We start from the raw sequence: 56913 nt of genomic DNA, 5'->3' as shown, positions 1-56913 counted from the left end.
AGGCTGCCTGCGACCCGCATGGCGCCGATTATCACGACCGCTTCAAGCAGTGGTGCGACGAATATTTCTTCCTGCCCCACCGCAACGAGCCGCGCGGCATCGGCGGCATCTTCTATGACCGCCACAACACCGGCGACTGGGACGCGGACTTCGCCTTCACCCAGGATGTGGGCCGCGCCTTCCGCGACATCTATCCCGGGCTCGTCCGCAAGCGGATGAATGATCCGTGGACGGAAGAAGAGCGCGACGAACAGCTCGTCCGCCGTGGCCGCTATGTGGAGTTCAACCTGCTCTATGACCGCGGCACCACCTTCGGCCTCAAGACCGGCGGCAATGTGGATTCGATCCTCTCCTCCATGCCGCCCGAGGTGAAGTGGCCGTAAGCGCTGCCAGCACGCGGACAGAGGACAAAAGACAAAGGGGACGGCTCAGCAAGAGCCGTCCCCTCTTTTATGTGCCGGGGCCCGGTCCAGGGGTGGCGCACATGCGCATCCGAAGGGGTGCAGGAGGCAGGTGCGGGGACCACACCCCGGCAGCATCACGCGTGGCCGGCAAGGCGGCCTCAGTCCTTGTAGTCGGTGCCGCGATACTTCATGTCGTGGCCGTGCTTGGGATCTTCGTGATGGGCCTTGTAGGAGGAGCCGCGGTAATTCACCTTCTCGCCCTCCTTGTATTCGTGGTGGGCATCAACGTCCTTGTTGCCCTTCTTCACTTCCGTGCCGCGATAGATTTCTTTCTCAGACATTTGGTCACTCCATCATCGAGGGACGTCATGGCGCGTCAGCCATGAGGTGTGGCCCCGCCTGCGAGGGACCGGCGGAGACATTTGCCGCCTGGCGGACACCAGACACCTCGTCCCGGTTGCTGCAAATCGGCCGGACGGGCCCAAACAGGCCCTCCGCCGGCTTGAGCTTTTGACGCATGCCCGATGCGGCGGCTCACAAGCTGAACTCCTGAAATCCGCACGAGTGATGTTGCCAGCATTAACCACGTTGGCAACCGAAAAATTCAGTATTCATCGGCTTTATTTGCGCCAAACCTGGTCATGTTCATACATTGGGCAAGCATTGATGAATTGCTCAAAAGTTGAGCGCCCACAATTTGATCTGTTCGCCTAAAAAACAGCCCGCGCGCTTCTTTGCCCAATCGAGGTGCTGCCCTGTCCCCCGCCCCTGAACTGGTCCGGCGGGCGCGGCCACCAGCAGGCCGGTGCCGCGCCCGACGGGCCTGAAGTAGCGAAACCTTAATCAGTTCATTCTACTTCGAATTATACAACTTTGACTCAGCATGGACCCGGATGCGATGGCCGAGACGAGCACCCGAAACGAGCTGAACGCCGCACGGACCCTGAAAACCGGCCTGCCCGGTACCCGCCCCGGCATTCTCCTTATGATTGTGGCTGCGCTGGCCGGCCTCGTCATCGTTGCGGTCATCGAGTATTTCGAGATCCAGCGGCACGCTGAAACCATTGCAGTCCGCAACGCCGAACGCCTCTCCTTGAGCTGGGCGACTTATCTGTCCGGCAATCTTCCGGGCATCGAAGAAGTGCTGGCGGGTAAACCCGTCTCGGATAAGCAGCGCAAGGTCGTTGACCGTCTCACTGCCTTCCCGGACCTGTTCCGCTTCAAGCTGTTCGACGCGAGCGGCAATCTCATGCTGGTGTCGGACGCCATCGACCTGCCGCCGGAGACCCAGTCCCTCGGCCAGCACAACCCGAAGGCCAACCAGGTCATCCAGAGCGGGAGCCCCTACACCGCCTATGAGGACGGTACCGCCAAGGCGGACCGGCCGGATGTGTATGTGGAAAGCTACGTGCCGATCCTGCGCAACGGCCGGATCATCGGCGTGGCCGAGGTCTATGTGGACCAGACAGCGGATTCGGCGGCTGTCTTCAGCGACTTCCTGCATTTCCAGATCATGTCGATCCTGCTGCTGCTGGCGGCGCTGGCCATCCCCGGCGCCATTCTCGTGATCATGGTCCTGCATCTGCGCGCGACGAATGCCGACTTGAAGCAGGCGCGCGATGAAGCCCTGGCGGCGGAAAAGGCAAAGTCAGAGTTCCTCGCCACCATGAGCCACGAAATCCGGACGCCGATGAACGGCGTCATCGGCACCGCCGACCTCATGGCCGGCACCGACCTTGACCCCCGCCAGCGCACCTTCATCGACATCATCCAGTCATCGTCGCGGGCGCTGCTCGACATCATCAACGACATTCTGGATTTCTCGAAGATCGAGGCCGGTCAGGTACCGCTGGTCGAAGAGCCGTTCAAGCTCAAGCGGATCGCCCAGGAACCCGCCCGCATGGTCACCGAGGCCGCCGCCACCAAGGGCATCGAGCTTGCCATCCGCGTCGCTCCCGGCACACCGCGCCGGGTGGTGGGCGATGCGGACAGGCTGCGCCAGATCGTGGCCAACCTCGTGGGCAATGCCGTCAAGTTCACCGAACGCGGCGAGGTCATCATCGAGATTTCAACCACCCCGCCCGCCATCCTCCCGGCTGAAGAACTCACCGCCATGCAGGACGCGACCACCGGCGCCGCGGAGGATACCGGCACGGCCAATATCTGGGTCAGCGTGCGCGACACCGGCCCGGGCATTCCGCTGAGCGACCAGGCACGGATCTTCGATCGCTTCTCGCAGGTGGATTCCTCAACCACCCGCCACCACGAAGGCACCGGGCTGGGCCTCGCCATCAGCCGGGGCCTCGTCCACCAGATGGGCGGCCGCATCGGTCTTGTCTCCACGCCCGGCGCGGGCTCCACCTTCTGGTTCATGGTGCCGCTGGCCAGGGCCGCCGACGAAGACCTGCCGCCCCAGCCGCCGGTGACAATCCGCGGCCTGCCGGTGCTCATCGTCGACGACAACGCCACCAACCGCTTCATCCTTGACGAGCTGATGGCCTCCTGGGGCTTCGAGACCACGCTGGTGCCCAGCGGCGCGGAAGCGGTGCGGAAGGCTGAACGCGCTGCCGCCCTGGGCCGCCCCTTCAGCCTTGTCCTGCTGGATCACCACATGCCGGGCAAGGACGGCGAAGATGTGCTGCGCGATTTGCGCAGCTCGCCTGACTACGCGGATCTGCCCGTGATCCTGCTGACCTCCATTCTCGAAAGCAGCTCGCTGGCCCGCTGCACCACTGATCTCGGGCTCAACGGCTTCATGGCCAAGCCCGCTGGGGCGTCTGACCTGCTCGACAAGATCATGGATGTGCTGTCTTCGGCCTCGGCGGACACCGCCGCCGCACCGCCCCCCGCCACTCTGTCTCCCACCGCATCAGACACACCCACACCCGACCGCGCCGCCGCCCGGCCCGCTGGTACCGCCGCGCCGGAAGCTGCAAGCGCCGGCACGCAGGTGGATGTGCTGGTGGTGGAAGACAACGCCGTCAACGGCATGCTCGCCCGCCACATGCTCGGCGACATGAACCTCACCCTTGCCACGGCAGAGAACGGCGAGGAAGCCGTCAGGATGTTCGAGGAACTGAGCCCGCGCGTGATGCTGATGGATATCTCGATGCCGCTGATGAACGGCTACGAAGCCACCGGCGCCATCCGTGCCATCGAGCAGCGCAAGAGCCTGCCCCGCACGCCCATCATCGGCACCACGGCCCACGCCATGCCCGGCGACCGCCAGCGCTGCCTTGATGCCGGCATGGACGACTACCTCGCCAAGCCGCTGACCATCACCGGCCTGCAGGCCGCTGTGAACACAGCCCTCGAAGGCACGGATACAAAGACGGCCGCCGCCGAATAGCGGCTGCTCCTCTAGTAAACCGTCGCCTGCACCACGGCCTTCAGCCGCTCGATGATCGAGAACTCGTCATCGGTGAAATCGCTGTCGATCCACCATTCCTCCACCTCCCGGTGGACGCGGCCCATCTCCGGGCCTTCGGGCACACCGGCGGCCTTCATCATCGAGCCGGTCAGCGGCAGCTCGGGCTTTTCCCAGCTGTCGCCCATGGCCAGCAGCGCCCGCCACTGGAAGGCGTTGGTGGACTTGCCGTCTTCCGCCCAGCCCAGCATCACCCGGTCCTTGAACAGCTGAAGCCCCATCAGGTAGAGCGCCCGGCGCACCTCGCGCATGGAGAGGTAACAGACGATCTTGGTGCTATCCCTGTGCATGGCGATGATGCGGTCGCGGTCGGCATTGGAGAGCTTGAGGCGCCTGGCCGCACTCTCCGCCGCCTCGGCGCTGTCCACCAGCATGCCGAGCCGCAGCACGGGATCGCTCGAGAACAGCTGCGTCGTCTCGATGTCCACCGCCTTCTCGAACCGGTCAAGCCGCGAAGCCTCCGGCAGCACATCTGCCAGAATGCCCGCAGCCGCCATCGCCCGCAGCACCGGCACCGAATGGTCAGCGCCCACGAGCTTCAGCAATTCGGTCTGCACCCGCTCGGCGGAGAGCTGCGCAAGGCCCGCCTTGTTGTCGGCGCACGCCTTGAGGCTGGTCTCATCCAGCAACCCGCCCCCATAGGACGCGGAGAACCGGAAGAAGCGCAGGATGCGCAAATAGTCTTCTTCGATGCGCGTGGCCGCGTCGCCGATAAAGCGCACCTTGCGCGCCTTCAGATCGTCATAGCCGCCCAGCGGGTCATGCACCGTGCCGTCCGCGTCCGCATAAAGCGCGTTCATGGTGAAGTCGCGGCGCTCCGCATCCCCCTGCCAGTCACCGGTAAACGCCACTTCCGCGCGGCGGCCATCGGTCTCGACATCCACCCGCAGGGTCGTCACCTCATAGGTCCGCCCGGCGGCGCCCACGGCCATCACCGTGCCGTGGTCCACGCCCAGGGGCACCATCTTGAATCCCTCCGCCTCGATCTTCCTGGCGGTTGCGTCCGGGGCATCGGTCGTGGCGATGTCTACATCCGTCACCGGTTCGCCCATCAGCGCGTTGCGCACACAGCCGCCGACAAAGCGCGCCACGGCGCCGTCCGCGTTCAGCGCGGCCATCAGCGCCTGCGTCTCCGCGTCCTTGAGCCACATCTGCATGCCGATCGATGGAATCTCGCTGGCCATTGGCCTTACTCCCCTCAGATACGCTGCGCCCCCGGGCCGGTACTTGCGGCGGGTGCTTGTCTTGTTATTCCTGCGGCGGCACCGGCTCATCCGCCGGCACCACATGGCCGGGAATGATCCGTCCGTCTTCATAGCGCGGCGGCACATAGGTGCCCTCCCCCGGCGTGCCGGAGAAGACCGCAAGCCATACGAGCCCTGCCGCCATGCACCCCACCCCGGCCACGATCAGCCAGGCATAGGGGGCATCATTGAACATGGGTCCCTTGATCGCCGCCTTGCGCCGCATCAATAGCGTGTACAGCGCCCAGACCACGAAGGGTATGGCAAACAGCAGAAGCTGGATCAGGATGATGCGCAGCATGGGTAGAGGCCTCCCTCAGGCGTCTTCGGTCTCGGGTGCCGCGGCAAAGCAGCGCTCGTAGAGATTGACGATCATCCCCGCCGTCGCCCCCCAGATGTAATGGCCGTCATAGGGCATGGCAAAAAAGTGCCGCCGCTTGCCCTGCCAGGTGGCCGAATGGCGCTCATGGTTGTCCGGGTCCATCAGAAAGGCCAGCGGCACCTCGAAGGCTTCATCCACTTCCGCCGGGTTCAGCGTCAGCTCAAACCCCGGCCGCACGAACCCGACGACCGGCACCACGCGGAAGCGCGTGCCCGTCTCATAGGGATCGAGGAACCCGACCACATCCACATGCGCCCGGTCGAGGCCCACTTCCTCTTCCGCTTCCCGCAGCGCCGCGTCCACCGGCCCGTCATCCTCCGGGTCGATCCGCCCGCCGGGAAACGCCACCTGCCCCGCATGGCTCGACAGATCACCGGAGCGCTCGGTGAGCAGCACATGGATGCCGTTTTCATGCTCCACCAGCGGCACCAGCACCGCCGCCTCGCGGATTGCCTTGTCCACGTCGATGTCATTGGGGTCGTTGAGACGGAAATCACCGTTCAGCGCTGCGTCCGTGCGGTCAAGCGCCGGCGGCTGTCGCCTGAGGCCGGCCATCAGCCTGGTTCTGAATGTCTCGCTTGGGCGCATGAGGCAGAAAGTCTCTGAAAACAATATCCGATGGCGAAAAGCGGTGTCGCGGCCAGTCTAGCCCAGCTCGGCGGCCCGCTGCATCCTGAAGAAGACCCCGCCGCTCCGCACGCCGAACCAGCTTTCGCCGTCCACATCATGCGTCTCGCCGAGCTCCACAAGCTCATAGAACACCGGACGCGCCAGCCGCGCCTCCAGCGCCCGCGCCCCGTCACCGCGCACATGCACGTATGGCGACGGTTCCTCCGTCTGCGGATCGATCTCGAAGCGCAGCCCGTGCTCCTCGCCCGCCACGGCCACGTCACCCACATTGGTGGTAAAGGCCAGCACCTGATCGCGCCCCTCGCCCGCACGCTCCATCGACACGGCTATGAAGGGCACGTCCTCCACCTCGATGCCCGCCTGCTCCACCGGCGTCACCAGGTGATAGGACCCGTCCGCGTCACGCCGCAGGATCGAGGCGAACAGCTTCACCAGCCGGTCGCGCTTTATCTCGCTGCCCTGGTAATGCCAGCCGCCATCCCTGGCGATTCGCATGTCGATGCTGTGCTTGTGCTTCGGCTCCCACGTGTCCACCGGCGGCAGGCCGGACCGGGAGGCAAGCTCCGCCTCCTTGAGCCCCTTCACGGCATTTTCAACAGCTTCTTTTGCAGTCACGTCGCTCATGGCCTTCGCTTCGAAGTAGGGTCATAATCTGAACACAGCCGTCCCGGACAAGAAGCCGGAACGCCGGATTCACGAAAGGGCCGCGCCCTCGCCGCAAACGGTGCCGCGCAGCCTGAAAGCCGCCTTAACGGGCGCCGCCTCAGGACTATATGTAGGGTCATGACCTCACTGAGTGAAGCAAACGACGACGTTATCCGCGCGGTCGAGCAGACCGGCGACCAGATTTCCCGCGTCAAGGAGGCCATCGGCCGCCTCGTTTTCGGCCAGGAACAGGTCATCGAGCGGGTGCTGATCACCATTCTGGCCGGCGGTCATGGCCTGCTGGTCGGCGTGCCGGGCCTTGCCAAGACCCGCCTTGTGCACACCACCGGCATCGTGCTCGGCCTGTTCGACCGGCGCATCCAGTTTACCCCTGACCTCATGCCCGGCGACATTGTCGGCTCCGAGGTGCTGGAAGAAGGCGAAAACGGCCGCCGCTCCTTCCGCTTCATCCAGGGCCCGGTGTTCTGCCAGCTGCTGATGGCCGATGAAATCAACCGCGCCTCCCCCCGCACGCAATCAGCGCTGCTGCAGGCCATGCAGGAACGGCATGTGACGGTGGCCGGCCACCGGCATGAGCTGCCCCGCCCCTTCCACGTGCTCGCGACCCAGAACCCGCTTGAGCAGGAAGGCACCTACCCGCTGCCCGAAGCCCAGCTCGACCGCTTCCTGATGCAGATCGACGTCAACTACCCGGACATGGAAGCCGAGCGCCGCATGCTGCTGGAAACCACCGGCGACGTCGAAGCCACCGCCACCGCGGTGATGCGTGACGATGATGTGGAGGCCGCCCAGCGCCTTGTCCGCCGCATGCCGGTAGGTGAAAGCGTGGTGGACGCGATCCTCCAGCTGGTCCGCAGCGCCCGCCCCGAAGAAACCGACAACGAGGAAGTGCGCGACACGGTTGCCTGGGGTCCCGGCCCGCGCGCCAGCCAGGCGCTGATGCTCGCCGTGCGCGCCCGCGCCCTGATGGATGGCCGCTACGCCCCCAGCGTGGACGATGTGGTGGAACTGGCAGACCCGATCCTGCGGCATCGCATGGCGCTGTCCTTCGCCGCCCGCGCCGAGGGCACCACCGTCTCCGGCGTCATCGACCGTCTCTGCACCCCCTTCCGCTGATCTGACGCCACGGGAGCCCCACCCCAGCATGGCCAGACAGTCAGCAGACAGAGAATCCCAGGCCCGCGCCACGCGGGACGGGCTGGCCTATGGCCGCACGCCGGAGCGCCGCGAAGCTGAAGAGCTGGCCGACGCCCTGCCGCCCCTGCTGGTGGAAGCAGAGCGCATCGCCGCCACCGTCGCCCCCGGCATTCATGGCCGCAAGCGCACAGGCCCGGGCGAGACCTTCTGGCAGTACCGCCGCTACGAACAGGGCGACAGCGCCCACCTGGTGGACTGGCGCCAGTCCGCCCGCAGCGACAGGCTTTATGTGCGCGAGCATGAATGGGAAGCCGCCGAGACCGTGTGGCTGTGGCCCGACCTGTCGCCCTCCATGGATTTTGCCTCCGGCCGCGACCTGCCCACCAAGAAGCACCGCGCCACCGTCATCACCCTTGCGGTTGCCACCATGCTGATGCGCGGCGGCGAACGCATCGCGGGTCTCGGCACGCCGCTGCCGCCGGCAGCCGGCCGCACCGCCCTGCGCCGGCTTGCAAGCCACTACGCCTCTGAAAATCCGTATGCGGACAGCGATATCCCCGCTGACGCGCTGCCGCGGTTCTCCCGCGCCGTCATGGTGAGTGACTTCCTGTCCGACCCGGAAGCGATCGCTGCGCGCATCCAGAGCCACGCCACAGCCGGTGTCCGCGGGCATCTCCTGCAGGTGCTGGACCCCGCCGAAGAAGATTTACCCTTCCATGGCCGCACGGAGTTCGCGGGCATCGAGGAGGATGCAAGCCTCACCTTTGGCCGCGCGGAAACCATTCGCGATGCCTATCAGGCGCGCCTGGCCACCCACCGCGATGCCCTGCGCGCCGCCACCCGCCGTTTCGGCTGGACTTTCACCACCCACCGCACGGACCGCCCGCCGCAGACCGCCGTCCTGGCCCTGCACGCCGCCCTGTCCGGCGCGCCCATTCCCATGGAGCGCTGACGCAGCATGCTCGCCCTTGGTCCCATCGGCTTCGCAGCCCCCCTTGCGCTGGCAGGCCTCATCGCCCTACCGGTGATCTGGTGGCTGTTGCGCGTCACCCCGCCAGCGCCTCACCGGGTGCGCTTTCCCGCCCTCAGGCTGCTGCGCGGCCTGCATGACGAGGAAGAGACCCCCGCCGCCACGCCCTGGTGGCTGATGGCCCTGCGCCTGCTGGCGGCCACCCTGCTGATCCTCGCTTTCGCCGAACCCGTGGCCAACCCGGCCCGGCAGGACGCGGGCACGGGCCCGCTGCTGCTGGTGGTGGATGACGGCTGGGCCTCAGCCCCCGGCTGGTCGCGCCGCCAGGCAACGCTCGACGGCATCCTTGCCACCGCAAGACGCGCCGGCCGTGATGTCGCCCTGCTCACCACCACCCCGCGCGCCGTCGCCACGGGTCTTGACGTGCTGACCGCCGATGACGCCACCGCCCGCGCCACAGCCCTGACCCCGAGCGCGCTGGCGCCGGATTATGCCGCCACCGCCACCCGCCTCACCGAAGCCGCCCTGCCGGACCAGGGTAGCTGGCAGGTGATCTGGCTGAGCGACGGGCTCACCGGCGACAACGCGGATGCCTTCGCCGAGGACCTCGCCCGCCACGGCCCGCTCACCCTCATTGCACCGTCCGCGGATGAAACAGCCCTGGCGCTGCTTCCGCCCGCGCAGCTGGGCCAGTCCATGGAAGTGACAGTGCTGCGCGCCACCGGGAGCGGCACGCGGAACGGCACCGTCGCCGCCATCGGCAAGCCGGGCCGCCAGCTCACCGAAGCGCCCTTTACCTTTGCCGAGGGCGAGACGGAAACCACCATCACCCTCGACATGCCGCTGGAGCTGCGCAATGCGGTGACACGGCTGGAAATCAGCGGCGAGAACTCAGCCGGAGCCGTCACCCTGCTGGATGACCGCTGGCAGCGCCGCACCGTTGGCCTCGTGGCGGGCACCAGCACCGAGGACGCCCAGCCGCTGCTGTCGGACCTCTATTACCTGCGCCGCGCCGTCGGCCCCTTCGCAGAAATCCGCGAGGCCCATGCGGGGAGTGACACGTCAGAGATCGAAGACCTGCTGTCGCGCCCGCTCTCCATGCTCATCACCGCCGATGTCGGCCAACTCGTCGGCGATGATGCCGAGCGCGTGCGCCAGTGGGTGGAGGATGGCGGCAACCTGGTGCGCTTCGCAGGGCCGCGCCTTGCCGCGCAGACGGATGAGCTGATGCCCGTGCCCCTGCGCGGCGGCGGCCGGGCGCTGGGCGGCGCGCTCACCTGGGCCACGCCCCAGGGCCTTGCCCCCTTCGAGGAAAAAAGCCCCTTTGCAGGCCTTGCCATCCCCGAGGATGTCCAGGTGCACCGCCAGGTGCTGGCCGACCCGACCGCGGACCTGTCGAGCCACACCTGGGCACGCCTCACCGACGGCACACCGCTCGTAACCGCGACCCGGCGGGGCGACGGCTGGCTGGTGCTGTTCCATGTCTCCGCCGACACCGACTGGTCGAACCTGCCCATCTCGGGCCTTTACGTTGAAATGCTCCGCCGCGTCTTGGATCTGAGCCGCGGCACCGGGGCGGGCGAGCAGGATGCCCAGCGCCTGCTGCAGCCCTACCGCGCCCTGGACGGCAATGGCCGCCTTGTCGCCCCGCCAGCCCTCGCTGAACCCCTTGCACTTCTCGCCGTGGCCGACACGCGCCCCGGCCCCACCCATCCGCCGGGCCTCTACGGCACCCAGGACGGCTTCCGCGCCCTCAACGTGATGGACGGCTCCACCCGCCTCGCCCCGCTTGAAACGGGTTTCGCGGCATCAACCGAGGCCTATGCGGGCAGCAGCGAAACCGCGCTCAAGCCTGCCCTGCTGACACTCGCCCTGCTCCTGCTGCTGGCCGACGGCGTGATCGCGCTGATCCTGTCCGGCCGCCTGCGCCTGCCGCCGGCCCTCATGGCCCGCCTGCGCAGCAGCACCACGGCAGCCGCCCTGACAGCCCTGCTCGCGCTCCCCGTCGCCGCAATCGCCATGGGCGCAACACCCGCCATGGCGCAGCAGGCCAGCGCCGAGGACGAGATTGCCCTTCTCGCCACCCTCGACACACGCCTTGCCTATGTCATCACCGGCAACAGCCGCGTCGATGAGATGAGCCGTGCGGGCCTCACCGGCCTCAGCCAGGTGCTGCGCAGCCGCACCGCCATCGAACCGGCGGACCCGCTGGGCGTCGATGTGGAGCGCGATGAACTTGCCTTTTACCCGCTGCTCTACTGGCCCGTGCTGCCGGAGCAGAAGGACCTGTCGCCGGAAGCGCTGGCGCGGGTGGACAACTACATGAAGCGCGGCGGCACCATCCTGTTCGACACCATGGACCATCAGCGCATCGAGGCCATCGGCGCGTCACCGGGGAACGAGGCCCTGCGCCGCCTGCTCGGCAATCTCGACGTGCCGCCCCTTGAGCCGGTCAGCGAAGGCCATGTGCTGACCAAGGCCTTCTACCTGCTGCAGACCTTCCCCGGCCGCTGGGCCGGTGGCGACTTGTGGGCGCAGGCGCAGGGCGATGCGGGCGAGACGCCCGGCACCCTCAACCAGGATGGCGTGACGCCGCTGCTGATCGGCGCCAATGACTACGCCGCCGCCTGGGCCGTGGATGCACGCGGCCTGCCCATGGCCAAGCCCGTGCCCGGCGGCGAGCGCCAGCGCGAGATGGCCCGCCGCTTCGGCGTCAATCTCGTGATGTATGCGCTGACCGGCAATTACAAGGCAGACCAGGTGCACGTGCCGGCCCTGCTGGAAAGGCTGGGCCAATGAACGCGTCCCTTGCGAACATGGAAAGCTGGCAGCTCGGCTTCGCCCCGCTGGTGCCGGACTGGCTGCTCACCGCGGGCACCATTGCCGTCGTGCTGCTGCTGGTACTGGCGCTGATCCGCCGCGGCCCCGGCGTGTGGTGGCGCAGCATCGCCTATGCAGCCCTGCTCGTGGCCCTGCTCAACCCCTCCGCCCTGCGCGAAGAACGCGAACCCGTCACGGATGTGGCGGTGCTGGCCATCGACCGCTCCCAGTCCAACCGCCTTGCCGACCGCGGCGACCGCACCGAGGCCCTGGCCGCCGCCATGCGCGACCGGATGGACGCGCAGCCGGGCCTTGAGCTCCGCGAAGTGGACGTGACCGACAGCCTCGGCCTCGGCACCGATGACGCTTCAGGCAGCACTGCCGGCGGCACGCGCCTGTTCTCCGCCATCGAGGACGCCATTGCCGATGTGCCGCCGGAGCGCATCGCGGGCATTGTCGCGATCACCGACGGGCAGATCCACGATCTGGCCCCGCGCGCGCTGGCGACCACGGGCGCGCCCTTCCACGCGCTGCTCACCGGTCCCGACGACGAAATCGACCGCACCCTGACCATCGAGGACGCCCCGCGCTTCTCCATCGTCGGGGAAACCATGACCCTCAAGCTGCGGGTGGATGATGCAGGCGCGGAAGATACGACCCGCATCGCCCAGCTCGAGATCCGCATCGACGGTGAAGCGCTGCCGCCTGTCACCGTCACCACCGGCCGCACCGAGGAAATCGAGATCGAGCTGGAGCATGGCGGCGAGAACGTGATCGAGATCGAGGCCGCGCCGGGCCCCGGCGAACTGACGCTCGAAAACAACCGCGCCGTGGTCATCGCCAACGGCATCCGCGACCGCCTGCGCGTGCTGCTGGTGTCCGGTGAGCCCCATGCGGGCGAGCGCACCTGGCGCAATCTCCTCAAGGCCGACCCCGCCGTTGATCTCGTCCACTTCACCATCCTGCGGCCGCCGGAAAAGCAGGACGGCACGCCGATCAACGAACTGTCGCTGATCGCCTTCCCCACCCGCGAGCTGTTCTCGGTCAAGCTCAACGAGTTCGACCTCGTGATCTTCGACCGCTATCGCCGCCGCGGCGTGCTGCCGGTCGCTTATCTCAAGAACATCGCCGACTACGTGGACAATGGCGGCGCGCTGCTGATGGCAGCTGGACCGGATTTCGCCTCCCCCTTCTCCATCTTCCGCACGCCGCTGGCAGGCGTGCTGCCGGCCGCGCCCACCGGCGAGGTCATCACCGGCGGCTACCACCCGACCGTGACCGATCTCGGCCGCCGCCACCCGGTGACCGCCGGTCTTCCGGGCGCGGACCAGTCGCCGCCGCGCTGGGGCCGCTGGTTCCGCCTGATCGACGCGGAAATGGCCACCGGCGAGAACCTGATGGAAGGCCCCGGCGGCAAGCCGCTGATGGTGCTCGACCGGGTGAAGGAAGGCCGCGTGGCCCAGCTCCTGTCGGACCATGCCTGGCTGTGGACCCGCGGCTATGAAGGCGGCGGCCCGCAGGCCGAGATGCTGCGCCGCCTCGCCCACTGGCTGATGAAGGAGCCGGACCTCGAGGAGGAAAAACTCCGCGCTTCGGCCCAGGGCGGCACCCTGACGGTGACCCGCCAGACCATGGCAACGGAAACCCCGCCCGTGACCGTCACACGCCCCGACGGCACCACCGAAAGCCTGACCCTGAGCGAGGACAGCCCCGGCCGCTTCACCGGGCGCATGGAGATCGACCAGACGGGCCTTTACCGGCTGAGCGACGGCATCGAAACCGCGATCACCGCAGCAGGCCCGCTCAACCCCAAGGAATTTGCCGACGTGCGGGTGACACGCACCCAGGTGGGCGGCCTCGTGGACGAGACCGGCGGCAGCGCGCGTTTCATCGAGGACGAGACAGCGCCGGACATCCGCCGCATCCGCCCCGGCCGCACGGCGTCGGGCTCCGGCTGGATCGGCCTCAATGCCAATGAGGAATATGCGGTGCGCGCGGTGAGCGAACACACCCTCATCCGCCCGGAACTGGCCTTGCTGATCGCCCTGGGGGCCTTCATGCTGGCCTGGCGCCGCGAGGGCCGCTGAGCCCCGCACGCTACGCCGCCTCAGCGGGCCTTGAGCATCGCTCCGGCCACATCTTCCTCAGCACCCGGAACGAGCGGCAGCCACAGGAGCCGGTCCGGGTCATAAGGCTGCGGCATCACCACCCGCCCGCGCGGCACCTGGCTGAAGCCCACCCGCGCATAATAGGGAAGATCACCCACCAGCAGCACCAGCCGGTGGCCCATCTCGGCGGCAAGACGCAAGCTCTCCTTCATCAGCGCAAGGCCCGCCCCCTTGCCCTGCACTTCCGGCGCCACCGCCAGCGGGCCGAGCAGCAGCGCCGCATCCATCTGTGATGACGCGTTGGGGCCGATCATCACCGGCCAGTAGCGGATGCTGCCGATGATGGTGGTGTCCCCCTCACGCATTGCGACCAGCGACAGGGCATCGATGGGCTCCACGCCCTCACGCAGGCGGTAGGACGCCTTGGCATACCGGCCGGGGCCAAACACGCGGTTCTGCAGGGCGGAGATGGCAGGTTTGTCAGCAGCGATTTGCGGCCGCACCGCGAAGGATGCGGGGGATACGGATGAAGACATTTGGGAAGTCCAGGTCAACCGGCCGGCAGACGAAAGAGATATCGCATGCCTTGATCCGGTTGCGCCGCGTCGGGCCGGTGATTACGCGGCGGCTGCAGGAAGCCGAAGACATGCAGCGTCCATCACCGGCATCGCCCGTCGCCGGGCACCGGTGAGGCGCAACATCTGTCGTCGTCGTTCGCAGCGCGGAAACATCGCGTCTGAAATCCTCTGCCGCGCGCCGGTCAATCGGAGCGCCTTCATGGAAGCCGCGCTTTTACACGCGCCCGTGCCCCCCGTAAAGCCTGCACGCGACCGCCCCCGGCACCGCCTGCATTCCGCTGCGGAATTGGCTAGATGACGCAAAGGGCCTTTGATCTGGCCCGCCGAGCCGTTAGCTTGCCACCCAATCCGCAACGTCAAAAGCAAGATTGACCGACAACGAGGAGGTATGACGCACAATGGGTGTTCTCGACGGTAAAGTGGTTCTGGTGACGGGCGCGGCCCGCGGCATCGGCAAGGAATGCGCCGTGCTCGCAGCCCGCGAAGGCGCCAAGGTGGTGGTCAACGATCTCGGCGGCGGCGTGTCCGGCGGCGATTCCGGTGACGCCGGCCCGGCGCAGGAAGTGGTTGACGAGATCAAGGCCGCCGGCGGCGAAGCCGTCGCCAATTCCGACAGCGTGTCCGACCGCAAGGGCGCGGGCCACATGGTCGAGCAGGCCATGGACGAGTTCGGCTCCCTCAACGTGGTCATCAACCCGGCCGGCATCCTGCGCGACAAGATGTTCCACAAGATGGATGACGAGGACTGGGACGCGGTCATCAACGTGCATCTGCAGGGCGCCTACAACGTCGCCCGCGCCTCCATCCAGCACTTCCGTGACCAGGAAGACGGCGCCTATGTGATGTTCACGTCCACCTCGGGCATCATCGGCAATATCGGCCAGGCTAACTATGCCGCCGCCAAGATGGGTGTTGCCGGCCTGTCGCGCATCATCGCCATGGAAGGCGCCATGAAGAACGTGCGCTCCAACATCATCGCGCCGTTTGCCTGGACGCGCATGATCGCCACCATTCCGGTGAAGGACGAGGAAAGCGCCAAGCGCGTCGAGCGCATGAAGAATGCCATGCGCGCCGACCAGGTGGCCCAGCTCGCCGTCGCCCTCTCCGCCCCGTCGGACGTCTCCGGCCAGATTTTCGTCGCCCGCGGCAACGAGCTGTTCCTGATGAGCCAGCCGCGTCCGCTGCGCGGCATGACCCGCATGGAAGGCTGGGACCCGACCTCGATCCTGGAACACGCCTTCCCCGCCATGAAGGCGGACATGCCGGATCTCGGCAATACGGGCTCCGTCTTCACCTGGGAACCGGTCTGATCCGGCGACCCCTGCAAGACGCAGACATCAGGACACAAACAAAAGGGGCGGCCCCGCAAGGAGCCGCCCTTTCTGCTGCATGCACCACACTTACTCGGTGGTGATGATGCCGTCCGGTGCCTCGTCATCAAGGCCGATGCGCCAGGTATTGTCCGGCCGGTCGCCGTCATAGCGCACGGACATCGGCAGCGCTTCGTGAAAAGCCTTCAGCACCGGGTCGTCGGAAATCTCGACGCCCGTTTCCACACCGCTGATTACGCACGGATCGCGGTCGCTGCGGTTGATGCCGCCCAGCGAAGTGGTGCACTGGCGCTGCGCGGTGTTGATAATGCGGCGGTGACGCTGTTCGAGCGTGCGCAGGGCCTCCTCGTCCTTGGGAAGCAGCGCAACAACGACGGTGGTCTCACCGGTTGCTTCCGCCTCGCCCGACATGTGGCCCTCATGGCCGTCAGCCTGCGCCGCGGTGGCGCCCGCCAGCACGAACGCACTCGCCATGGCAGCAGGCACAATTGTCTTACGCATGAACTCAAGCATGGTGTCGCCTCCTGGGTGCTCAGGCACCCCGTCATTCTTTCGGGGGGATTAAGCGGCACGCAGGGACGGAGGGGATATCGCCCAGGGGGGGGACAGGGCTTGGGAAAGTACCGTCCCTGCGTGTCGCGTATGAGGAAAACGCGCCTGGCCGCCGCTGGTTCCCCAGCGGGCTTAAACTTTTTTACTTTTTCCACCTTGGAAACAGCCTTGTTCCAGGACGCCTGTTTATGTCCGGCGTCCGCGGCCCGATATCTGCCTCAACACGGGACGCCCGGCATATGGCCGGTGCCGCGCCCCCCACCCCGCTCACAGGAGGCAGACATGGTCGATATCCGCCATTTCGACGATCATCCCCACACCCGCCTGCCCTGGCTTGATGCCTATCACCACTTCAATTTCGGCCCCCACCGCCATGTGGGCCGCAATGGCTGGGGCAGCCTGCTGGTCTGGAACGACGACACCATCGATCCCCACACGGGCTTCGACATGCATGGCCACCGGGACATGGAGATCATCACCTATGTCCGCGAGGGCGCCATCAGCCACCAGGACCATCTGGGCAATGAGGGCCGCACCGAGGCCGGCGACGTGCAGGTGATGTCTGCCGGCAAGGGCATCATGCATGCTGAGCACAATCGCGAGGAGGCGCACACGCGCATCTTCCAGATCTGGATCGCGCCGGAAAAACCGGGCGGCACTCCGCGCTGGGACCAGGCGGCCTTCCCCAGGGATGACCGGTCCGGCCAGCTGGTGGCGCTTGCCTCCGGCCAGGGCCACGACACTGCCCTGCCCATCCGGGCTGATGCGGCCGTGTTCGGGGCAACGCTTGCGCCGGGCCAGACCGTGACCCACAGCCTCGGCGAAGGCCGCTACGCCTATCTCGTCCCGGCCAGCGGCGCTGTCACGGTCAATGGTGATGTCGTCCCGGCGCGTGCCGGGGCTGCCATACGGGACGTGGCGGAGATCACGATCACCGCAGCGGACGGTGAAGCGGCCGAAATCCTGCTGGCGGACGTGCCCGCCTGACGCGAGATGATCCGTCCGCCCACAAACAAAAGACCCCGCCGGTCACCCGGCGGGGTCCTCTTGTCAGCTAGCCTGAGCGAGCTTACTCGGCAGAAGCTTCGGCCTCGACATTGACCTCGGCCTCGGCGTCGCCTTCGACAGCTTCCTCAGCCTCTTCAGCGGCTTCCTCAACAGCCTCACCGGTCTCCTCGGCAGCTTCTTCCGCGCCTTCGACGGCGTCCTCAGCGGCTTCTTCAGTCGCTTCGGCGGCCTCTTCAGCAGCTTCGCCGGTGGCTTCGGCAGCAGCTTCCACGTCGTTTTCCGCTTCGGTCATCACACCGGTCTCGACAGTGGCACCAGCTTCCACGCCGGCTTCCATTTCGTGGTGCTCGGCGAAGGCCGGGGTTGCCATGGCAAAGCCGGCGGCAAGGGCAAGGGCGGACACGGCCGTGGTGGCGGTCTTGAGGTTCGTCATGTGTTTGTCTCCAAAACTTTAAGATCCCGGCGAGAAAACAAGCGGAGGGTCGTGTGGGTTCCCTCTGGGCTCATCGCTCGTCAAAAAAACCGGCGGGAGCGCCCCTCTGTGCAACGCCCCCGGGGTGTGGCCGGCATCGGGGCATCGCCTGCCGAACCGTTCCACGTGCAATTGGATCAACCTCAATTGTGTAGTTTTTGTGTCCGAAATTCCGCACCTGCGAAATCGCGCACGAACGGTCGGGATCACGGCCCTGCAGCCGCGAAAAGTCAGCCGTAGAGGACCGACATCACCATGTCCGGCAGGCCGGTGAAGATGGACACCAGATACAGCACATAGGCCGTCAGGAAGAGCACGCCCTCGGCCCGGCTGATTCTCAGCCCCGTCACCATGACCGGCACCATGATCGCCGTCGCCGCCACCATCACCCACACGTCATAGCGGGCGATCTGCGCGGCCACCGGCGTCTCGGTGATGAAGCCGGTGACGCCGAGAATGAGCAGCAGGTTGGAAATGTTGGAGCCGATGATATTGCCCACCGCCACGCCGGCATGCCCGCGATAGGCCGCCAGCAGCGACACCGCAAGCTCCGGCAGCGACGTGCCCACCGCCACCAGCGACAGGCCGATCACCGCTTCCGACACACCCATGGACAGGGCGATCTCGGTGGCGCCCTGCACCAGGAATTCCGCCCCCTGAACAACGCCCACAAGGCCGATCAGGATGGCGGGAATGGCATAGATGAATTTGGGCGGGATGCCTTTGTATTCGGCAACTTCCGCCTCGCGCCGCTCGGCGGACGGCGCATTGCGCACCATCTCCGCCCAGTAGCTGAACACCAGATAGAAGACCAGCAGCACCACCATCGCCGTGCCCTGCCCCGGCGTGATGAGCCCGGTAAGCGCCACCATGGCGACGCCGAAGCTGACCGCGAGCAGGAACAGCCCGTCGCGGAACACCATGCGCGGGTCAACGATGATCGGCTGCACCAGCGCGGTTGCCGCCAGCACCAGCAGGATGTTGGAGATGTTGGAGCCGATGACGCTGCCAACCGCGATGTCCGGCGTCCCCGTCATCGCCGCATTGATCGCCACCGTCAGTTCCGGCGTCGAGGTGCCGATCGCCACCACCGTGAGGCCGACGAAGACCGGCGAGATGCCGAGCCGTTCCGCCAGCGCCACCGCGCCGCGGATCAGCGCTTCACCGCCACCTGCCAGCAAGAGAAGACCACCCAGTACCAGCAAGTAGCTCATCGCCCGTCCTTGTAAGCTCGCGTCCGGAAGCGGCCCTGAAACCGCCCGTGGCCTCCGCACAAGTCACGCGTACAGGTCACACGCGGAGGACCGCCAAGATATAAGGCACAACGCCTCTTTTGCCGACCATGCGGACCCGCACCCCATGCGCGGCAGCGCAATTCGGCGGGCGCCAGATGCACCCCGGCAACACCCGGGCGCTGTCCAGGTACTATCCGGGCGCGCCCGCAGATGGGCAGGCGGCCACATTCAGGGCGCCACCCGATGGTGCAACCCCGCCTGCCCCTGTAAGGTTCCGCCGGAAACGGACAATCGAAAGCCGGACAGCAGATCCGGCGCGCCACAACACATGACGGGGGAAAGCGGCATGAGCGGCTTCAGTGAGTATGACCAGTATGACGCGCTTGGCCTGGCGGACCTCGTCCGCCGCAAGGACGTGACGCCGACAGAGCTGCTGGACGAAGCCATCACCCGCCTCGAGCGCGTGGACACAACCCTCAACGCCGTGCCCCTGCGCCACTATGACGAAGCCCGTGCGCAGATCAGCCGCGGCCTGCCTGACGGCCCCTTCACCGGGGTGCCCTTCCTGCTGAAGGATCTGCACCTGCTGCTCACCGGCACGGTCACCACCTATGGCTCCGGTGCCTTCACCGGCAATGTGGCCGACCACAATTCCACCCTCACCCAGCGCTACCTGGATGCGGGCATGGTGATTTTCGGCAAGACCAACTCGCCCGAATTCGGCCTTGCGGGCACCACCGAACCCCGGCTCTACGGCCCGACCCGCAATCCGTGGAACACGGAGCATTCCCCCGGCGGCTCCTCCGGCGGCGCGGCAGCCGCCGTTGCGGCGGGCGTGCTGCCTATCGCCAATGCGTCCGACGGCGGCGGCTCCATCCGCGTGCCCGCGTCCGCCTGCGGCCTGTTCGGCCTCAAGCCCACCCGCGCCCGCACCCCCATGGGGCCGGACCGGGGCGAAGGCTGGGGCGGCATGTCGATCAGCCACGCCGTCAGCCGCTCCGTGCGCGACAACGCAGCCCTGCTGGACGCAACCTGCGCGCCCGCGCCGGGCGATCCCTATGCGGCCCCGGCACCGGCGCGGCCCTATCTGGACGAGGTAACCACCGAGCCGCGCCGCCTGCGCATCGCCCTCACCGCGACCGGCCCCAACGGCAACAGCGCCGACACGGAGGTGCAGGCGGGCCTTGATGCCACCGCCACCCTGCTGCGCGAGCTGGGCCACGAGGTCATCGAGGCCGCCCCGAAGGTTGACCCCGCCGACATGGCGCTTGCGCAGATTTCCCTCATCGCCAGCAACATCGCCCTGACCCTCGACATGCGCAGCGAGGCATTGGGCCGTCCGGTCACCGAAAACGATGTGGAGCACATCACCTGGGCCATCGCCCAGAACGGCCGCGGCCTCACCGCCGCCGACTTTGCCCGCGGCACGCTGACCATCCACCGCCTAGGCCGCCTGGTCGCCGATTTCATGACCGAGCAGAAAGCGGACCTGCTCCTGTCCCCCACCCTGGCGCTGCCGCCGGTGAAGCTGGGCACGGTCAACATGGATAGCGAGGACATTGCCGCCTATCTGGACATCAACGCCCGCTACATGCCGTTCCCCGGCCTGTTCAACATGACCGGCCAGCCCTCCATGTCCGTGCCCCTGCACTGGACGGAAGCGGGCCTCCCCGTGGGCATGATGTTCACCGCCCCCTTCGGCGACGAGGCCACCCTGTTCCAGCTCGCAGGCCAGCTTGAACGCGCCCGGCCCTGGGGCGACCGCCGCCCGCCGGTCCACGCAGCCGGCTAGACGCGCATACACGACAGGCGCCTACCAGTAGACCGTGGTCCGCCGCCGGGTGAGGGCTTCCTCGATCCGCAGCCGCGTGCCGGGGCTCGTGCCCTCCGGCAGCGCGTCGGGCGGGAAGAACCCGATCTCGGCGATCTCGAAACCCAGATGCGGCGCAGGCCCCGCCTCCTCCCAGTGCGGCACCTCGTAGACCAGCACGTGGTCGGATTTGAGCTGCAGGAAATTGGCATAGGCACCGACGAGGTTCATGTCCCCCAGCGCGCGGATGCCCGCTTCCTCGTGCAGCTCGCGGGCCACCGCCGCCTCCAGCGTTTCGTCCTTGCCGACGCCGCCGCCTGGCATGAACCAGCCGGGCACATAGGTATGGCGGATCAAAAGGACGTGTCCCTCATCATTGCGCACCAGCGCGCGCACCCCCAGCGTCACCGGGCGGAACAGCGCCGCATGCAGGCGCTTGAGGCGATAGCCTACCTGCAAAACCCGCCACAGCAGCGGCTGCACGAGGCCCCGCACCCGGGGGATGTCTCCCGCCTGACCGTTGGGTCCTGCCTGCCCTTTGGGTCTCGCCCACATATCCCCGGCCATTCACGCTCCCCTGCCGCATTCTGCGCAAACTGTTTCAAACTTGCCGGATGTTTCGGTCGAATCCGTCAGGCCGCCTAAAGCGGACCGTCACCGGCGCACGCGCAGCATAAGCGCCATGATTGCGATTGAAACAACCTCCTCCGGCCGCGCCCGGGAGGCATGGCTTGCCCTCGAGGCTCTTGCCAACCCCAAGGCCGCCCATCGCCGCCGCAAGGCTGACCGCCTGGCCGCCCTCGCCAAGGGCCGCAAAGCGCTGGACCGCCTGCGCGCCATGCCGCACATGCCGGCCCTGCCGCCCCACCTGGCGGAAGCCGTGGCCGCCATCGAGACCCTGGAGGCCGCCGTCCTGTCGCTGGACAGCGTCGGCCACCGTCTTGCTGATGCAGATGAACTGGTGGACGCTGCCGAACAGGCTGACCGCACGGACCTGCCCGCCGATGCCGAAGACGCCGCCCGCGCCCTGTTGGCCGAGCGCTATGACGAGCTGCGTGAGGATATCGACCGCATTGCCCGCACGGCCTATGCAGGCCGGGTGAACCTGCTGGACGGCCTCGGCGGCGAACTGACTGTGCCGCTGGATGCCCGCGGCCGCTCCAGCGCCGCCATTCCCGGCGTCAATGCCACCAGCGAGGCGGAAGGCCTGGCCCTGCCTGCGCCCGAGCTTGCGTTCGCCACTGCCGCTGAACGCACCGCGATCCGCCAGGCGATTGCCGCCGCGCGCCAGCAGGCCGCAGCCTTCGCCGCCCGCTTCGAGGTAGATGCAGCCCTGCTGGCCGCCCGCATCCAGCCCGAACCGCCTACCTCCGGACGCCGCCGCAAGGCCCGCCGCCGGGCTCCCGACCCGGGGGCACACGCGCCCGATCCGGACTCGCATAGCGCGCACTCCGCCAAGGAACCTGTCTGAAAACGCGCTTAATACACGTTTAACGTGTATTTGGGTAGTGTCGAACCATCGAAGCGCGAGCAGAGCTTCATGGGGACACCAATGGCGCAAGACAGCGAACTGAATTTCAGCCGCATCAATCTCCTCATCGTCGAGGACAATCTCTTCATGCGCAATCTCTACAGCGCCATCCTGCGCGCCATGGAGTTTGAGCAGATCCGCATGGCGTCCGACGGCTCGGAAGCCTTTGAACTGATGCGCGACTTTCCGCCGGACATCATCATCACCGATGCCGCCATGCAGCCGCTGGACGGCTTCGACTTCGCCCAGCTGGTGCGCAATGCCGCCGACAGCCCGAACCCGCTGGTGCCTATCATCATGGTCACCGGCTACCACAACCGGGCCAGCGTCGAGCGCGCCCGCGATGTCGGCATCAATGAGTACCTCGCCAAGCCGGTGACGCCCGCGGGGCTTTACTCGCGCATTCACCAGGTCATCACCCGGCCCCGGCCCTTCGTCCGCACGCCGACCTATTTCGGGCCCAACCGGCGCCGACGCACCAACCTCGCCTTTTCCGGCCCCTTCCGCCGCGCCAGCGACAAGCGCATCGGCCCGCCGACCCGCGCCGAGGCAAGGGCCCATGGCCGCCTGCGCCGCAAATCGCAGGGCTTCTTGCACGATACCCAGAACACCGTGGGCGTCATGAACATGACCGGCACCGACGGGTCCACCGCCGATGATTGGGGAATGATCTGATGACCGCAGAATTCATCAAGCCGGACAACCGCCTGAAGCTGATGGTGGGCGACAACCTCCCCGCCGAGATTCCCGGCGACATAAACCGGGCCGCCACCGAGGCCATCGCCGAGGCCACCATCACCAGCGCCACCATCGCCATCGGCGATGAAATCGACCGCCTGTGGCAGCTGGTCGATAACAACGATCCCGGCCAGTTGCTGGATGTGGACCGGATCTTCTTCATCGCCCACGACCTGCGCGGCCTCTGCCCCACCCTCGGCCAGCCTATCGCCGGGTCCATCGCCGATGCCCTGTGCACTTACATCGAGTCCGCCAAGGAAGCGGGTTTCGTGCCGCGCGCCAACACGATCTGGCTGCATGTGTCGTCGCTCAAGCGGGCGGCGGAGGAAAAACAGGCCGCCGACACGCTGGGCCGCTACCTGATCGACAGCCTCTGCGCCCTGCGCCACAAGGAATTGTCCCAGGCCTGTCCGGGCTATTGCGATTGCGACTATCGCCCCGGCCACCCCTCCCGCGCATCCGGGCCGCCGCAGGACGATGCGGATCACGAGGACAGCTGACCGCCACCGAAAATGACGCCCTCGTCATCTTCTTCACAAATCTGCCCGCGCCCACTAAGCTTCCGCCATGCGTGGTGACAGAGCGGCACAAAAGCCGCCGCCCGCGCCCCTTGCGGCCTGAAGCAGGCGTGCACCCTCACGCCTCCCCTGGCCGTGCGAGCTCAGGAGGAAACGGCATGAGCCAGCCAACCAACGACCAGAAAAGCTTCACCGTCGATCCGGCCTACGAGGCCGTGGCGCCGGACGATTTCGGCGCGATGATCGAAGTCGACAGCTATGGCAGCCGGTCGGACGCCTTCGACAAGATCATTTCGGCAACCCACGATCATTTCTGGGACCCGATGGACACCCGCTATATCGACTTCTCCGCGCCGTTTGATCTCGACAAGGACTATCTGGTCGACCCGGATCAGAGCATCGAGCTGCGCACGGCCATCGGCGACAAGCTGGATGAAGCGCAGAAGATCAAGCTGGTGAACCTCAACACCCAGTGGAGCCTGTCCTCCATCCTCCACGGCGAGGCAGGCGCGCTGGCGCTCTCCGCCTCCCTCTGCCACATCCTCAAGGACCCGGGTGCGCAGGAATACGCCGCCAACCAGACCCGTGAGGAAGCCCGCCACGTCACCGGCTTCTCCAACTACATCAAGGCCCGCTGGGGCAAGCCCGTGCCTTGCGGCCCCGCCCTGCGCAACCTGCTGATCGAGCTCGTCAACTCGCCGCTGGTGTGGAAGAAGATCGTCGGCATGCAGATGATGGTGGAAGGCCTGGCCATGGGTGCCTTCGCCTCCATGTATCGCTGGGGGCGTGATCCGCTGCTGGTCAAGCTCATGCAGCTCACCATGACCGACGAAGCCTTTCACCATAAATTCGGCAAGATCTGGGCCGACCGCACGGTGCCCAACGTGCCCGCCGCCGAGCGCGACCAGATCGAGGACTGGGCGTGGGAGGTCTTCCAGGTCCTGCTCTACAATCTCGGCTCGCCGGAGCAGAAAAAGCACATCTACGACCAGCTCGGCCTCGACTGGGAATGGGTGCAGAGCGCCTTCATGGAAGCCATGACGGATGAGAACATCCAGGAGGACATGAAGGAGCAGGAAAACATCTTCCGTGTTCTGATCAAGACCCTGCTCAACGCCGGCATCATCACCGACCGCACCGCCAGCAACTACGCGACCTTCGTCAACATCAAGGAACTGCATGCCGAAGGCGACCGCATGGTCGGCGACGACATCGCCGAAGACGGAATCAAGTTCCTGCTCGGCATCAATGGCGGCAAGTTCACGTCGCCGGGCGCCACAGTAGCCGCAGAGTAATCACCGCATACGCACCTGCGGACGGGCCCTTCGGTCCTGTCCGCATCCTGACAAACCTCAAGGCGGCCGCGGCATTTCGCGGCCGCCTTTTTGCTGGACGCCTGTCCACAGCGCAGCAAGGCTGCCATGCAAGACCCGCATGTGCGGATTCACTGATTTGTCTTGGAATTTTTACACGGGAATATTCCGCAATATTGTGCGGATTTATCCGCTGTTCATTTTGAACAGGTCCGGACTTGCGCAACCGTTAACCATGGGTTGCATGACTCGTGGACCAAACCGCACTAAGGTTGCGAATTGATCTGCACACGGATTTCGCCTAGCTTCAAAAGCACAGTCAAACTGCGATGAACAAGCCAGCCGCGGCGTCACAGAAAGTGATCCGCGGCAAACTTTATGCAAAACCCAAGTAAAACAAGAATCTATTCGATTTTACAGTAAGTAAGTCTACCAAACAGTCAGGGTGTCAGTAAGGATGAACGCGAACAAGGGTCAGAGCGACGAGACAAAAAAGTCTATCGATAAAACTCTTCTGAAGAATTTTGCAGCTTTTGAAAAAAGCATTCAAGACCTGTGCATTAAACTCGCAACCATTCAGCATGTTTTTGGTGATGAAGAGTTTTCGAGTTTGATGTCGCACATCGAGTCTCTGGAAGCAGCGGCAGCAGAAAAGAAGAAGATCATCGGATCGTGAATACTTGAAACAAATCAAACCCCCAACCATTCTTGCGCCACACCGGGCTCCGTGACAGACTTTTCCCGTCTGCCTGTCTTATCAAGGTGTCAGGGTTCGGCGGAGGTGGTAATTGGCGGCAATACTCAGCACGCTGAGTTCCTTCTTTTCAGCAAGACATGGTCTTTGCCGGAAGGCGGCCTGCGCCCTGGCCCTGACAGCGGCTGCCCCCCTGCCCCTCGCGGCGAATGTGTTCGATAAGGACGACCGGCGCCCCCTGACCGCCGAAGACGGTTTCGCCGCCGTGGGCCAGATTGTCTGCGACGGATCGTCCCGCCGCCCCATCGGCACCCTCATCCAGCATCCCCGCCTCCCCGAAAACCGCGACTACGATCTCGTGGTGACCGTCGCACACGCATTCCGGGGGCGGCATAATTCAATGGAGGCCCGCTGCGCCTTCCTGCCGGGCGGTCTCGACAGCGAGGCCCGTGATGTCGTCCACATTGCCCTGGGCACCCTGGAGCCGGGCAAGGCCTGGCACCATGACTGGGCCGTCGCCGCCATTGCCGGCACCCCGTCCACCGAGTTCGGCGCCCTGCCGCTCCGCACGCTCACCCCGCAGGACCTTGCCCCCGTCACCCGCGCCGGCGGCCGCTATGTGCTCATCGGCAAGAACGGCGAACGCCCGCGCATGATGATTTCCGAGCGCTGCGGCCCCGTGCCCAAGCGCCACTGGCACCACGGCTATTTCTCCCCCGGCGAGTTCAACCATGATTGCGACATGATCCCCGGCTGGTCCGGCGGGCCGCTGGTGCTGCTGCTCGGCGGCGAGCGCCACATCGTCGCCCTCAACACCACGGAGCTGAACGGCATCGTCCACAAGGTCGGCGACCCGTGGCACCCGCGCATGTTCCCCAACACCGCGATCCGCTTCGACGGCGCCTTCCGCGATGCCGTCGCCCGCCTCGCCACGGGCTCCTGGCAGCAGCGCGAGGATGATGCACCCGCGAACCGGATCACCCCGGCCTCCGCTGACGGCCTTGCCTTCTCAGTCATTCCGGAATCCTGTCCGGATGAAAGCGGCGCGGACGCCCTGGCTGTCCTCTCCGCCGAGATCACGCTCGTGCCCGCCGCCCAGGCCCGCGCAATCTGCTAGCCCCTCCGCCCCCCGCAGAGCAGGCCGCAGAGCATCGCGCAAAGCATGGTGATGACGCCGCGGATTCCGGCTGTATAGTAGCGCCTGAAAAAACAGAACTCCCCAAACGGACAAAGGAGACCGGCCAAACCAGGTCCCGGTTCCGTGCGGGAGCGACATAGTCAGGGAGACGACAATGGCCTGGAATTTCGGCGACATCCTGGATGCCATCGCGCCGGCGCTGCCGGCTGACAAGCCCGCCCTCATCCACATTGCCAAGGACGGCACGGCGGACATCAAGACATGGAGCGAGTTCACTGCCCGCACCAACAACCTGGCCCGCCAGCTGCTGGAGCGCGGCGCCAAGCCCGGCGACAAGGTGGCGTTCTACATGCGCAACCGCTCCGAATATGCGGAGATGCTGGCCGCCTGCTTCAAGGCGCGCCTCACCCACGTCAACGTCAACTACCGCTACCAGCCCGACGAGCTGCACTACATCTTCGACAATTCCGACGCCCAGACCATCGTCTATGGCGACGAATTCGCCGCCAACATCGCCGAACTGAAGCCGCGCCTCGGCAAGGTCGGCACCTTCCTCGAAGTCACCTCCGGCACCCCGAAGAACGATTTCGCCGATCGCTATGAAGACCTCACGGCAATCGGCAATGGCGGCGACCTCGGCATTGAGCGCTCGGGCGACGACCTCCTGTTCCTCTATACCGGCGGCACCACCGGCATGCCCAAGGGCGTGATGTGGCCGGCGGATGATCTGCGCGAAGCCCAGCTCGCCGCCTTGCGCGCCCTTGGCCCGGTGCCGGAAACGCTGGAGGAGGTGCAGGCCGCCATCAAGGAAACCGGCGGCGCCAGCCCGATGATCCCCGCCTGCCCGATGATGCACGGCACGGGTCTGTTCACGGCCATCGGCAACATGATGAATGGCGGCTGCATCGTCACCCTCGACAACGAGCATCTCGACCCGCACGCCATCTGGCAGGCGGTGAACGACCACAAGGTTGAGCAGATCGCCATTGTCGGCGACACCTTCGCCAAGCCCATGCTGCGGGCGCTCGAGGAAAAGCCGGGCCACTGCGACCTGTCCTCGCTGGTCAGCATCATCTCCTCCGGCGTCATGTGGTCGCTGGAAGTGAAGCGTGAACTGATCAAGCACATGCCCGAGGCCATGCTGCTGGACAGCTTCGGCTCGTCCGAAGGTCTCGGCTTCGGCTCGTCGATCTTCGCCGCCGGCGGCGAGATCAAGACCGCCAAGTTCCAGATCGGTGCCCGCTGCAAGGTGTTTGACGAAAACGACCAGGAAGTGGCCCCCGGCTCCGGCAAGTCCGGCGTCATCGCCGTGGCCCAGCCGATCCCGCTCGGCTACTACAAGGACGAGGAGAAGACCGCCAAGACCTTCCGCACCATCAACGGTGTCCGCTACTCGATCCCCGGTGACTTCTGCACCGTGGAAGAGGACGGAACGCTGACCCTGCTGGGCCGCGGCTCCGTCTGCATCAATACCGGCGGCGAGAAGGCCTATCCGGAAGAAGTCGAGGAAGCGCTGAAGACCCACCCGGCCGTGGAAGACGCGCTTGTTGTCGGCCTGCCCGACGAGAAATGGGGCCAGGCCATCACCGGCATCATCAAGGTCGCGGATGGTCAGTCCCCGGACGAAGCCAGCCTCATCGCCCATGTGAAGGACCATCTGGCCCATTACAAGGCCCCCAAGCGCGTGCTGGTGGCAGCCAACGCCTTCCGCGCGCCCAACGGCAAGGCGGATTACAAGGGCGCCACCTCCTTTGCCAAGCAGGAGCTGGGCGTTGCCTCCTAAAGCAAAACCCGTCCTCGCCCTCACCGGTGCCATCGCCGGTGAGGGCCGCGCGGCCATCGAGCAGCACCTCTCAACCGACTGGGACATCCGAAGCTGGATGACCGGAGACGGCGACGACGCGCTCGTCTCCCTGCTGGCGGAGGCAGACGCCGTCGTGCCCGGCGTTGACACGCTGTTTGTCGGCGCGTTCTTCGCGGGCCTCAAGGCCAGCCCCCGCCTGCGCCTCCTGCAAATCCCCTTCGCCGGCACCGACTGGCTGACGCCTGAGCTTCTGCCCGCACGCGCCATCGCCGCCGGGTGCAGCGGCCATGAAGTCACCATGGCCGAATACACCCTGGCCGCCATGCTGGAATGGCAGATCCGCCTGCGCGTGATGGACGCGGACTTCCGCACTGGAAGCTGGACCTATTCAGGCTCCTCCAAGGCACCCATCGCGTACCATGGTGAAATCTGGAAGAAGACCGTCGGCATCGTCGGCTATGGCGGCATTGGCATCGAGATCGCAAAGCGCGCCAGGGCCTTCAGCATGCGGACCATGGGCCTCAAGCGCTCCAAGGCTCCCTGCCCGCCGGAACTCGACTGGCTCGGTGCCAGTGCCGACGACCCCAACGCCCTCGACACGCTGTTGCGTGACAGCGATTTCGTCGTGCTCGCCTGCGACCTCAACGACGCGACCCGCGGCCTGATCGGCCCCGAGCAGTTCGCCGCCATGAAGGATACCGCCGTCCTCATCAACATCGCCCGTGGCGAAGTGGTGCAGGAAGAGGCGTTCTACACCGCCCTCAAGTCCCGCGACATCGCCGGCGCCGTCATCGATACCTGGTATCTCTACCCCGCCCGTGGCCTGCCGCCGGGGGAAAAGCCCGATGATCCGTCCCCGGCGCATTTCCCCTTCCTTGAGCTCGACAACGTCATCGTTACCCCCCATTGCTCGGCCCATTCCCACGAAGCCGACGATCGGCGCATGATCTCCATCGCCGCCAATCTCGACCGCTACGCCCGGGGCGAGCAGCCGGACCGGGTCATGGTGAAAGGGGCGGACGCCGCGGCATGACGCTACCGCCTGAGGTCGCCGGGTTGTAGGCCCATTCAGCCACGCAGTTTGCGCAATCGCCTCATGGTGCAGCCGCCGCGGGCAGTGTAGCGTCCGCCTGCCATGAGCGACGCTGCCATCATTTCAATCCTGCTTGTAACCGCCATCGTCCACGCTTCGTGGAATGCGGCGCTGAAGGCTGGCTCCGACCGGGTGCTGGACATGGCCGCCATGCGCAGCTTCGGGCTGGTGTTTGCCCTGGTGGTCATCCCCTTTGCCCCGCTGCCCGCCCCAGCCGCATGGCCGCCACTCATCGCCAGCGCCATCGCGCATATGGTCTATTTCGGCTGCCTTATCTCGTCCTATCAGCGCGGTGATCTGAGCCAGGTCTACCCCATCGCCCGCGGCTCCGCGCCCTTGCTGGTCGCTTTGTCCGCCTACCTCGCACTTGGCGAAACGCCCACCCCCCTTGGCCTAATAGGCGTCGTGGTCATTTCGCTGGGTATCATCATCGCCGGGACTGGTGCCTTCCGGCAGAACCTTCACGCCATTGGCTTTGCCCTGCTGACCGGGCTGTCGATTGCATCCTATTCGCTGCTGGGCGGCATCGGCGTCCGCGAGGCAGGCACCATCATCGGCTATGCCGCCTGGCTTGAACTGCTCACCTGCGCACCCTTCATCGCCTTTGCTGTCTACCGCCGCCGCACCCATGTGGTTGCCTATCTGCCAAGCCCCGCCGCCCAGCGGGGGTTCGTTCTTGGCATCGGCAGCACCGTCTCCTATGCCATCGTCTTATGGGCCATGACCCTGCTGCCGCTCGCCACCGTCACCGCAACCCGAGAGACGAGTGCCATTTTCGCAGCTCTTGCGGGGACACTACTGATGAAGGAGCCCTTCGCCGGCCGCCGCATCGTCGCCGCAGCCTGCGTCACAGGCGGTATCGGCCTGCTCGTCTTCGGCTAGACTGGTCCCCGCGACGGATCAACGCCCCTGGCACCGTTCAAGGGCAATAGGACAGCAATCTCGTGGAGCGCCCACCATGCGCCATGTACCCTATCGCTCGCTCAGCACCACAGCCCGCGCCGGGGTGATGCCCGCCATCGCAGTCATTCTCGCCATCGGCATGGCCGCGACCGCTGCCGCCCAGATGGGCCCGCGCAGCCGCGCCCACACCACCCTCCAGTCAGACGGCACACCGGACCGGCTGCCCGCCACCAGCCAGGCTCCCGGCACGCAAAGCGTCACGGCGACCGTGGAAGGGGATCAGCGGATCATCATCGCCAGCGGCATGCCCGGCCATGCGGTCGGCCGCTTCCCCAACAGCGGCAACCCGCATTCAATCCGCGTACAGAATTACCGGATCACGCTTGATGCGACCCCGCAGAAGGCAGGCCGCACCACCCCGGCGCGCGGTTACCCCTTCGGCATCGCGCTCAACGGTGTGGTGTTCGATCCCGGGGCCGCAGAGTGGTATCAGGGCCGCCCAGGCCCCTGGCAGTATGAACCGCTGTCCGGCGCCGTGCCCCTCGGGCTTGACGCCAACAATGCCCATGTCCAGCCCAGCGGCGCCTATCATTATCATGGCCTGCCCGAAGGGCTGATGGCGCAGCTCGGCGTCTCGCGGGACACCCACTCCCCTCTCATCGGCTGGGCGGCGGACGGCTTTCCCATCTATGCCCTGTATGGCCATCTCGACGGCGCGGACCCCGCCTCGCCCATCATCGAGCACAGCTCCGGCTACCGCCTCAAGCAGGGCCGTCGCGAGCCGGTGGAGGCCCGCGGCCGCTTTGCAGACGCCCCCACGCCCGGCGGCTATTACGACGGCACCTTTGTGGCCGACTACACCTATGTCGAAGGCCAGGGCACGCTGGATGAGTGCAACGGCACCTTCACCGTCACGCCAGACCACCCCGAAGGCACCTACGCCTATTTCCTCACCCGTGACTGGCCGGTCATTCCCCGCTGCTTCGCAGGCACACCGTCCGAGAGTTTCAGCGCCATGCGCCCCGCGCGCGCCGGGGGGCGGGTGGACGGAAACCGGGACGGAAACAGGCCTGCCCGCCCCGGCGGCCCGCGCGACGGGGACCGCTTCGGCCGCCCGCCGCAGCGTTTCTGAGGCGGACCTTGCGTTCTGCGCCTAGGCAAATCGGCGTGCCCGATTCAAGACTCGCCATGTCTCCCTCAGCCTTTATATTCTCGGCCAGAAAATCGAAAAATTCACCTGAAGCTGTCAGGGAGACACCAAATGGCCGATCTCGAAGCCTTCCGCAAAGACGTTCAAGCCTGGCTTGAAGAAAACTGCCCCCCCTCCATGCGCACACCGATGCCGGAGGATGAAGTGGTCTGGGGCGGCCGCAACGCCAAGTTCAAGAATCCCGACAGCAAGAAGTGGCTCGATGCCATGGGCGCCAAGGGCTGGACCGCGCCGACCTGGCCGAAAGAATATGGCGGCGGCGGCCTATCCAAGGAAGAGAACATCGTCCTGCAGCAGGAGCTGCGCGCCATCCGCGCCCGCCCGGCGCTGAACTCCTTCGGCATCTGGATGCTTGGCCCGGCCCTGCTCGAATTCGCCAGTGAAGAACAGAAGAAGAAGTTCATCCCGCCGATCGTGCGCGGTGAAATCCGCTGGTGCCAGGGCTATTCCGAACCGGGTGCCGGCTCCGACCTCGCTGGCCTGCAGACCAGCGCCGTGCTCGAGGGCGACCACTACGTGGTCAACGGCCAGAAGGTCTGGACCTCCTACGCCGACAAGGCCGACTGGATCTTCTGCCTGGTGCGCACCGACAAGACCGTGAAGCATGACGGCATCTCGTTCCTGCTGTTCGACATGACGACGCCGGGCGTCTCCACCAAGCCGATCCGTCTCATCTCCGGCTACTCGCCCTTCTGCGAGACCTTCTTCGACGACGTGAAGGTGCCGGCCGATCAGCTGGTCGGTGAACTCAACAAGGGCTGGACCATCGCCAAGCGCCTGCTCCAGCACGAGCGGTCGATGATTTCCGGCATGGGTCTCGGCGGTGCGCTGTCCGGCGCAACGGGCCAGACGCTCGCCGGTGCCGCGAAGGAATATCTGGGCGAAGACAATGGCCGCGTGGCGGACCCGGTCGTGCGCCAGCACATCACCCAGCACAACATGGACTCCAAGGCCTTCGCGCTGACCATGCGCCGCGCCCAGGAAGAGGCCAAGGCCGCCAACGATGTGAGCGCCACATCCTCCGTGTTCAAATATTTCGGCACCGAGCTCAACAAGCGCAAATACGAGCTGCTGATCGAGAGCATGGGCACCAAGATGCTCGGCTGGGAGCCGGACGACACCTATGACGCGGCCGAGATCGGCAACACCCGCGCCTGGCTGCGCTCCAAGGCCAACTCCATCGAGGGCGGCACCTCCGAAGTGCAGCTCAACATCATTGCCAAGCGCGTGCTGGGGCTGCCGGACTAGGTCCGCCCCCACGCATTTTCAGCGCTCACGACATACTGACTAAGGGAGACACCCCAATGGGCTTCGTCCTCACGGAAGAACAACAGATCCTGCGCGACAGCGCCAAGGGCTTCATCGCCGAGAAATCTCCGGTGACCGAACTTCGCCGCCTGCGCGACAGCAATGACGAAAACGGCTTCGACACCGGCCTGTGGTCCCAGATGGCCGAAATGGGCTTCGCCGGCATCATCATCCCGGAAGAATATGGCGGCGCCGGCTTCGGCTATCGCGGCCTCGGCCTCGTGCTCGAGGAGGCGGGCCGCACGCTCGCAGCCTCCCCGCTCGTCTCCACGTCCCTGCTCTGTGCCTCGGCCCTGCTCATCGGCGGCTCCGAAGACCAGAAGAAGGCCCTGCTGCCGGAAATCGCCTCCGGCAATCTCGTCATGGCCCTCGCCATGGATGAAGGCGCCCACCACAACCCGGCCAATATCGAGGCCAGCGCTGCCAAGGATGGCGACGGCTACGTTCTCAACGGCACCAAGTCCTTCGTGCTCGACGGCCATGTGGCCGGCAAGCTCATCGTTGCCGCCCGCACCTCCGGTGCCCGGGGCAACACCTCCGGCCTCACCCTGTTCATCGTCGATGGCGATGCCGCCGGCGTCACCCGCAAGCGCCACATCATGGTGGACAGCCGTAACGCCGCCGAGATCACCCTGAAGGATGTGAAGGTGGCCGCGGGCGACGTGCTGGGCCGGGCCGACAACGGCTTCGAGATCCTCAGCGAAACCCTCGACCGCGCCCGCATCGGCCTTGCCGCCGAAATGCTCGGCAGCCTGCAGGAAGCCTATGAGCGCACCATCGAGTATCTGAAGGAGCGCAAGCAGTTCGGCGTCGTCATCGGCTCCTTCCAGGGCCTCAAGCACCGCGCCGCCAAGATGTTCTGCGACATCGAGCTCTGCAAATCCGTGGTCGCCGACGCGCTCGACGCCATCGACGAACGCCGCAACGACATCGCCCAGGCAGCGTCGCTCGCCAAGGCCCGCGTCGGCGCGGCCTTCAACGAGATCTCGTCCGAAGCCGTCCAGATGCATGGCGGCATCGGCGTCACCGACGAATACGAGATCGGCTTCTTCCTGAAGCGCGCCCGCGTCGCCGACGCCACCTTCGGCAACGTCGCCTTCCACAGCCAGCGCTACGCCGAGCTGGAAGGCTATTGAGCCAAAGGCTCAAGAGCCTTCCATCCTCCGACTTGATCGGAGGATCTCATCCAATATGGCAGAGCCCCGGAGCACCCCTCCGGGGCTTTCGCATGTCCGCTCTTCTTTTCTTAGTCCGACGACGCCCCCTCCCCCGCAATCCCTCCGGCTTGACCGGAGGGTCTTGGCCCCCATGCCCGAGCCTCTAAGAGATCCTCCGGTCATGCCGGAGGATAAGCGGGCTGGGAGAGGCCGCCAGCTCCCTCACACATTCTGAAACGTAAAGCTCGACAGCCCCCGCGCCTGCTCATCCACGATGAGCTTGCGGTTGATCGGCGGGAACGCCCGCTCGGCACAGTCCGGCCGCTCGCACAGGCGGCAATTGACGCCGATGGGCGTCACAGCCTCCGGCGCTTTCAAGTCCAACCCTTTCGCATAGGTCAGCCGCGAGGCATCGGTCAGCTCGCAGCCAAGGCCGATCGCCAGCTCCTGCTCCGGCGCCAGCACGCCTGCCCCCGGCCGCCTGACCGTGCGCGCGATCGAAAAATAGGTCGTATCGTCCGGGAGCTGAACAATCTGCGTGATGATCTTGCCCGGTGAGCGGAACGCGTCATGCAGGTTCCAGCGCGGGCAGGTGCCGCCGAAGCGCGAGAAGTGAAACCCCGCCGCGGCAAACCGCTTCGACACATTGCCCGCCCCGTCCACCCGGATCAGGAAGAACGGAATGCCCCGCGCCCCTGCCCGCTGCAGTGTGGTCAGCCGGTGGCAGGTCTGCTCGAACGAGGTGCCGAAGCGCCGCGCCAGCAGCTCGATGTCATAGCCGCTGTCTTCCGCCGCCTTGTGGAAGCGCCCATAGGGCATGATCAGCGCCGCGGCGAAATAATTGGCTAGGCTCACCCGCGCCAGCCGCAGCGTCTCCTCGCCCTTCAGCGACGACGCCTTGACCATGCTGTCGATCAAATCCGCCTGCTCCAGATAGGCAATCTGATAGGCCAGCTGAAACGTCCGCGCCGGCGCGTCCAGCACCTCTGACAGCAGGATGCGCTTGCCGTGCCGGTCATAGCGCCGCACCGTCGAGCCCATCACCTCCACCGGCATCACCTTGACCCGCAGCCCGTGCGCATCCGCCAGGTGCCGCCTGAGACCGATATAAAGCTCGTCCTGTGCGAACCCGCCATATTCATGCAGCGCCTCGGCGGCCTCGTCGAGTTCGCCGAAATGGTTGCGGTTGGCGTGGATATAGTCGCGCACCTCCTCCACCGGGAACTTCATCACGTCCAGATGGTCGCTCTTGTCCCGGTCAGCGATGATCTCCGTCGGCGCCACGGGGCCGAGCCCCAGCCCCTGCCCCGCCAGCTGCTCCCGATAGGCCTGGTACAGCGCCGTGATGGCATCCGCCACATTCGGGCTCGCCGAGGCCACATCCTGCACATCCTGCCGCGACAGGCCGGCATTCTGGAACAGCGGGTCGGCGAACACCTCGTTGAGCTCCGCAAAGGCCCGCGCCTCCTGGTCCCCCGCCAGCGCCCGCACATCAAGGTCAAAGCTCTCCGCCAGCTTCAGCAGCAGCTGCGCACTCACCGGCCGCTGGTTGCGCTCCACCAGATTGAGGTAGCTGGCCGAGATGCCCAGCTGCTCCGCCATCCCCGCCTGGGTCAGCCCCTGCTCGCGCCTTAACCGTCTAAGCCTAGGGCCCGCAAAGACTTTCTTGCCCCTGCCCCCGGCACCGGCCCCCGTGCCCGAGCCCCCACCGGACCTCGTTGTCACACCTGTCGTGGATTTGGCAGCCATACTGACCTACTGATTTACAAAATTTACTCATTTACAAACCAGCACCACACAAGTGTCAACACGTTCACCCGAATGTTTTCAACGGGTTCTGGACAGGGCCGCTCATCTTGTCAATTGTGTGCGCCATCCAGCGGGGCAGCCCGGACGGCCGGTGCGGCCGCAGCCTGACCCGACGGAAAATAGCCGGTGGACGCCATGGACTCATGGGCCTCCGGCGGGTAAACCCACCCCGCGCCGGACGCCGCGCCCTCAAGGGCCGCGTGTCGGGTTCGGCACCGAGATTGAGAAACACAGGGACCACCTGGTTCAGGAATTCGTCGACATCCTCGCTGTCTCAACAGCCCCTCCCCATAACTCCGGGACAGGGCTTGCTGAGGATAAATTTACCCCCGCGCGCTGCCTGACGAATGTGACAGGGCAGCGCCAAAACGCAGAGAGAAGGAACTTCGTATGAGCAAGAGCTTCTACGACATCATTCCGTCCGCCCCGAAGGGCCGCTTCGACAACGTGAAGCGCAACTACACCGTCGAAGACGTGGAAAAGCTGCGCGGCTCCTTCCCGATCGACTACACGCTTGCCACCCGTGGCGCCAACAAGCTGTGGGACCTGCTGCACACCGAAGAGCGCGTGCACTCCCTCGGCGCCCTGTCCGGCAACCAGGCCATGCAGATGGCCCGCGCTGGTCTCAAGGCCATCTACCTCTCCGGTTGGCAGGTTGCCGCTGACAACAACACCGCCGGCACCACCTACCCGGACCAGTCGCTGTACCCGGCGAACTCCGGCCCGGAACTGGCCCGCAAGATCAACCGCACCCTGAAGCGTGCCGACGAGATCGAGCACTCCGAAGGCGGCGCCAAGCGCGACTGGTTCCTGCCGATCGTGGCAGACGCCGAAGCCGGCTTCGGTGGCCCGCTCAACTGCTTCGAGATCATGAAGGCCTACATCGAGGCCGGTGCCGCTGGCGTCCACTACGAAGACCAGCTTGCTTCTGAAAAGAAGTGCGGTCACCTGGGCGGCAAGGTGCTGATCCCGACCAAGGCCCATGAGCGCAACCTCAACGCCGCGCGCCTCGGCGCCGACGTGATGGGCGTGCCGACCATGATCATGGCCCGCACGGACGCCGAGTCCGCCAACCTGATCACGTCCGACATCGACGAGCGCGACCACGAGTTCATCGACTTCGATGCCGGCCGCACCCCGGAAGGCTTCTACCGTCTGAAGCCGGGCACCGGCGTTGATCACTGCATCAAGCGCGGTCTGGCCTTCGCGCCGTACGCCGACCTGCTGTGGTGGGAAACCTCCAAGCCGAACCTTGATGACGCCCGCCGCTTCGCGGAAGCCATCAAGAAGGAATACCCGGACCAGATGCTGGCCTACAACTGCTCGCCGTCCTTCAACTGGGAAGCCAACCTCGATAAGGACACCATCGAGACCTTCCAGCAGGAAATCGCGGCAATGGGCTACAAGTACCAGTTCGTGACCCTGGCCGGCTTCCACCAGCTCAACCACGGCATGTTCCAGCTCGCATCCGGCTACCGGGATCGCGGCATGGGCGCCTACTCCGAGCTGCAGCAGGCCGAATTCGCGTCCGAGAAGGATGGCTACACCGCCACCCGTCACCAGCGCGAAGTGGGCACCGGCTACTTCGACATGGTCTCCATCGCAGCCGGCGGCGGCGAAAGCTCCACCACTGCCCTGGGCGACTCGACCGAAGCCGCTCAGTTCAAGAACGACGCTGCCGAGTAAGCCAAAAGGCTTATTCAGCACCCTGACGACACCAAAGGCCGCGGAGCAATCCGCGGCCTTTCCTTTTGCGCCTTCAACAGCCCCAAATCATCCCGTTCTCCTCCGCAACCAATCCGCCGCATCCCTCCAGCCCGACCGAATGCCCCACTCTCCTCCGCTATTGGGCACAGCAAGCGCTCCCTCGCCCCCCTCCCGAACAACACCCCGCATCCCTCCGGCTTGACCGGAGGGCCCACTCGCCTCCGCTGTTGGGCACAGGGCCGGCGGCTTTCGCCCCAACATCCCCTCTCCCCCAAGGGGAGAGGTAACTCTGCTCATTCCTTGTCTCTTCCCCGCCACCCCGGACTTGATCCGGGGTCCACTCGCATTGGCAGTTGGCCACATGGCGCGCGGCTCCCGCCGTGCCCTCCCCTCACACACTGCGGCAAGCAGCGCTGAGAGTAGACCCTCCGGTCAAGCCGGAGGGATACGGAGAGGTGGGCAACACCCACGCCAAACCCTCCGCACACGGCATGGCCGTCACGGGCACAGGGGAGAGCAGGACGCGCCCGGCGCTCACGCGGCGCCGGTAGGAGCAATAAACAGATTTGGGTCGCAAGCCTCGGGCGCGTCCCGCGCGGATGGCTGCCAGCGGTGGCCGGACCGGGGCGGGGCAGGCATTACCCTGCTGATCCGTTCCCCGCGAACCCTGCTTCCACCCTCCACACTTTGGAACGGGCCTGGACGCGGTAGGGCCAGCTTTTTCAGGGCGTGACCGGGTTCGGGACACCACCGCCCATCTAATGCGCACCCGTTACTTGCGCATCGCGGCCAAACGCGCGCACCCCACGTTCCCAAGGGGCCGCCTTTCGCCCGGCCTTCCGGGCATCCGCCCTCCCGCCCAGGTCCGGTCGGCCCGGCTGCCCGTGTGGCGGGAGGTCATGCAGAGAGTATGCGGCAGGTGGCAGGGGCCGGGGAAATCTCACCCTCACATTCCACACGCCACCGCATCCCTCCGGCTTGACCGGAGGGCCCACTCGCCTCCGCTGTTGGGCACAGGCTGCGCGGCTCCTGCTGTGCCGTTTCCGCTCGCGCTGCGGCAAGCAGCCCCGAGAGTAGACCCTCCGGTCAAGCCGGAGGGATACGGATGATTTTCTGAATATCCTCTTGTCATTCCGCACTCACGTCGCCGGGTAATACAATGACAAGGGCACGCTCCCGCTCCTCCCCGGGGCAAAACCCTTTGACCCCGCCTGCCCCCGCCCATAGCCTTCCCTCCGAACACAGATAAAATCAGGGGGAAACCATGACCGAGATCCACGGCACCGTCGCACCAGGCTTTGAAGCCGCCCGCGACCAGTTCGCCAAACACTTCGAAACAGGCGAGGAAACCGGCGCGTCCTACGCCGTCATGTACAAGGGCGAGATGGTGGTTGATCTCTGGGCCGGCACCAAAGACGCAGACGGCACCACGCCCTGGCAGCGCGACACCATCGCCAATGTCTGGTCCACCACCAAGGGCGTTGCCGCCATCTGCATCGCCCTGCTGGTTGATCGCGGCGAGCTTTCCTATGACGACAAGGTCGCCGCCCACTGGCCGGACTTCGCAGCCCACGGCAAGGGCGACATCACCATCGCCCAGATGCTCTCCCATCAGTCCGGCCTCTCCGGCCTGCGCGAACCGACAACGCTTGCCGAGGTCTATGACCACGACCTCATCGCCGCCCGCCTCGCCGCGCAGGAGCCTCTATGGGAACCTGGCACCCGCTCCGGCTACCACGCCTTCACCTATGGCTTCCTCGCCGGCGAAATCGTAAAGCGCGTCACCGGCAGGAGCCTCGGCACCTTCCTGCAGGATGAGATCGGCAAGCCCCACGGCATCGACTTCTTCATCGGCCTGCCGGACAGCGAAGAGCCGCGCGTCGCCCCGCTCATCGAGGCGCCGGGCCTCCAGCCCCTCGCCGCCGCGAGCGAGGTCCAGCAGCTCACCTTCGCCAACCCGGCCATTCCGCAGACGGCCCCCAATGACCGCGCCTGGCGCGCAGCCGAACTCCCCGCCGCAGGCGGTCTCGGCACCGCGTCCGCCCTCGCCAGGCTCTATGCCCTGCTCGACGAAGGCACAGCCCCCGGCGGCACACCGCTCATTTCGCGACCCACCATGGAAGCCCTGCGGACCGTCCGTATCCAGAACGAAGACCTCGTCCTCGGCGTACCGGTCCGCTGGGGCTCCGGCATGGCGATGAACGGCTTCAACATGTACGGCCCCAACGACCGCGCCTTCGGCCATACCGGCTGGGGCGGCGCCTTCGGATGCCTCGACCCCGAAGCGGGCCTTGCCATCGGCTATGTCATGAACAGGATGGGCGCCGCCGTCGTCGGCGACCCCCGCTCCCTCGCCCTCGCAACGGCTGCCTTCGCCTGCATCTGACGCCCGGCAGAAGCGGCGCGGACAGCTACGCCAGTCCGCGCCGCTTCTGATAGGCCTCGATGATCGGCGTATAATCCGTGGGCTGAGCATCGAATGTCAGCGCGTCGTCCGGCACGCTGAACCAGCCGACCTTGCTTGACAGCCATGTATGCGCCACGGGTTCGGCCCATTGCTGGTCATCCAGCGTGCCCGCCCGCAGGCTGAAAACCCCGCGCGACGGCACGTCCCCATTGCGGATGCGGCTGCCGCACGCCCCGCAGAACTCGCCATAGCGATGCGCCCCGCTCTCGACCTCCCAGTCGATCCGCTTGAGCGTGCCCCTGGTGATCTCCATCGTGTCCTGCAAGACAGCGCAGGAGACGCCGAACGCGCTCGCCGTGGTCCGGCGGCATTCCGAGCAATGGCACGCATAGGCCATCAGCGGCGGCGCCGTCAGCCGGTACCGAATTGCCCCGCACTGGCAGCCGCCCTCGAGAGTGAAATCAGACATCACGCGCACCTCCGCCTTGCCGGCGGAGACACATCACTCCGCCGCCGCCCGCGCCCGGGTCTGTCCGCGCGCCACAACGGCATAGTCGTCCCAGTCCACCCGCTTTGTCTTGCGCCAATAGGTGAGCGTCGAGTTGGGCCAATTATTGGTGATGCGCCCATCCGCCGTCTTGTACCAGCTGGTGCAGCCGGAGGCGAAAACGCTCTTCGCATTGTCCGCCTGCACGCCCCGATCCCACGCTGCCTGCGCCTGGGGCCGCACATCCACATAGGCCAGATTGTCGGCGATCATCTTCCGCGCGATCTGGGTCACATAGGCCGTCTGGCATTCGATCATGTAGATGATCGAGTTATGGCCAAGATTGGTGTTGGGCCCGTACAGCAGATAGAAATTCGGATAGCCCGCAACGCCGATGCCCAGATGCGCCGTCGCGCCGCCCTGCCACTCCGTGCGCAAGTCACGCCCGCCAAGCCCCTTCACATCCACAGGGCCCAGAAAATGCGTCGTGTCAAAGCCCGTCGCATAGACGATCACGTCAAGCGCGTGCTCCTCACCGTCCTTCGTGCGGATGCCGGTTTCGGTAATGCACTCGATGCCGCCGGTCTCGATCACCACGTTGTCGCGGCCCATGGCCGGCCACCAGTCATTGGAAAACAGCACCCGCTTGCAGCCCGGATCATAGTCCGGCTCCAGCTTGGCGCGCTTTTCCGGGTCCGCCACATAGGTCTCCGCTTCCTTGCGGTGCGCCTTGCTCAGCGCCCAGCCCATATGCCGGAAGCTCAGCAGCAGCTGCTCACCATTGAGCCACATGCGCGTCCGCTGGATCCACATCAGCCACGGCATGGCGCGGTAGAGGCTCTTTTCCCATTCAAAGAACTGCCGCTCCGGGCGCGGCAGCACCCAGCTCGCCGAGCGCTGGAAGATTGTCACCTCCCCCGCCACCTTGGCGATCTCCGGCACAAACTGAATGGCGCTCGCCCCGTTGCCGATCACGCCGATCCGCTTGCCCTTGAGGTCCACCTCATGGTTCCACGTCGCCGAGTGCCACGCTTCCCCCTTGAAATCGTCCCTGCCCGGAATATCCGGAAGCTGCGGCCGGTTCAGCTGTCCCGTGCCTGCCACCAGCACATTGGCGTCGATCTCCTCGCCCGCTTCCGTGGTAATCCGCCACAGCCCTGCCGCCTCATCGAACTCGGCCGATGCCACGGGCGTGCTCAGCCGGATGTCCGGCCCAAGACCGTATTTCTCCACCACCCGGTCGAGATAGGCCTTGATCTGCTTGTGGTCGGCAAACTTGTTGCGCCACTCCGGGCTCATCTCGAAGGAATACTGATAAAGATGCAGCGGCACGTCGCAGGAACAGCCCGGATAGGTATTGTCCCGCCAGGTCCCGCCGATATCGTCGGCCTTCTCGAAGATGGTGAAGGCGATCCCCGCCTCTTGCAGCTTGATCGCCTGGCAGATACCCGCCACGCCCGCACCGATGATCGCCACGTGGAACGGCTCCCCCGTCCCCGCCGCCTGCGCGCGATAGGCCGTCAGATCATGCACCGAAGCCATGATGTCCTCCCGGTTGTTCCCGGTGCTTCCGTGCGGACAGTCATTTGGCGCCGCCCGTCGGTCGAAAGCCCGTGTCTGTTTCGGGAGTCAGCATAACGCGTATCCGCGATCCGCAAAGCCCTGTTCGCGGATAGAAGACAGGGGCACCCCTATGCTACCAGTGGCCAAAGCCATTCTTCTTTGATGATCCGGGAGAGCCGTTCATGACCACCGAGAGCCCCGCCACCACCGACCTGTCCGACGATCATGGCGACGCCGTCCGCGTGCTGGACCCGATCTTTGCGGATTTCGGAAGCCGCGACGCGTTCCATGGCCCCGTCAAGACGCTCAAATGCTTCGAGGACAATGCCAAGGTGCGCGAGGCCGTTGAGGGGCCGGGCAATGGCCAGGTGCTGGTGGTCGATGGCGGCGGCTCCGAACGCTGCGCGCTGTTCGGCGGCAACCTCGCCGAACTCGCCGAGAAGAACGGCTGGGCCGGGGTCGTCGTTTATGGCTGCATCCGCGACGTCGCCGAGATCGAGACCTTCGACATCGGCATGAAAGCGCTCGCCACCCACCCGAAGAAATCCGTGAAAGCCGACGGCGGCAAATACGACGTCCCCGTCACCTTCGCCGGCCACACCATCCGCCCCGGCGACTGGCTCTACGCCGACCGCGACGGCATCGTCATCGCCGACAAGGAACTGTAGGCCTCCCCGCCGCCCGCCCCAAAAAATCCGTAGCCCTCCGGCTTGACCGGAGGGCCCACTCGCATCGGCGATTGGGCAAAACACCGGCGGCCAACGCCCCGCAGCTCCCCCATGCCCTGCGGCAAGCCGCCCCGAGAGTAGACCCTCCGGTCAAGCCGGAGGGACACGGAAAAGGGGCGCGCCCCCCACTCTCGCGCGTCATCCCGGACCCGATCCGAGGTCCAGGGGCCGCTTGCCCCACTCCCTCATTCCGGCCAACACCCCCATCTCCATTTATTTATTGCGAATGACTCGCAATAACGGATACAAGAGACCCAAGGACTCGCCACCAGCCCGAACGGATCTCTCTCATGCGCAACATCCCTGAAACCCAGCCTGCCGGCACCGCCGCCACGGCCCCGCGCCCCGCTGCTGAAACCGCCTATCTCGACGCCCTGCCCTTCGCCCCGCGCCTGCTCGTCTGGGCGGCGCGCGCCTGGTGGTCGGACCGCGGCAATGACCAAGGCAGCCGCCGCCTCATTTCCCAGGCCTTCACCCTCGCGCGCTGCCCCGGCGCCGATGCGGCGTTTGATGAGCTGATGCTGATGGCCCTGCACGGCGCCTGCCGCCACCTTGATTTCGCCTCCCATCCCCGCCAGGTCGCCGTTGATGAACTCGCTCTTCTGAGGGTCATCGCCGCCTTCCAGGAGGAAGCCGTGGCCGGCGGCGAAGCGGCCCTCGACACATGGCTGCCGCCCGCCACCGCCCGCCTTGCCTGCGACGCCGCCCTCACCCTGGCCCGCCAGATGGGCCGGGCCGGCCTCTATGTGCACCAGCACACGCGCCAATAGCCCCGGGATCGCCCACGACCCACCAACATCACAAATCACAGAGTCATGATATAAAGATATCTTGATATCATGAATAGACTCGCACTAGGCTGCGCCGCATTGATGATGCCGCCCTGCCTGGTGCCGTCTGCCGTGCCGCCTCCACGAGAGGCAACGGCGAAGCGCGCTGTCCGGCAGGGCCCAAGGGAGGGCTCCCGCCATGACACATGACCACCACCGCCAAATCCGTTCCGCCGTGCTCGGCTTCCCGCGCATCGGCGCCCGCCGCGAGCTCAAATTCGCTGCCGAGGCCTTCTGGCGCGGCGACAGCGATGACACCGCGCTGGATGATATCGCCGCCCAGCTCCGCACCCGCCACTGGCGCGCCATGCGCCAGCGCGGCATCGACGTGATCCCGTCGAATGATTTTTCCTTCTACGACCAGATGCTCGACATGATCGCACTGCTCGGCGCCATCCCGCAGCGCTATGGCTGGCGCCCCGGCCAGCCGGTCGACCACAAGACCTATTTCGCCTGCGCCCGCGGCACCGACACGGCGCCCGCAATGGAAATGACCAAGTGGTTCGACACCAACTACCACTACATCGTCCCGGAGTTTGACGACGCGACCGCCTTCAGCCTCGCCCGCCAGACCCCGCTCAACATGTGGCGCGAGGCCAAGGCGCTGGGCATCGACACACGCCCCGTCCTCATCGGCCCGCTCACCTTCCTGCTGCTCGGCAAGAGCAAGACCGAAGGCGTCGAGCCCCTGTCCCTGCTCCCCCGCCTGCTGCCGGTCTATGAAAAGCTGCTGGCGGCTCTCAAGGGCGCCGGCGTTGACTGGGTGCAGATCGACGAGCCCATCCTGGTGACCGACCTGCCCGACGGCGCGGCCGACGCCTTCCGCACCGCCTATGAAACGCTCGCACCGGCCGCGCCGAAGATCATGCTCACCACCTATTTCGACAGGCTGGGCGACAATCTCGACCTCGCAGCCGACCTGCCGGTCGCGGGCCTGCATCTTGATTGCCTGCGCGGCGCAAGCGACGCGCCCTACATCGCCGAACGGCTCGACGGCGCGAAGACCCTGTCTCTCGGCCTCGTCGATGGCCGCAACATCTGGCGCACCGATCTCGAGCGCCAGCTCGCCACCGCCCGCAAGCTCGCCGGGGCCCATGACGGCGATATTGAAATCGCCACCAGCTGCTCGCTCCTGCATGTGCCGGTGGATCTGAGCCTGGAAAAGAAGCTCGACCCCGAGCTGCAGAGCTGGCTCGCCTTCGCCACCCAGAAGCTGGACGAAGTCTCCACCCTCGCCCGTGGCCTGCGCGACGGCTCGGACACGATCTCGGCCGCTCTCGCCGCCAGCACCGAGGCGGCCCGCGCCCGCGCTGATAGTCCGTACACCACCAACCCGGATGTCCGCGCCCGCCTCAAGGGTCTTGACGACAGCGCCTGGCACCGCGCCTCGCCCTTCGCCCGACGCCGCACGGCCCAGGCCGATCTTGGCCTGCCGCCGCTGCCGACGACCACCATCGGCTCCTTCCCGCAGACCGGCGATGTCCGCAAGGCCCGCGCCGCCCATCGCCGGGGCGACATGAGCGATGACGCCTATGACGCCTTCCTCAAGCAGGAGACCGAGGCCACCATCCGCCGCCAGGAACAGCTCGGCATCGACGTGCTTGTGCATGGCGAGTTCGAGCGCACCGACATGGTGGAATATTTCGGCGAGAAGCTTGAAGGCTTCGCCTTCACCGGCAATGGCTGGGTGCAGAGCTTCGGCTCCCGCTGCGTCCGCCCGCCGGTGATCTTCGGCGATGTCAGCCGCCCGGCCCCGATGACGGTGGACTGGGCACGCTACGCCCAGAGCCTCACCGGCAAGCCGGTCAAGGGCATGCTCACGGGGCCCATCACCATTCTGCACTGGTCATTCGTGCGTGATGACCAGCCGCGCGCCGATACCTGCAAGCAGATTGCCCTGGCCATCCGCGACGAGGTGGTGGACCTCGAAGCCGCCGGCATCCGCATCATCCAGATCGATGAACCGGCGGTGCGCGAAGGCCTGCCCCTGCGCCAAAAGGACCAGCAAGCCTATCTCGACTGGGCCGTCGGCTGCTTCCGCCTCTCCGCGTCAGGTGTCGAGGACAGGACGCAGATCCACACCCATATGTGCTACTCGGAGTTCAACGACATCATGGACTCCATCGCCGCTTTCGATGCCGACGTGATCTCCATCGAGACTTCGCGCTCGGACATGGAACTGCTGTCGGTGTTCAGCAACTTCCGGTACCCCAACGACATCGGCCCCGGCATCTGGGACATCCACTCCCCGCGCGTGCCGGACGCGGATGAAATCGAACGGTTGATCGGCAAGGCCGCCGAAGTCATCGATCCGGCCCAGCTCTGGATCAACCCCGATTGCGGCCTCAAGACCCGCGGCTGGCCGGAGGTGGAAGCCTCCCTCACCAACATGGTGACGGCTGCCAAGGCCGCCCGCGCGCAGCTCAGCGCATAACTGACGGCATGGCGGGCAGGCTCACAGCCTGTCCGCCACCTCGCCCGCGGCCCTGATGCCCGATTGCAGGGCGCCATCCATATAGCCCTGCCATTTCGTTGCCGTTTCCGTCCCGGCCCAATGCACGCGACCGCACGGCTCCCGCAACGCGTCACCGAAAGTGGTCATCACCCCCGGCGCCATATGCGCCACATAGCAGCCCCGGCTCCATTCCTCCGCCAGCCAGTCATTGTCCACATAGTCGATGGGGCTCGCCGCCTCCGGCCCGAAAAAAGTCTTGGCGGCTTCTACCACCGCGTCCCGCCGCGCATTGTCGCCGGCCGACGTGAAATCAACGGCCGCGTCCGCGTCGAAGAACCCCACCAGAATCCCGCAGGACAGATCCTCCGGGCTCTGATCAAACAGCACATTGCACGGCAGGCTGTCACTCACCGCCATGCCGGACAGGCCCCTGTCGCGCCAGAACGGCCGCTCATAGGCCACATGCACCTTGATGACCGTGCCCATCGGCATCCGCTGCATCAGGTGCACGCGCTTGGCTGGCAGGCTGTTGGCAAAGTCGATCTGGTTCGCCAGCGCCGGCGGCACCGCCATCACCACGCGCTTGGCCCGCACGTCACCGCGATCGGTGCGCACCACCACCCCGTCATCATGCTGCAGCACCGCCCGCACCGGCGCGTCATGCATGACCGGCGTCTTGAGCTTCGCCGCCATCAGCTCGGTGATCTGGTGCGCCCCGCCGCGGAACTTTGCTTCCTGCGCCCCGCCGGACACGCCGGTCAGCACGTCGATTCCCTCACCGCCGCGCACATAGTCGAGGAAATAGAGCAGCGACACATGCTGCGGCTCGCAGCAGAACACCGAGCGCGTTACGAGCCGCAGGAATTCCTGCGCCGCATGGGTGCGCACATTCTGCGTGATCCATGTCTCGAAGGTCTGGCTGTCCAGCGCCTTGGCGTTTGGCCCGGCCCACGGTGCGTCCGGCGGCAGCGAGAACGCCATTCTGTCGAGGCGTGACACCACGCGCTGCAGCTCCAGCAGCGACAGAAACGGCATCTTCGGGATTTCCGAGCGCGACGTCTTCACCCGGTCATTGAAATGCAGCACCGAGCGGCCGGTGTTGAACTGGTCATAGGACTCAACGCCCACATCCGCCGCCTGCGCCAGCAGCAGCGTCTGCTGCGGCCCCACCCACTGGCCGCCCTTGTCGATTCTGTGGCCCGCAATGTGCCCGGGCTTCAATCGCCCGCCCACCCGGTCGCGCGCTTCCAGCACGCACACATCCTGCCCGCGCGCCTCCAGCTCCAGCGCCGTCTTCAGCCCCGCCATGCCCGCGCCCACCACGGCAACGTCCACGGACCGGTCGATTGCACCCTCGGCAGTGCTCATGGTCTAACCTCGCTCATGCTCCAGCTTCCCCTTGCGCGGCCACACCGACAGGCCCGCATATCCGATCACCTCAGACTGGATAATTTAACGAACGCGTTTATTTTAATCAAGCATGGCATCAGACAGCACCACACCGCCGAAGACCACCCGCGGCCGCCCGCGCCGCACCCAGGCCGAAGCCGACGATCTGCGCGCCCGCATCACCCAGGCCGCCCGCAACCTGTTCGCCCGCAACGGCTATGAAGGCGTCTCCATGCGCAAGCTGGCGGACGAAGCCGGCTGCGCGCCCGCCGCGCTCTACAGCGTCTTCCCCAACAAGCGCGCCGTGCTCCATGTGGTCTGGGAAGGGGTCTTCGCCGATCTCGCCGCCCTCATGCAGGACACGGCCCGCGCGCACGAAAACCCGGTCGCCCGCCTTGAAGCCCTCGGCATCGCCATGACGCGATTCTGGCTCCAGCGGCCGGATGATTTCCGCGCCATCTTCCTCATCGAGGATCAGCCGGCCGCCACCGACAACAGCTACTTCGCCACCACCTCGCCTGCCGTCGCCAATCTCGCCCTGATCGAGGACGCTGCAGAAGATGCCGTCGCGGCAGGCCGCATGGAGGCGGGCACAGCGCAGCTCATCGCCAGCGCCCTTGTCGCCGCCGTCAACGGGCTGGCCCTCAATCTCATCACCATTCCCGAATATGACTGGGCCGATGAATCCGCTGTGGTGGACCACACAATCCGCGCGCTCATCGCGGGTTTCACCCAAAGCTGACAGGGCTCCCGCAGCCCTGCATGGCCGCTTCCCGCCACCGTCGCGCGACCACCCGAACCATCGACAATCCGGCCGCCCTTCTCCATAATCGCGGCGCTTATACCGACGCCTATTTTCACAGGGTGCTTACCAGATGTCCGACGACAACATGCCCGACCGCATCACCGTTCTGGCCAAGGAATTCACGCCGGCCGCGATGGAGTTCCACCGCCGCCACATGGCTGAAAAGGGCTACCGCCTCGAGGGCGGCATCACCCCGCGCCAGTTCCAGGTGACCGACGGTCTCGGCGACCCGGACATTCTGTTCGACGGCGACATGTATTACGCCGCCACCTTCGTGAAGACCGCTGTCGACGAGGCCTGAGCCGCACTGCCTGCGGCAAGCTGACCGCCTGAAACCCCTTGAAAATGCGAATGGCTCGCATTATTGTTCTGTCTATCGAGGATAGACCAAGGGTCACAGCGCCATGTTTGTCTGCATCTGCAACGCCTACCGCGACAGCGAAATCGCCGACGCCGCCCGCAATGGCGCGCGTTCAGCCTGCGAGGCCTATGAGGCGCTCGGCAACGGGCCCAATTGCGGCTGCTGTCTTGATACGGCTGAGGACATCGTCCAGCAGGTGCGCGGCGCGGCCGATGCGCGCGACACCGCCCTCCCGGCCAAGACCCTGGCCTGACCCCATGTTCCTCTGGCGCGCACAGCTGCACAAAAGCCTGAGCCGCGCAGCCCATGATGGACAACGCGGCTCGGAAAAGCTGAAACCGTCAGGTCAGCCGGCGGAACACCCGCAAGCGGTCAGGCCTCGGGCCCCTTCGATTCCGTATGAAGCTGCACATAGTTCTGCAGCCCCATCTTCTCGATAAGGCTCTGCTGGGTCTCCAGCCAGTCGATATGCTCTTCCTCGCTTTCGAGGATGTGCACGAAAAGATCCCGCGTCACGTAATCCTGCAGCTTCTCGCAATCAGCGATCGCCGCCTTCAGATCGGTAACGGCCTCGGTCTCCACCGCGAGATCGGCCTTGATGATCTCTTCGACATTCTCGCCGATCCGCAGCCGCCCGAGATCCTGCAGATTGGGCAGGCCTTCGAGAAACAGCACGCGCTTCATGATCTCGTCCGCATGCTTCATCTCGTCGATGGAGGCGTCGTATTCATGCTCCTCGAGCTTCGACAGCCCCCAGTCGCCCAGCATCCGCGAATGCAGGAAGTACTGGTTGATCGCCGTCAGCTCGTTCTTGAGGATCTTGTTGAGGTGATCAATGATGACCTTCTCGCCCTTCATGCCGCTGGCCCTCCTGCTCGCTGCCATTCGCACCGGTGACTCGGCGCATCCACTAAGTCGGAACCTAGTGGAATTGCCGCAGCAGACGAAGGACTATCTTGGCGACTGAGAATAACTATTAGAGCACGCGGATCTTGCTCTCTTAGCCTTTCAGCCCCGCCCGCCGCGCGAAGATCTCAATCACTTCATCGCCCGCTTCTTCCTGCACGAAATGCCCGGCCTGCGGAACGGTGTCGAAGGTCGCCCCCTCGATCATCCCGGCCCATTGCTTGCCCCAATCCGCCGTAAACACCCCGTCACTGTCACCGAAGATGACATGCACTGGCTTGCCAGGCGTCTTCAGTGCCTCAAACAGACGCTCCTGGTCCGGACCGTTCCCCGCCTCATATTCCCAGTTCGGAATGCACCAGGGAAACCGCCGTGTCCCCGCCCTGCTGGCCCCGCCCTCAAGGAACGGCGCCTCATACGCCGTCTTGATGGCTGCCCGGTCCGCATCCGGTCGCTGCATGGACAAGGCCACGATGGCACCTGATGGGAAAAAACCCTCCATCGCCGCAAGCCACAGCGGGTTGCACGCGCTGTCGCGCCAGAACTTGATGCCATCTGAGTATTCATAGCCCGCATGGTGCAGCCAGGTATTCATGATCACCAGCCGCGAGAATCGCTCCGGCATATCCACCGCCTGCCGCAGCCCCGTCGGCCCGCCCCAGTCCTGCACAAACAGCGTGATGTCCGTGAGGTCCAGCGTCTCGATCAGATGCCGCAGCCGCTCGCAATGCCGCTCGATCACATACCAGTTGTCATCCACCGGCTTGTCCGAGCGCCCGAACCCCGCAAGGTCCGGTGCAATCACCCGGAAGCCGAGATCCAGGAGCGGCGGGATCATCTTGCGCGACAGATAGGCCCAGGTCGGCTCCCCGTGCAGCAACAAAGCCACCGGCGCGTCTTTCGGCCCTTCATCCACATGGTGCACCCGCAGCCCCTCCCATTCGAGGTAATGCGGCGCGTAGGGCCAATCCTCCAGGGCGTCAAACTGCGCGTCCGGTGTCCGAATGAATTCCATCACTGTCTCCTGGTCATCCTCGTGGGGCCGACCCCGGCGGCATCGGCCTTACTTTTATTGCTATAAAAGTTTTTATCACGCTATAAGTCAACCATGCCCCGCGCACTTTCGCAACCCCCTACCGACACAGGCCTCCGCGCCCAGCAGAAGGCCCAGCGGCTTGACCGCATTCTGGCTGCCGCCGAGAAGCTCATCGACCGCCACGGCGAAAGCGTGGTCACCGCCGAAGCCATCGCCGAGGAGGCCGGGGTCTCCACACCCACGGTCTACAATCTGGCCGGCACCCGCGAAGAGCTGCTGACCGCCCTCATGGTCCGCGCCATGGATCGTTTCCGCACCGATGTCGAGGCGCTTGAAACCGGCACGCCGCTTGAGCGCGGCGCCCAGGCCGTCCGCATCTGCGCGGGCCTCTTCACCGCCCGCCCGCGGCTCTATCGCGACATCATCCTCCGCCTCGGCGGGGCTGCTGGTGTCGCTGCCCCCTACCCGGACGCAACGCCCGATACCGTCCAGATCAACCTCATGCAAGAAGCCGCCCGCGATGGCATGCTGGTGCGCGGCACATCTCCCCTGGTGCTGGGCCGTCAGATCTTCATGTCATTCGTCGGTGCCATGGCCATGTGGGCCGGCGGCCGCATTAATGATGACGCCTTCCTCGCCCAGGCCCTGCACGGCTATTTCGCCGCCACCGCAGCCTGCGCGATCGAGCCTCATCGCAGCCGTCTCGAAAAGCTGATGCGCCGCGAGGCCCGCTGGCTTGCACAGGCCATTGATCCGGCCTAAGCCAACACTCAAAATTCCCGTTGAGCCAAAGGACCCGGTCCCATGTCAGCAAATCCCGTCATCTTCGAGGGTGCCCGCACCCCCTTCGGCCGCCATGGCGGCGCCATGTCCCGCCTGCGCGTGGACGAACTGGCCGCAGCCCCGATCCGCGAAGTGCTGAAGCGCTCCGGCCTTGACGGCAGCGAAGTGGAAGACGTGATCCTCGGCGACACCAACCAGGCCGGTGAAGACAGCCGCAACGTGGCGCGGAACGCCGCGCTGATCGCGGGATTGCCGCAGAAGGTCGGCGGCCTCACAGTCAACCGCCTGTGCGGCTCGGGCCTCGCCGCTGTAATGGACGCAGGCCGCGCCATCCGCTGCGGTGAGGGCGACATGTTCATCGCCGGCGGCGTCGAGAGCATGAGCCGCGCCCCGCTGGTCATGTCCAAGGCCACCAGCGCCTTTGACCGCGGCCAGCAGATCGAGGACTCCACCATCGGCTGGCGCTTCCCCAACAAGGCGCTGCTCCAGCATATCGGCAACGACACCATGCCCCAGACGGCGGAGAACGTCGCCGAGCGCATCGGCATCACCCGCGAGGAATCCGACACCTTCGCCGCCGCCTCGCACCAGAAATATGAAGCAGCCCTCGCCAGCGGGTTCTTCAAGGGCGAGATCATGGATCTCGAAGTCCCCGCCGCCAAGCGCAAGGCCCCGCCGGAAATCTGCAACGCCGATGAAGGCCCCCGCCCCGGCACCACCGTCGAAGGCATTTCAGGCCTGAAGCCGATCCACGGCGACGGCGGTGTTGTGACCGCCGCCAACGCCTCCGGCATCAATGACGGCGCCGCTGCCCTCATCATCGGCGACGAAGCCAAGGGCAAGGCATTCGGCCTCACGCCCCGCGCCCGCCTCGTCTCAGCCGCCATCGCCGGCGTCGAACCGCGCGTCATGGGTCTCGGCCCGGTGGATGCCTCCAAAAAGGCCCTCGACCGCGCCGGGCTGACGCTGGACCAGATGGATGTGCTCGAGCTCAACGAGGCCTTCGCTGCCCAGGTGCTCGGCTGCCTCAACCAGATGGGCGTCGCCTATGACGACCCGCGCGTGAACCCCCATGGCGGCGCCATCGCCATCGGTCACCCGCTCGGTGCCTCCGGCGCCCGCCTCGCCCTCACCGCTATCCGCGCCCTTGAGGAGCAGGACAAGAAATACGCCCTGGTCACCATGTGCATCGGCATCGGCCAGGGCATCGCCGCCATCTTCGAACGCGCTGAATAGTCCCGCCCCATGACCAAGCGCCTGCTCATCATCGCCCACACGCCCTCGCCCAACACAACGGCGATGGCAGAAGCGGTGCTGGCAGGCGCCCGGCATGAGGATATCGACGGCGTCACCGCAGACCTCCGCTCCCCCTTCGACGTGGGCCCCGACGAGGTGATGGCGGCGGACGGCATCATTCTTCTGACCACGGAAAATCTCGGCTACATGGCAGGCGCCATGAAGGATTTCTTCGACCGCACCTATTACCCCGTGCTCGAGGAAAAACAGGGCCTGCCCTGCGCGCTGATCATCCGTGCCGGCCATGACGGCACCGGCACCCGCCGCGCGCTCGACACCATCCTCACCGGCCTGCGCTGGAAGCAGGTGCGGGAGCCCGTCACCTGCCGCGGCGACTGGGACGAGGCCTTCCTCGACACCTGCCGCGAGACCGGCATGGCTCTGGCCGCGGGCCTCGACGCAGGCGTCTTCTGACCCCGCCCGCTCGCTGATTGTTCCCGAACTGTCTGAACACCGGTGTGTCTGGCTTCACGGCGAACCATTCATGGTGAGGCCGGACCGCCCCATCAGGCAACCATCTGCCGGGATGTGGCGGCACGGCGCTGGCTCAGCATCACGACCGGCAAGGTTTATGCCCCCCCCGACTGCCGGACGGGCAGAGCAAATGGATGATGGGCGGCGTCTTCTTCGGGGATCTGATCCGCACACTCATCTGATAAACCCATGCAGATCGTCCATTTTCAAAGCATTCATTAACTGCGGCTGCCTATGGTTCTTCTTTACCTTGGTAAAGGAACCCCTCCCCCATGGGCATGCTGCCGCCAGGATCGGACAGGTCGTTGCCGCCGGATGCACTCATCCGGGGCGGCCACAAGCTCGACATCAAGGTGACGCCCGCAGCCGACGCCCATCATCCGCTCGCCCGCATGATGCTGGCCTTCTTCGCCGGCAAACAGCGCGCCGATACCCTGCCCAGCCGCACGGACCTGCCGCACCGCGACCTGCTGCCGGTCCTGCCCTTCTTCTTCATGCTGGAACCCACCGGCGAAGACATGACCGACTGGCGCTTCCGCCTCGTCGGCCATGGCATCACCGCCCGCCTCGGCGCGGACCCCACCGGCCTGTGCATTTCCGAGATTTACGAGCCGACCCAGGTCAGCCGCAACGCGGTTTCCTATTCGGGCGTCGCCACGTCGCGCGCACCGCACATCACCACGGGCAGCTTCCACGGCATCGACCGGGAATTCCTGACCTTCGAGATCGTGCATCTGCCCATGCTCGGCAATGACGAACGCACCATCTGGATCCTCGGCGGTCTGTTCTTCAACGACTGACCCGGCTGGGCTATGAAGGCCCATGACCGACACCGCTCCCCCTCCCCAGACTTCCTCCGAGACGTCCCCCGGCCTGCGCGGCTTCGATTACGCGCCGCCCATGGAGCCCTATCTGGACATTCTCCATGAGGACGAGGACATCCTCGTGCTCGACAAGCAGAGCGGGCTTCTCATGGTGCCCGGCAACCGCCCCGGCCTCGAGGATTGCCTCACCGCCCGCGCCAGGGCCCATCACCGCCACGCAAGCCTCGTGCACCGGCTCGACAAGGACACCTCGGGCGTCTGCATCATGGGCCTGCATCACCGTGCCCAGCGCCATCTCGGCCGCCAGTTCGAAAAACGCCGCCTCTCCAAACTCTATGTCGCCCGCGTCGCCGGTCACCTGCGCGATGACAGCGGCACCATAGACCTGCCGCTCGGCACCGACCCCGATCAGCGCCCCAAGCAGAAGGTGGACCACGAGCATGGCCGCAGCGCCGTCACCCACTGGCAGGTGACCGCGCGCGAACCGGCGACGGACACACTCCCGTCAGGCGCCACGCGCCTGCTCCTGCGTCCGGAGACAGGCCGCTCCCACCAGCTCAGAGTGCATCTTTTGGCCCTCGGCCATCCGATCCTGGGTGATAATTTCTATGCGGACGATCATGTGTTGGCCGCTGCAGGCCGCCTGCAGCTCCACGCCTTCGCGCTGACGCTGCGCCACCCTACGGGCGGCACGCCCATGAGCTTCTTCGCCCCCGTCCCGTTCTAGCGGGCACCGGTCAGGCGGTGCTTACCCCGTCCGGCAACCCGTCATCCGGCGTGCCCGGCAAAAACACCGACACCACATACAGAACTGAATTCGCTTCTCCGCCGCTGCTGAGGGGAGCAACCACCAGCTCGGCCACAAGGTGCTCCTTGCCCTTGTAGACGATCGGCCCCGTTGCCCGCACCGGCCCGCCCGCCTCCATCATGCCGGTCACCACAAGGCGCCAGCGGTCATAGATGGCAGACGGCAGTTTTTCCTCCAGCGGCACGCTCTTGAGGTCGCCGAACACGCTTTCGAAATCGCTGCCGACAATGCGCGGCACAAGCCCGTCCACGGCACCGTCATTGAACCTGATGTTGAACAGGGTCAGGTGACCCAGATAGGGCCCGAAGGCGCGCGGGTCGATGTCCGCGCGGTCCGGCATTGCCCGCCCGGCCGCTTTTTCGGTCCAGTGTTCGAAGCCGAGCTTGGTGATCTTGTGCTGAAAATCGAGAGACGGATCGATTTCTATCGGCGGGAAACTATCAATCGAAAGTTGACTGGATCTGTCGAACGAGGACATGAGCCGGACTCCATCCGGGTTGGCCGTGCACTACTGTCAGGCAGCACTAATACACGCACTGTCTAGCATTCTGAATTGTAACCTTACATATATTATTGGTTGTACCGCCGCCATGCGCGTGTAGTGCGGCAACGAATGATACACGCATCGGGACAGCTGGGCACACCATCAGGGCGAGTGACCGTCAGGCCGCACCGCAGCGGCCGCCTGACGCCGCCTCCCCGGCTCCAGTCCTGCCGAAACTCTGTTCGCTGAATCGTCGACACCGGGCACGGCCTGCCAGGTCCGGCCGGCGCTCCTCCTCCGCGCCGGGCCGGACCATCAGGCGCTAGAGCGCCCCCCCTGCCCGGGCGCGCGCCTGCAGGGCACGGGTAGTCTCCCCGTCCCCGTGCGGAGACCAGCCCGGCGCATGGACCAGATGACCCAGCGCCGCGCCGATCGAGGGGGCAGCCCGCATGTCGCGGACAAGCGCCCCCCATTCATGAAAGGTTGCCGTCAGCGGATTGCGGCTCTCCAGCGGGTGACGGATGCCAAAGATGCAGGGCTCGTCCGCCCGCTCCGCTTCAAAGGTGCCGAACAGCCGGTCCCAGATGATCAACGTGCCCGCATAATTCTTGTCGCAATAGCGCAGGTTGGACGCGTGATGCACCCGGTGGTGCGACGGCGTGTTGAACACCCATTCCACCGGCCCCAGCTTCGGGATCAGCCGGGTGTGCAGCCAGTACTGGTAAAGGTGGTTGAGCGAGATCAGCGCCACCACCATCAGCGGGTCCACCCCCAGCAGGATGGCAGGCAGCAGGAACAGCGGCTCGATCCAGGCCTCCACGAAGGACGACCTGAGCGCCGTCCCCGCATTCAGGAACTGGCTTGAGTGGTGCACCACATGCGCCGCCCACCCCACGCGCATTTCATGGATGGCCCGGTGGTACCAGTAGAACAGGAAATCGACCAGCACATAGGCGCCCAGGATCCCAACAACGCTGCCCGCCCAGTCAAATTCCAGCACCGCGAATTGCGCCGTCCAGTAATAGACCGCCAGAACCGTCGCCGCCGACAGCGCGATCACCACCGCATAGGCAATACCGAGCGTCACCGAACACAGGCTGTCGGTTGCCGCATAGAACTTTTTCCGCAGCACCCAGGTCAGCGCCACTTCCACGCCGATGAAGCCGATCAGCAGCCAGAGCTGATCGACGTCGCGAATCGCCAGCAATCCCTGCAGAAACTCCAGCATCTCCCCTCCTCCCGGCACATCCGTGGCCGCGCCTAATGCACAACATTTGTTTTGTGAAAAACACGCTATTGCACAACATTTGTTTTGTAAAGCCGGGACAACTGCCCTAGCTTCACCCCATGCCGAAAATCGTCGATCACAAGGCCCGCCGGGCGGAGCTGGTGGAAGCAAGCTGGAAGGTCATCGAGACCGAGGGTCTGGATGGCCTCACCATGCGCAAGGTGGCCTCAGCCGCCGGCTGCACCACTGGCCGCATCACCCATTATTTCCCGGATCGTGAGGCCCTGGTCCTGGCCGCCCTGCGCGCCGCCAATGAGGCCGCCAAGGCGCGCACCACGGCCCTGCTGGCAAA

Annotated in this window: 53 protein-coding genes (2 of these 53 running past the window's edge); 35 read left to right on the top strand and 18 right to left on the bottom strand. The window is 65.8% G+C overall.

Annotation, left to right across the window (positions count from 1 at the left end):
• A protein-coding gene (gene hemF / locus HG718_RS02655) for an oxygen-dependent coproporphyrinogen oxidase (RefSeq protein WP_160589046.1) crosses the window boundary here: on the top strand, positions 1 to 383 show its end. 526 nt of this gene lie to the left of the window's left edge; only the last 383 of its 909 coding nucleotides appear in the window; its start codon lies beyond the left edge, outside the window; it ends in the stop codon at positions 381 to 383.
• Positions 384 to 562: 179 nt separating this feature from the next.
• On the opposite strand, the gene HG718_RS02650 is transcribed toward hemF, so the two are convergent.
• Positions 563 to 745 carry a hypothetical protein gene (locus HG718_RS02650; protein WP_027846596.1) on the bottom strand — a complete coding sequence of 61 codons (183 nt, stop codon included), beginning with the start codon at positions 743 to 745 and terminating at the stop codon, positions 563 to 565.
• 557 nt (positions 746 to 1302) lie between these two features.
• Between HG718_RS02650 and HG718_RS02645 the strand changes: the two genes are divergently transcribed.
• A complete protein-coding gene (locus HG718_RS02645) occupies positions 1303 to 3753 on the top strand; it encodes a response regulator (protein WP_160589047.1) in 2451 nt (816 codons plus the stop codon).
• An 11-nt stretch (positions 3754 to 3764) separates the two neighbouring features.
• On the opposite strand, the gene HG718_RS02640 is transcribed toward HG718_RS02645, so the two are convergent.
• The 4 genes from HG718_RS02640 to HG718_RS02625 all read right to left on the bottom strand — a co-directional run bounded on the left by HG718_RS02640 (position 3765) and on the right by HG718_RS02625 (position 6711).
• Positions 3765 to 5015, bottom strand: a complete 1251-nt coding sequence (locus HG718_RS02640; protein WP_160589048.1) for a CCA tRNA nucleotidyltransferase — start codon at positions 5013 to 5015, stop codon at positions 3765 to 3767.
• 64 nt (positions 5016 to 5079) lie between these two features.
• Positions 5080 to 5376 (bottom strand): DUF6111 family protein, encoded by a 297-nt coding sequence (locus HG718_RS02635; protein ID WP_160589049.1) that lies wholly within the window; start codon positions 5374 to 5376, stop codon positions 5080 to 5082.
• Between the two features lie 15 nt (positions 5377 to 5391).
• On the bottom strand, positions 5392 to 6012 hold the full coding sequence (locus tag HG718_RS02630; RefSeq protein WP_244617826.1) for a CoA pyrophosphatase: 621 nt from the start codon (positions 6010 to 6012) through the stop codon (positions 5392 to 5394).
• Positions 6013 to 6102: 90 nt separating this feature from the next.
• Positions 6103 to 6711 carry a DUF1285 domain-containing protein gene (locus HG718_RS02625; protein WP_160589051.1) on the bottom strand — a complete coding sequence of 203 codons (609 nt, stop codon included), beginning with the start codon at positions 6709 to 6711 and terminating at the stop codon, positions 6103 to 6105.
• Positions 6712 to 6870: 159 nt separating this feature from the next.
• Between HG718_RS02625 and HG718_RS02620 the strand changes: the two genes are divergently transcribed.
• From HG718_RS02620 to HG718_RS02605, 4 genes are read left to right on the top strand one after another with little or no spacing between them, the layout of a single operon-like run.
• A complete protein-coding gene (locus HG718_RS02620; RefSeq protein WP_160589052.1) occupies positions 6871 to 7869 on the top strand; it encodes an AAA family ATPase in 999 nt (332 codons plus the stop codon).
• Between the two features lie 28 nt (positions 7870 to 7897).
• Positions 7898 to 8842 carry a DUF58 domain-containing protein gene (locus HG718_RS02615; RefSeq protein WP_160589053.1) on the top strand — a complete coding sequence of 315 codons (945 nt, stop codon included), beginning with the start codon at positions 7898 to 7900 and terminating at the stop codon, positions 8840 to 8842.
• Between the two features lie 6 nt (positions 8843 to 8848).
• On the top strand, positions 8849 to 11659 hold the full coding sequence (locus HG718_RS02610; RefSeq protein ID WP_160589054.1) for a DUF4159 domain-containing protein: 2811 nt from the start codon (positions 8849 to 8851) through the stop codon (positions 11657 to 11659).
• Positions 11656 to 13767 (top strand): hypothetical protein, encoded by a 2112-nt coding sequence (locus HG718_RS02605; protein ID WP_244617827.1) that lies wholly within the window; start codon positions 11656 to 11658, stop codon positions 13765 to 13767. Before HG718_RS02610 ends, HG718_RS02605 begins: the two co-directional genes overlap by 4 nt.
• 20 nt (positions 13768 to 13787) lie before the next feature.
• Here the strand turns inward: HG718_RS02605 and HG718_RS02600 are convergent, their stop codons facing one another.
• Positions 13788 to 14324, bottom strand: a complete 537-nt coding sequence (locus HG718_RS02600; RefSeq protein ID WP_160589055.1) for a GNAT family N-acetyltransferase — start codon at positions 14322 to 14324, stop codon at positions 13788 to 13790.
• A gap of 440 nt (positions 14325 to 14764) precedes the next feature.
• Between HG718_RS02600 and HG718_RS02595 the strand changes: the two genes are divergently transcribed.
• Positions 14765 to 15676 carry an SDR family NAD(P)-dependent oxidoreductase gene (locus HG718_RS02595; RefSeq protein ID WP_027842308.1) on the top strand — a complete coding sequence of 304 codons (912 nt, stop codon included), beginning with the start codon at positions 14765 to 14767 and terminating at the stop codon, positions 15674 to 15676.
• A gap of 90 nt (positions 15677 to 15766) precedes the next feature.
• On the opposite strand, the gene HG718_RS02590 is transcribed toward HG718_RS02595, so the two are convergent.
• Positions 15767 to 16210, bottom strand: coding sequence for a hypothetical protein (locus HG718_RS02590; RefSeq protein ID WP_160589056.1), 444 nt, complete (start codon positions 16208 to 16210; stop codon positions 15767 to 15769).
• Between the two features lie 321 nt (positions 16211 to 16531).
• On the opposite strand from HG718_RS02590, the gene HG718_RS02585 reads away from it, so the two are divergent.
• Positions 16532 to 17236 (top strand): pirin family protein, encoded by a 705-nt coding sequence (locus tag HG718_RS02585; RefSeq protein ID WP_160589057.1) that lies wholly within the window; start codon positions 16532 to 16534, stop codon positions 17234 to 17236.
• Positions 17237 to 17318: 82 nt separating this feature from the next.
• On the opposite strand, the gene HG718_RS02580 is transcribed toward HG718_RS02585, so the two are convergent.
• Positions 17319 to 17690 carry a hypothetical protein gene (locus HG718_RS02580; protein ID WP_160589058.1) on the bottom strand — a complete coding sequence of 124 codons (372 nt, stop codon included), beginning with the start codon at positions 17688 to 17690 and terminating at the stop codon, positions 17319 to 17321.
• Positions 17691 to 17959: 269 nt separating this feature from the next.
• Positions 17960 to 18943, bottom strand: a complete 984-nt coding sequence (locus HG718_RS02575) for a calcium/sodium antiporter (RefSeq protein ID WP_027842304.1) — start codon at positions 18941 to 18943, stop codon at positions 17960 to 17962.
• A 367-nt stretch (positions 18944 to 19310) separates the two neighbouring features.
• Here HG718_RS02575 and HG718_RS02570 point away from each other — a divergent pair, with 367 nt between their 5' ends.
• Complete coding sequence (locus HG718_RS02570; protein WP_160589059.1) at positions 19311 to 20756, top strand: amidase; 1446 nt, start codon at positions 19311 to 19313, stop codon at positions 20754 to 20756.
• A gap of 21 nt (positions 20757 to 20777) precedes the next feature.
• On the opposite strand, the gene HG718_RS02565 is transcribed toward HG718_RS02570, so the two are convergent.
• Positions 20778 to 21269, bottom strand: a complete 492-nt coding sequence (locus HG718_RS02565; protein WP_244624774.1) for an NUDIX domain-containing protein — start codon at positions 21267 to 21269, stop codon at positions 20778 to 20780.
• Positions 21270 to 21456: 187 nt separating this feature from the next.
• On the opposite strand from HG718_RS02565, the gene HG718_RS02560 reads away from it, so the two are divergent.
• The 12 genes from HG718_RS02560 (at position 21457) to HG718_RS02505 (ending at position 34160) form a co-directional block, all read left to right on the top strand.
• Complete coding sequence (locus tag HG718_RS02560; RefSeq protein ID WP_160589060.1) at positions 21457 to 22245, top strand: hypothetical protein; 789 nt, start codon at positions 21457 to 21459, stop codon at positions 22243 to 22245.
• An 81-nt stretch (positions 22246 to 22326) separates the two neighbouring features.
• Complete coding sequence (locus HG718_RS02555) at positions 22327 to 22980, top strand: response regulator (protein WP_205345725.1); 654 nt, start codon at positions 22327 to 22329, stop codon at positions 22978 to 22980.
• The gene (locus HG718_RS02550) at positions 22980 to 23543 is read left to right on the top strand and encodes a hypothetical protein (protein ID WP_160589061.1); all 564 of its coding nucleotides are present in this window, start codon (positions 22980 to 22982) and stop codon (positions 23541 to 23543) included. The genes HG718_RS02555 and HG718_RS02550 overlap by 1 nt, the downstream gene beginning before the upstream one ends.
• 176 nt (positions 23544 to 23719) lie before the next feature.
• Entirely contained in the window at positions 23720 to 24856 is a 1137-nt protein-coding gene (locus HG718_RS02545; protein WP_160589062.1) for a ferritin-like domain-containing protein, read from the top strand.
• Positions 24857 to 25331: 475 nt separating this feature from the next.
• A complete protein-coding gene (locus tag HG718_RS02540) occupies positions 25332 to 25550 on the top strand; it encodes a hypothetical protein (RefSeq protein WP_027842299.1) in 219 nt (72 codons plus the stop codon).
• Between the two features lie 229 nt (positions 25551 to 25779).
• On the top strand, positions 25780 to 26685 hold the full coding sequence (locus HG718_RS02535; protein ID WP_160589063.1) for a trypsin-like serine peptidase: 906 nt from the start codon (positions 25780 to 25782) through the stop codon (positions 26683 to 26685).
• A 175-nt stretch (positions 26686 to 26860) separates the two neighbouring features.
• The gene (locus HG718_RS02530) at positions 26861 to 28489 is read left to right on the top strand and encodes an acyl-CoA synthetase (RefSeq protein WP_160589064.1); all 1629 of its coding nucleotides are present in this window, start codon (positions 26861 to 26863) and stop codon (positions 28487 to 28489) included.
• Complete coding sequence (locus HG718_RS02525; protein WP_160589065.1) at positions 28479 to 29543, top strand: NAD(P)-dependent oxidoreductase; 1065 nt, start codon at positions 28479 to 28481, stop codon at positions 29541 to 29543. Before HG718_RS02530 ends, HG718_RS02525 begins: the two co-directional genes overlap by 11 nt.
• Before the next feature lie 102 nt (positions 29544 to 29645).
• Complete coding sequence (locus HG718_RS02520) at positions 29646 to 30485, top strand: DMT family transporter (RefSeq protein ID WP_160589066.1); 840 nt, start codon at positions 29646 to 29648, stop codon at positions 30483 to 30485.
• A gap of 76 nt (positions 30486 to 30561) precedes the next feature.
• Entirely contained in the window at positions 30562 to 31638 is a 1077-nt protein-coding gene (locus HG718_RS02515) for a YHYH protein (protein WP_205345726.1), read from the top strand.
• A 129-nt stretch (positions 31639 to 31767) separates the two neighbouring features.
• Positions 31768 to 32964 (top strand): acyl-CoA dehydrogenase family protein, encoded by a 1197-nt coding sequence (locus HG718_RS02510; RefSeq protein ID WP_160589067.1) that lies wholly within the window; start codon positions 31768 to 31770, stop codon positions 32962 to 32964.
• A 56-nt stretch (positions 32965 to 33020) separates the two neighbouring features.
• Positions 33021 to 34160 (top strand): acyl-CoA dehydrogenase family protein, encoded by a 1140-nt coding sequence (locus HG718_RS02505; RefSeq protein ID WP_027842294.1) that lies wholly within the window; start codon positions 33021 to 33023, stop codon positions 34158 to 34160.
• Positions 34161 to 34403: 243 nt separating this feature from the next.
• On the opposite strand, the gene HG718_RS02500 is transcribed toward HG718_RS02505, so the two are convergent.
• Positions 34404 to 35906: a helix-turn-helix domain-containing protein gene (locus tag HG718_RS02500; RefSeq protein WP_280521619.1), complete on the bottom strand. Its 1503-nt coding sequence runs from the start codon at positions 35904 to 35906 to the stop codon at positions 34404 to 34406.
• Between the two features lie 474 nt (positions 35907 to 36380).
• On the opposite strand from HG718_RS02500, the gene aceA reads away from it, so the two are divergent.
• Together aceA and HG718_RS02490 are read left to right on the top strand one after the other, a co-directional pair.
• Positions 36381 to 37676, top strand: a complete 1296-nt coding sequence (gene aceA / locus HG718_RS02495; RefSeq protein WP_027842293.1) for an isocitrate lyase — start codon at positions 36381 to 36383, stop codon at positions 37674 to 37676.
• A gap of 1285 nt (positions 37677 to 38961) precedes the next feature.
• Positions 38962 to 40083, top strand: a complete 1122-nt coding sequence (locus HG718_RS02490) for a serine hydrolase domain-containing protein (RefSeq protein WP_160588684.1) — start codon at positions 38962 to 38964, stop codon at positions 40081 to 40083.
• A gap of 25 nt (positions 40084 to 40108) precedes the next feature.
• Here the strand turns inward: HG718_RS02490 and HG718_RS02485 are convergent, their stop codons facing one another.
• Complete coding sequence (locus HG718_RS02485; RefSeq protein ID WP_160588685.1) at positions 40109 to 40573, bottom strand: GFA family protein; 465 nt, start codon at positions 40571 to 40573, stop codon at positions 40109 to 40111.
• Positions 40574 to 40606: 33 nt separating this feature from the next.
• Positions 40607 to 42133, bottom strand: a complete 1527-nt coding sequence (locus HG718_RS02480) for a flavin-containing monooxygenase (RefSeq protein WP_160588686.1) — start codon at positions 42131 to 42133, stop codon at positions 40607 to 40609.
• A 203-nt stretch (positions 42134 to 42336) separates the two neighbouring features.
• Between HG718_RS02480 and rraA the strand changes: the two genes are divergently transcribed.
• The 3 genes from rraA (at position 42337) to metE (ending at position 46146) form a co-directional block, all read left to right on the top strand.
• Positions 42337 to 42822, top strand: a complete 486-nt coding sequence (rraA, locus tag HG718_RS02475) for a ribonuclease E activity regulator RraA (RefSeq protein ID WP_160588687.1) — start codon at positions 42337 to 42339, stop codon at positions 42820 to 42822.
• 350 nt (positions 42823 to 43172) lie between these two features.
• Positions 43173 to 43652 carry a hypothetical protein gene (locus HG718_RS02470; RefSeq protein ID WP_160588688.1) on the top strand — a complete coding sequence of 160 codons (480 nt, stop codon included), beginning with the start codon at positions 43173 to 43175 and terminating at the stop codon, positions 43650 to 43652.
• A gap of 199 nt (positions 43653 to 43851) precedes the next feature.
• A complete protein-coding gene (gene metE, locus HG718_RS02465) occupies positions 43852 to 46146 on the top strand; it encodes a 5-methyltetrahydropteroyltriglutamate--homocysteine S-methyltransferase (RefSeq protein WP_160588689.1) in 2295 nt (764 codons plus the stop codon).
• A gap of 21 nt (positions 46147 to 46167) precedes the next feature.
• Here metE and HG718_RS02460 read toward each other — a convergent pair whose 3' ends face one another.
• Positions 46168 to 47535 (bottom strand): flavin monoamine oxidase family protein, encoded by a 1368-nt coding sequence (locus HG718_RS02460; protein ID WP_160588690.1) that lies wholly within the window; start codon positions 47533 to 47535, stop codon positions 46168 to 46170.
• A 112-nt stretch (positions 47536 to 47647) separates the two neighbouring features.
• Here HG718_RS02460 and HG718_RS02455 point away from each other — a divergent pair, with 112 nt between their 5' ends.
• From HG718_RS02455 to HG718_RS02445, 3 genes are all read left to right on the top strand, one after another.
• On the top strand, positions 47648 to 48298 hold the full coding sequence (locus tag HG718_RS02455) for a TetR/AcrR family transcriptional regulator (RefSeq protein ID WP_160588691.1): 651 nt from the start codon (positions 47648 to 47650) through the stop codon (positions 48296 to 48298).
• A gap of 133 nt (positions 48299 to 48431) precedes the next feature.
• On the top strand, positions 48432 to 48662 hold the full coding sequence (locus HG718_RS02450; RefSeq protein ID WP_027841349.1) for a hypothetical protein: 231 nt from the start codon (positions 48432 to 48434) through the stop codon (positions 48660 to 48662).
• Positions 48663 to 48765: 103 nt separating this feature from the next.
• Positions 48766 to 48975: a (2Fe-2S)-binding protein gene (locus HG718_RS02445; protein WP_027841350.1), complete on the top strand. Its 210-nt coding sequence runs from the start codon at positions 48766 to 48768 to the stop codon at positions 48973 to 48975.
• A 119-nt stretch (positions 48976 to 49094) separates the two neighbouring features.
• On the opposite strand, the gene bfr is transcribed toward HG718_RS02445, so the two are convergent.
• Positions 49095 to 49580 carry a bacterioferritin gene (gene bfr / locus HG718_RS02440; RefSeq protein ID WP_027841351.1) on the bottom strand — a complete coding sequence of 162 codons (486 nt, stop codon included), beginning with the start codon at positions 49578 to 49580 and terminating at the stop codon, positions 49095 to 49097.
• A 142-nt stretch (positions 49581 to 49722) separates the two neighbouring features.
• Positions 49723 to 50643, bottom strand: coding sequence for an alpha/beta fold hydrolase (locus HG718_RS02435; protein WP_160588692.1), 921 nt, complete (start codon positions 50641 to 50643; stop codon positions 49723 to 49725).
• Between the two features lie 93 nt (positions 50644 to 50736).
• Between HG718_RS02435 and HG718_RS02430 the strand changes: the two genes are divergently transcribed.
• The 5 genes from HG718_RS02430 (at position 50737) to HG718_RS02410 (ending at position 54768) form a co-directional block, all read left to right on the top strand.
• Positions 50737 to 51426 carry a TetR/AcrR family transcriptional regulator gene (locus tag HG718_RS02430; protein WP_160588693.1) on the top strand — a complete coding sequence of 230 codons (690 nt, stop codon included), beginning with the start codon at positions 50737 to 50739 and terminating at the stop codon, positions 51424 to 51426.
• 42 nt (positions 51427 to 51468) lie between these two features.
• Positions 51469 to 52683 (top strand): acetyl-CoA C-acyltransferase, encoded by a 1215-nt coding sequence (locus HG718_RS02425; protein WP_160588694.1) that lies wholly within the window; start codon positions 51469 to 51471, stop codon positions 52681 to 52683.
• A 9-nt stretch (positions 52684 to 52692) separates the two neighbouring features.
• Positions 52693 to 53157 carry a flavodoxin family protein gene (locus tag HG718_RS02420; RefSeq protein WP_160588695.1) on the top strand — a complete coding sequence of 155 codons (465 nt, stop codon included), beginning with the start codon at positions 52693 to 52695 and terminating at the stop codon, positions 53155 to 53157.
• Between the two features lie 332 nt (positions 53158 to 53489).
• Positions 53490 to 54017, top strand: a complete 528-nt coding sequence (locus tag HG718_RS02415) for a PAS domain-containing protein (protein WP_160588696.1) — start codon at positions 53490 to 53492, stop codon at positions 54015 to 54017.
• Between the two features lie 100 nt (positions 54018 to 54117).
• The gene (locus tag HG718_RS02410) at positions 54118 to 54768 is read left to right on the top strand and encodes an RluA family pseudouridine synthase (RefSeq protein ID WP_036264766.1); all 651 of its coding nucleotides are present in this window, start codon (positions 54118 to 54120) and stop codon (positions 54766 to 54768) included.
• Positions 54769 to 54778: 10 nt separating this feature from the next.
• Here the strand turns inward: HG718_RS02410 and HG718_RS02405 are convergent, their stop codons facing one another.
• Together HG718_RS02405 and HG718_RS02400 are read right to left on the bottom strand one after the other, a co-directional pair.
• Positions 54779 to 55327, bottom strand: a complete 549-nt coding sequence (locus tag HG718_RS02405) for a PAS domain-containing protein (RefSeq protein WP_027841357.1) — start codon at positions 55325 to 55327, stop codon at positions 54779 to 54781.
• A 328-nt stretch (positions 55328 to 55655) separates the two neighbouring features.
• Positions 55656 to 56561, bottom strand: coding sequence for a sterol desaturase family protein (locus HG718_RS02400; RefSeq protein WP_160588697.1), 906 nt, complete (start codon positions 56559 to 56561; stop codon positions 55656 to 55658).
• 119 nt (positions 56562 to 56680) lie between these two features.
• Between HG718_RS02400 and HG718_RS02395 the strand changes: the two genes are divergently transcribed.
• A protein-coding gene (locus HG718_RS02395; RefSeq protein WP_160588698.1) for a TetR/AcrR family transcriptional regulator crosses the window boundary here: on the top strand, positions 56681 to 56913 show its 5' portion. The gene runs 358 nt beyond the window's last position; 233 of the gene's 591 nt are visible here — the first part of the coding sequence; the start codon lies at positions 56681 to 56683; its stop codon lies off the right edge, out of view.

The sequence above is a fragment of the Pyruvatibacter mobilis genome (genome assembly GCF_012848855.1).
In the GTDB taxonomy this organism is placed as follows: Bacteria; Pseudomonadota; Alphaproteobacteria; order CGMCC-115125; family CGMCC-115125; genus Pyruvatibacter; species Pyruvatibacter mobilis.
The sequence above is the reverse complement of the archived record's forward strand: the minus strand, read 5'-3'. Positions and strand labels throughout refer to the sequence as shown.

Coding starts and splice junctions, on each gene's coding strand:
- HG718_RS02515 (WP_205345726.1), top strand. CDS start 30,562: ATGCGCCATGTACCCTATCGCTCGCTCAGCACCACAGCCCGCGCCGGG.
- HG718_RS02570 (WP_160589059.1), top strand. CDS start 19,311: ATGAGCGGCTTCAGTGAGTATGACCAGTATGACGCGCTTGGCCTGGCG.
- HG718_RS02460 (WP_160588690.1), bottom strand. CDS start 47,535: ATGAGCACTGCCGAGGGTGCAATCGACCGGTCCGTGGACGTTGCCGTG.
- HG718_RS02635 (WP_160589049.1), bottom strand. CDS start 5,376: ATGCTGCGCATCATCCTGATCCAGCTTCTGCTGTTTGCCATACCCTTC.
- HG718_RS02625 (WP_160589051.1), bottom strand. CDS start 6,711: ATGAGCGACGTGACTGCAAAAGAAGCTGTTGAAAATGCCGTGAAGGGG.
- HG718_RS02455 (WP_160588691.1), top strand. CDS start 47,648: ATGGCATCAGACAGCACCACACCGCCGAAGACCACCCGCGGCCGCCCG.
- HG718_RS02400 (WP_160588697.1), bottom strand. CDS start 56,561: ATGCTGGAGTTTCTGCAGGGATTGCTGGCGATTCGCGACGTCGATCAG.
- HG718_RS02555 (WP_205345725.1), top strand. CDS start 22,327: ATGGCGCAAGACAGCGAACTGAATTTCAGCCGCATCAATCTCCTCATC.
- HG718_RS02640 (WP_160589048.1), bottom strand. CDS start 5,015: ATGGCCAGCGAGATTCCATCGATCGGCATGCAGATGTGGCTCAAGGAC.
- HG718_RS02615 (WP_160589053.1), top strand. CDS start 7,898: ATGGCCAGACAGTCAGCAGACAGAGAATCCCAGGCCCGCGCCACGCGG.
- HG718_RS02585 (WP_160589057.1), top strand. CDS start 16,532: ATGGTCGATATCCGCCATTTCGACGATCATCCCCACACCCGCCTGCCC.
- HG718_RS02470 (WP_160588688.1), top strand. CDS start 43,173: ATGCGCAACATCCCTGAAACCCAGCCTGCCGGCACCGCCGCCACGGCC.
- HG718_RS02490 (WP_160588684.1), top strand. CDS start 38,962: ATGACCGAGATCCACGGCACCGTCGCACCAGGCTTTGAAGCCGCCCGC.
- HG718_RS02610 (WP_160589054.1), top strand. CDS start 8,849: ATGCTCGCCCTTGGTCCCATCGGCTTCGCAGCCCCCCTTGCGCTGGCA.
- HG718_RS02425 (WP_160588694.1), top strand. CDS start 51,469: ATGTCAGCAAATCCCGTCATCTTCGAGGGTGCCCGCACCCCCTTCGGC.
- HG718_RS02560 (WP_160589060.1), top strand. CDS start 21,457: ATGATTGCGATTGAAACAACCTCCTCCGGCCGCGCCCGGGAGGCATGG.
- HG718_RS02445 (WP_027841350.1), top strand. CDS start 48,766: ATGTTTGTCTGCATCTGCAACGCCTACCGCGACAGCGAAATCGCCGAC.
- HG718_RS02605 (WP_244617827.1), top strand. CDS start 11,656: ATGAACGCGTCCCTTGCGAACATGGAAAGCTGGCAGCTCGGCTTCGCC.
- metE (WP_160588689.1), top strand. CDS start 43,852: ATGACACATGACCACCACCGCCAAATCCGTTCCGCCGTGCTCGGCTTC.
- HG718_RS02510 (WP_160589067.1), top strand. CDS start 31,768: ATGGCCGATCTCGAAGCCTTCCGCAAAGACGTTCAAGCCTGGCTTGAA.
- bfr (WP_027841351.1), bottom strand. CDS start 49,580: ATGAAGGGCGAGAAGGTCATCATTGATCACCTCAACAAGATCCTCAAG.
- HG718_RS02650 (WP_027846596.1), bottom strand. CDS start 745: ATGTCTGAGAAAGAAATCTATCGCGGCACGGAAGTGAAGAAGGGCAAC.
- HG718_RS02620 (WP_160589052.1), top strand. CDS start 6,871: ATGACCTCACTGAGTGAAGCAAACGACGACGTTATCCGCGCGGTCGAG.
- HG718_RS02595 (WP_027842308.1), top strand. CDS start 14,765: ATGGGTGTTCTCGACGGTAAAGTGGTTCTGGTGACGGGCGCGGCCCGC.
- HG718_RS02410 (WP_036264766.1), top strand. CDS start 54,118: ATGGAGCCCTATCTGGACATTCTCCATGAGGACGAGGACATCCTCGTG.
- HG718_RS02435 (WP_160588692.1), bottom strand. CDS start 50,643: ATGGAATTCATTCGGACACCGGACGCGCAGTTTGACGCCCTGGAGGAT.
- rraA (WP_160588687.1), top strand. CDS start 42,337: ATGACCACCGAGAGCCCCGCCACCACCGACCTGTCCGACGATCATGGC.
- HG718_RS02600 (WP_160589055.1), bottom strand. CDS start 14,324: ATGTCTTCATCCGTATCCCCCGCATCCTTCGCGGTGCGGCCGCAAATC.
- HG718_RS02645 (WP_160589047.1), top strand. CDS start 1,303: ATGGCCGAGACGAGCACCCGAAACGAGCTGAACGCCGCACGGACCCTG.
- HG718_RS02405 (WP_027841357.1), bottom strand. CDS start 55,327: ATGTCCTCGTTCGACAGATCCAGTCAACTTTCGATTGATAGTTTCCCG.
- HG718_RS02530 (WP_160589064.1), top strand. CDS start 26,861: ATGGCCTGGAATTTCGGCGACATCCTGGATGCCATCGCGCCGGCGCTG.
- HG718_RS02430 (WP_160588693.1), top strand. CDS start 50,737: ATGCCCCGCGCACTTTCGCAACCCCCTACCGACACAGGCCTCCGCGCC.
- HG718_RS02550 (WP_160589061.1), top strand. CDS start 22,980: ATGACCGCAGAATTCATCAAGCCGGACAACCGCCTGAAGCTGATGGTG.
- HG718_RS02505 (WP_027842294.1), top strand. CDS start 33,021: ATGGGCTTCGTCCTCACGGAAGAACAACAGATCCTGCGCGACAGCGCC.
- HG718_RS02630 (WP_244617826.1), bottom strand. CDS start 6,012: ATGGCCGGCCTCAGGCGACAGCCGCCGGCGCTTGACCGCACGGACGCA.
- HG718_RS02545 (WP_160589062.1), top strand. CDS start 23,720: ATGAGCCAGCCAACCAACGACCAGAAAAGCTTCACCGTCGATCCGGCC.
- HG718_RS02420 (WP_160588695.1), top strand. CDS start 52,693: ATGACCAAGCGCCTGCTCATCATCGCCCACACGCCCTCGCCCAACACA.
- HG718_RS02485 (WP_160588685.1), bottom strand. CDS start 40,573: ATGTCTGATTTCACTCTCGAGGGCGGCTGCCAGTGCGGGGCAATTCGG.
- HG718_RS02415 (WP_160588696.1), top strand. CDS start 53,490: ATGGGCATGCTGCCGCCAGGATCGGACAGGTCGTTGCCGCCGGATGCA.
- HG718_RS02450 (WP_027841349.1), top strand. CDS start 48,432: ATGTCCGACGACAACATGCCCGACCGCATCACCGTTCTGGCCAAGGAA.
- HG718_RS02520 (WP_160589066.1), top strand. CDS start 29,646: ATGAGCGACGCTGCCATCATTTCAATCCTGCTTGTAACCGCCATCGTC.
- HG718_RS02540 (WP_027842299.1), top strand. CDS start 25,332: ATGAACGCGAACAAGGGTCAGAGCGACGAGACAAAAAAGTCTATCGAT.
- HG718_RS02480 (WP_160588686.1), bottom strand. CDS start 42,133: ATGGCTTCGGTGCATGATCTGACGGCCTATCGCGCGCAGGCGGCGGGG.
- HG718_RS02575 (WP_027842304.1), bottom strand. CDS start 18,943: ATGAGCTACTTGCTGGTACTGGGTGGTCTTCTCTTGCTGGCAGGTGGC.
- HG718_RS02580 (WP_160589058.1), bottom strand. CDS start 17,690: ATGACGAACCTCAAGACCGCCACCACGGCCGTGTCCGCCCTTGCCCTT.
- aceA (WP_027842293.1), top strand. CDS start 36,381: ATGAGCAAGAGCTTCTACGACATCATTCCGTCCGCCCCGAAGGGCCGC.
- HG718_RS02590 (WP_160589056.1), bottom strand. CDS start 16,210: ATGCTTGAGTTCATGCGTAAGACAATTGTGCCTGCTGCCATGGCGAGT.